Genomic DNA, 57,671 nt, shown 5'->3' on the forward strand with positions numbered 1-57,671 from the left:
CGAGAGCACCGCACCGTCCTGCGGGTACGCCTGGGCGTGCCGCTCGGCGTTCTCCTTCGCGATCACGTCGATGTCGACGCCGCCGAGGATCGACGACGTGCCGGTGAAGTACTTGTCGACGAACTCCTGGCTGAGCCCGACTGCTTCGAACGCCTGCGCACCGGCGTAGCTCGACACGGTCGAGATGCCCATCTTCGACATGATCTTGAGGACGCCCTTGCCGAGCGCCTTGATCACGTTCTTGACGGCCTGCTCCGGGGTGATCCCCGTGATCATGCCGGCCCGGACCAGGTTCTCGCAGGTCTCCATCGCGAGGTACGGGTTGATGGCAGAGGCGCCGTACCCGATGAGCGTGGCCACGTGGTGGACCTCGCGCACGTCGCCGGCCTCGACGATCAGCCCGACCTTCATGCGCTGCTCGGTGCGGATCAGGTGGTGGTGCACGGCGGCGAGGAGCAACAGGCTCGGCACGGGCGCCTGCTCGGCGTTGCCGTCGCGGTCGGACAGCACGATGAACTGCTTGCCCGACTCGATCGCGGCGTCGACCTCGTCGCACACCGCGGCGATGCGCTTCTGCATCGCCTTCTTGCCGGCGTCGACGCGGTACAGGCCCTTGATCGTGACGGTCAGGTGCCGACCCGACTCGGTCTCGAAGTGCTGCACCTTGGCGAGCTGGTCGTTGTCGATCACCGGGAAGTCGAGCGTGATCTGCTTCGCGTGCTCGGGCCCGGCCGACAGGAGGTTGCGCTCCGGGCCGAGGCCCATGCCCATCGAGGTGATGACCTGCTCGCGGATCGAGTCGAGCGGCGGGTTCGTCACCTGCGCGAACTGCTGCGTGAAGTAGTCGAACAGCAGCCGCGGCCGCTGGGAGAGCACGGCGATCGGGGTGTCGGAGCCCATCGCGCCGAGCGGTTCCGCGCCGACCTGCGCCATCGGGCGGAGCAGGATGCGGACCTCTTCTTCGGTGTACCCGAACGCACGCTGCCGACGGGTGACCGATGCCGGGGTGTGCACGATGTGCTCACGGTCGGGCAGGTCGTTCAGGTTGATGCGGCCCTCGTCGAGCCACTCGCCCCACGGGCCGGACGACGCCAGACCCTGCTTGACCTCGTCGTCCTCGATGATGCGGCCGGCCTCGGTGTCCACCAGGAACATCCGGCCGGGGCGCAGACGCCCCTTGCGGACGACCTTCGCGGCGGGCACGTCGATGACACCGGTCTCGGACCCCATGACGATGAGGCCGTCGTCGGTGACGAGGAAGCGTCCGGGGCGCAGCCCGTTGCGGTCGAGCGTCGCGCCGACGAGCGAACCGTCGGTGAACGTGATGGCGGCCGGACCGTCCCACGGCTCCATGAGCATCGAGTGGTACTCGTAGAACGCGCGGAGCTCCGGGTCCATCCCGACCTGGTTCTCCCAGGCCTCCGGCACCATCATCGACACCGCGTGCGGCAACGTCCGGCCGGTCAGGGTGAGGAGCTCGAGGACCTCGTCGAACGACGCCGAGTCGCTCGCACCGGGGCTCACGATCGGCAGCAGCGGAGCCATGTCGCCGAGCAGTTCGCTCTCGAGCTGGGACTGCCGCGCGCGCATCCAGTTGCGGTTCCCGCGCACCGTGTTGATCTCGCCGTTGTGCGCGATCGTCCGGAACGGCTGGGCGAGCGGCCACGACGGGAAGGTGTTGGTGGAGTAGCGCGAGTGCACGATCGCGAGCTTCGACGCGAAGCGCTCGTCACTGAGGTCCGGGTAGAACGGCTCGAGCTGCAGCGTCGTGACCATGCCCTTGTAGACCATGGTGCGGCTCGACAGCGACATGAAGTACAGGTCGTTCGCGTGCTCGGCGCGCTTGCGGAGACGGAAGGTCTGGCGGTCCAGGGCGATGCCGCTCCACGACGCGCCGTGCACGTCGTGCCGCACCGAGGCGACGAACAGCTGCTCGAACGCGGGCATGGCGGCACGGGCCAGGGTGCCGAGCACGTCGGGGCGCACCGGGACCTCACGCCAGCCGAGGACCTTGAGGCCTTCTTCGCGTGCGAGCCGCTCGACGGCGCCCTTCGCCGCGTGCCGGTCACCCTCGTCCTTCGGCAGGTAGGCGGTACCGACCGCGTACTCCCCCGCCGCCGGCAGGTCGAACGGCACCACGGCGCGCAGGAACTCGTCCGGCACCTGGCACAGGATGCCCGCGCCGTCGCCGGTGCCCGCGTCCGAACCGACGGCACCGCGGTGCTCGAGGTTGCGGAGGGCGCCGAGCGCGGCGTCGACGATGTCGTGGCCGGGCGTCCCGCGCAGTGTCGCGACCATCGCGAGACCGCAGGCGTCCTTCTCGTTCGCCGGGTCGTACATGCCGGTGGCGTCGGGGATCGCCGAGAACCGACGGTGCGCCGGCACGAGGTGCTTCGGTGCCGAGGGCTGGAGTGGCTGGAGCGCCATGGGGGAACCGTCCTCACGAGGAAGTGGAACAGGGACAGCGGTGGCCCGGTGGTGCGTTCCGCCCGGACGGGGCGGGACTGGTGCCCGTGCCCCGCTTGTGGCGGGGAGGGTGCTCCTAGGCGCGGTCAGTGGGAGTCGTGACCGCTCCGGAGCCCTGGACCACGAGGTCGTCGTCGTCGCCCTCGTGCTCCGAGAAGGTGTCGTCGGAGTCTACATCGGACTTCGGACGCGGCTCGCGACCGGGCAGGTACGGGCTCGGCTCCTTGCCGGTGTGCCGTCGGGTCTGCACGATGAAGATGACGATGCCGAGCAGGATGGCGGCGAACGACATCCAGACGTTCGTGCGGATGCCCGCGAACGTCTCGCTGGTGTCGACGCGGATCGACTCGAGGAACGACCGGCCGACCCCGTACCAGATCAGGTACAGGGCGAGGACCTTGCCCCACTGCAGCGTGAACTTGCGGTCGAGCAGCAGGATGACGACGACGCCCAGGACGTTCCAGATGATCTCGTACAGGAACGTCGGGTGGAACAGCGTGCCCTCGGGCAGGCCCTTCGGGAACGCGGCGTTCGTCGACTCGATCTGCAGGCCCCAGGGCAGGCTGGTCGGCATGCCGAAGAGCTCGTGGTTGAAGTAGTTGCCGAGCCGGCCGAACGCCTGCGCCAGCAGCACCCCGGGCACGACCGCGTCGATGAAGGACGTGAACCGCAGACCGACCTGTCGGCAGCCGATCCACGCACCGACGGAACCGAGGATCAGGGCACCGAAGATGGCGAGCCCGCCCTCCCAGATGTACAGGAACGACAGCGGGTCGATGCCGGGGCCGAAGTAGTCGGACACGTGCGTGAACACGTGGAAGAGCCGACCACCGATGATCCCGGCGGGCACCGCCCAGATCGCGATGTCGATGATGATCCAGCGCTCCACCCCGCGTGCGTTGAGGCGGCGGTTGGCGAGCAGCACCGCAGCGACGATCCCGAGCAGGATGCAGATCGCGTAGGCGTGGATGCGGAAGTCGAGCGGCAGCGACCAACCGAACGCGTCGCGCAGCCAGGCGGTCAGGTCGAAGTACTGCCAGGCGGTGCTCGGGCTCGGGATGCTCAGGAGGGGCATGGAGGAACGGTCGCCTTTCGGAACTGACGGGGCGCGGTGTCGACGTGTCGTCGGCCCCGCTCACTGTAGCGCGGGTCGTGGGCCCGCCAGGAACTGGACTAGGAGCGGCGGGCGCCGGTGGTGAGGTCGGCGGCGCGGTCGGCGACCCCCTGCACGCCGAGGTCGGCCAGAGCCCGGACGAACGCCGAGCCGACGATCGCACCGTCCGCGTACTCGAGCACCTCGGCGACCTGCTCGGCGGTCGAGATGCCGAGCCCGACGCAGGTCCGTGCGACGCCGGCGTCGCGGAGTCGGGAGACCACGGTGCGCGCAGCGACGTCGACGCCGGCGCGCGCTCCGGTGACGCCCATCGTCGACACGGCGTAGACGAAGCCGCGGCTCGCCGCCACCGCCTGCTGCATCCGGGCGTCGGAGGAGGACGGTGCCGCGAGGAACACACGGTCGAGTCCGGTCCGCTCCGACGACGACATCCACTCGGTGGCCTCGTCGGGGATCAGGTCGGGCGTGATGAGGCCGGCGGCACCCGCGGCGACGAGGTCGTCGGCGAACCGGTCCACGCCGTAGCGGAGCACCGGGTTCCAGTACGTCATCACGAGCACCGGCACGTCCGCGCGCTCGGTGATCTGGTGCACGGCGTCGAAGACCTGCGCGACCCGGAAGCCGTTCGCCAGGCTCTCCTCCGCCGCACGCTGAATGACGGGGCCGTCCATGACGGGGTCGGAGTACGGCAGGCCGAGCTCGATGACGTCCACGCCGTTCTCGGCGAGGGCGACGGCGGCGTCGACACTGGTCTGCACGTCGGGGTAGCCGGCGGGCAGGTAGCCGACGACGGCACCGGCACGCTCGGCGTTGGCGGTGTCGATCGTCGTGGCGACGGTCTGGTTCGTGGTCACAGCTGCACCGCGTTCTCGTCGAGGATGCCGAAGTAGCGACTGGCGGACGCGACGTCCTTGTCACCACGGCCGGACAGGTTCACGAGCACGACGCCCTCGGGGCCGAGCTCCTTGCCGAGCTTGATCGCACCCGCCAGGGCGTGCGACGACTCGATCGCGGGGATGATGCCCTCGGTCTGGCTGAGCAGACGGAACGCCTCCATCGCCTCGGTGTCGGTGATCGGCGCGTACTTCGCACGGCCGATCGACGCCAGGTACGCGTGCTCCGGCCCGACGCTCGGGTAGTCGAGCCCGGCGGAGATGCTGTGGCTCTCGATGGTCTGGCCGTCCTCGTCCTGCATGAGGTAGGACTTCGCACCCTGCAGGACGCCTTCGCGTCCGAGGGTGATGCTCGCGGCGTGCCGACCGGTCTCGACGCCGTCGCCGCCGGCCTCGAAGCCGTGCAGCGCGACGGACTCGTCGTCGAGGAACGCCTCGAAGATGCCCATCGCGTTCGAGCCGCCACCGACGCACGCGGCGACGGCGTCCGGCAGACGGCCGACGCGGTCGAGGACCTGCTGGCGGGCCTCTTCGCCGATCACCTTGTGGAACTCGCGCACCATCTCCGGGAACGGGTGCGGGCCGGCGACCGTGCCGAGCAGGTAGTGGGTCGAGTCGACGTTCGCCACCCAGTCGCGGAGTGCCTCGTTGATGGCGTCCTTGAGGGTGCGCGATCCGGTCTCGACCGGGATCACCTCGGCACCGAGCAACCGCATCCTGGCGACGTTGAGCGCCTGGCGCTCGGTGTCCACGGCACCCATGTACACGACGCAGTCCATGCCGAACAGCGCCGCGGCGGTCGCGGTGGCCACGCCGTGCTGGCCGGCACCGGTCTCCGCGATGAGGCGGGTCTTGCCGAGCCGTCGGGCCACGAGCGCCTGGCCGAGCACGTTGTTGATCTTGTGCGAACCGGTGTGGTTGAGGTCCTCGCGCTTGAGGATCACCCGGGCACCGCCGGCGTGCTTCGCGAACCGCGGCACCTCGGTGATGATCGACGGACGCCCGGTGTAGTCGCGCTGGAGCTCGTCGAGTTCCGCACGGAACGCCGGGTCGGCCCAGGCCGTGCGGAAGGCTGCCTCGAGTTCGTCGAGCGCGAGGACGAGCGACTCGGGGACGAAGCGTCCCCCGAAATCACCGAAGTAGGGGCCGTGCAGGTCGCGGAGTGAGGTCACGATGGGTCTTCCCGGGACGAGTCCGACGCACCGGGCTGGGCCGATGGTCGGACGGGTGGAACGTTCAGCCGCGGTCGGCGGCCTCGATGAACGACGCGAGGGTGGTGGCGGGGTCGGCGCCGGTGACGAGCGCTTCCCCGACGAGGACGACGTCGGCACCCGCGGCGCGGTAGTGGGCGACGTCGTCGGGACCCGCCACGGCGGACTCCGCGACGCGCACGACCCCGTCGGGGATGCGGTCGGCGAGGGACCCGAACAGGTCGCGGTCGAGCGAGAAGTCGGTGAGGTCGCGCGCGTTGACGCCGAGGATCCGCGCGCCGGCGTCCAGGCCGCGTGAGACCTCGTCGGCGGAGTGCGCCTCGACCAGCACGCGCATGCCGAGCTCTTCGGCCAGCGTGTGGAGCTCGACCAGCTGCTGCTGCTCGAGTGCTGCCACGATGAGCAGCACCACGTCGGCGCCGGCAGCCCGTGCCTCGACGACCTGGTACGGGTCGGCGATGAAGTCCTTGCGCAGGACGGGGACGCCGACACGGGCCTTGACGGCTTCGAGGTCGGCGAGGCTGCCGAGGAACTTGCGCCCCTCGGTCAGGACGCTGATCGTCGACGCGCCGCCGCGCTCGTAGTCGGCAGCGAGTGCGGCCGGGTCCTCGATCGGGGCCATCGAGCCGCGCGACGGGCTGGCGCGTTTGACCTCGGCGAGGATCTTCACCCGGTCGCCCGGGGCGAGGAACGCGAGGGCGTCGAGCGGCGACGCCACCCGGTCGAGGTCGCGTTCGACGTCCGAGTAGGGACGGTCGACACGACGGGCGGCGGCGTCCTCGAGCGCGCCCGCGACGAGGGTCTCGAGCACGTTCGGCATGCGAGTCCTACTCGGCGTGGTGCTTGGCGACGTACTTCGGACCGTTGACGCCGTAGCCCGCCTTCGCCATGACCGCGCCGATGACCAGCCCGATGACGACGACCGCAGCAGAGGCCCAGACGCCCCACGCCTGGTCGAACCAGAAGAACAGCGTGCCTGCCGCGAATCCGATCAGCATGATCACGACGGCGGTCCAGGCGGCCGGCGAGTGGCCTTCGCCGAGTTCTGCGGGCTCAGTGTTGCTCACGGTGCTCCTCGTTCTGCTCCGGCGTCGTCGGTCGACCGACGCCCATCCGATCCTACCGTGCCGGCGGTCGGGTCGACCCCAGCACTGAGGTCGTCCCAGTCCACGACGGCGTCCCGCTCGACCGGTGCCTTCGCGCGGGCGTCGGCCGCAGCGCCCGCCGTGGCCGCGCCGTACTTCCGGCTCGGTCCGGGCCAGGCGCGCTGCACCACGATGACGACGATGCCGAGCAGCACGGCGAGCACGCCACCGACGATCCCGACGGCCGGCCAGAGCGACACGTCCACTCCGGACACGACACGGCGCACGGCGGCCAGGTCGCTGACCCCGGCCACCTCGCCGACCGCACCCTTCGCGGCGGCGATCGGGTCGCCGAGGGCGGTGATGCCGCTGACCACGACGCCGACGCCGAGCAGGATCTCGACGCACGCGAGCACGACGCGCAGGACCCGGCCCGCGATCGTCATCGCGAGGAACAGCGCCAGGCTCGCGATCGCCAGAGCGGTGTACTGCGGCACCACCGCGGCTCCGTCGGCGTCGACCGTCGAGGTGACCGCAGCACCGGCGTGCAGGTCCACCGTGAACCAGGTCTGCGTCCACGAGAGCATGATGACGCCGGCGACGAGCAGCCCGGCGACGACGACGATCGGGCGCGAGCGCTTCACGAGCGCACCTCGCGCATCCGGTTCGCCGTGGCCACGGCCCGCAGCGGTGCGGCCGCCTTGTTGATGGTCTCCTCGTGCTCGGTCGCGGGGTCGGAGTCGGCCACCAGGCCGGCGCCCGCCTGCACGCGGGCCACGCCGTCCTTGATGAGGGCAGTCCGGATCGCGATCGCGATGTCCGCGTCGCCGGCGAAGTCGAAGTACCCGACGACCCCGGCGTAGGCACCGCGCTTCGCCGGTTCGAGCTCGTCGATGATCTCCAGCGCGCGGGGCTTCGGCGCGCCCGACAGCGTGCCCGCCGGGAACGTCGCCCGGAACACGTCGATGGCGGTCATCCCCGGCCGCACCGCACCCTCGACGCTCGACACCAGGTGCATGATGTGGCTGAACCGCTCGACCGTCATGAACTCGGTGACCGCGACGCTGCCGGGCTCGCAGACCTTCTGCAGGTCGTTGCGGGCCAGGTCGACGAGCATCAGGTGCTCGGCGCGCTCCTTCGGGTCGTCGAGCAGGTCGTCGCCGAACCGGACGTCCTCTTCCGGGGTCGCACCGCGCGGGCGCGACCCGGCGATCGGGTGCGTGATGGCGCGGCCGGACTGCACCTTCACCAGCGCCTCGGGCGAGGCGCCGACGATCCAGTAGCGCTCGTCGGCGGTGTCCGCCAGGGCGAGGAAGTACATGTAGGGACTCGGGTTCAGGGTCCGGAGCACGCGGTACACGTCGAGCGGGTCGGCCGTCACCTCGTGGTCGAACCGCTGCGAGACGACGACCTGGAACACGTCGCCGTCGCGGATGAACTCCTTGGAGCGCTCGACCGCGGCCATGTACTCGTCCGGCGTGGAGCGGTGCGTCGGCGTCGGCTCGGCGATCTCGAAGGCCTCGGCGACGGTCGCGACGCTCGGCTGCACCAGGTCGGCCTGCAGGCGGTCGAGGCGGCGCTGCGCATCGGCCCACAGGGTGTCGGCGTCGTCGGTGCCGTCGTTGAGCACGCTCGCGACGAGCAGGACGAGCCCCGTGCGGTGGTCGAGCGCGACGAGCTCGGAGACGAACGACAGCGCCTGTCCGGGCACGTCGAAGTCGGCCGGCGGCACGTTCGGCAGGTGCTCCAGCTGGCGGACGGCCTCCCAGCCGATGAACCCGACGGTCCCGCCGACGAGCGGCGGCGAGCCGGGCACCCGCGGAGTGGCCCAGCGCTCGTGCAGGCGCGCGAGGACCTCGAGCGGTTCGCCGTCGAGCGATCCGACGGCGCGCTCGGCGTCGATGCCGGTGTCGATCCAGGCGGCGCGGTCGCCGTCCTGCGTCAGGACGCCGAAGCTCCGCACGCCGACGAACGACCAGCGCGACCAGAGGCCGCCCTGGCCGGCGGACTCGAGCAGGAACGACCCGGGACGGCCGTCGGCGAGCTTGCGGTAGACGCCGACCGGCGTCTCGCTGTCGGCGTACAGCGCGCGCACCACCGGGACGACACGGTGGTCGCCCAGCAGGGCGTCGAACTCCGGCCGGGAGGTCGTGTGCGGCGCGTCGGAGATCGTCGCGGTCGTCATCGGGTCGCCTCCACTGCCGTCTCGGCCGGGGCAGACGCGGTCGCGTCCGTCGGCGCAGATGCGGTCACGGGCGTCAGCGGGTCGACGTCGAAGCACCGGTGCGCACCGGTGTGGCACGCGGCCCCGACCTGCTGCACCGTGACGAGGAGCGTGTCGTCGTCGCAGTCCAGCGCGGCACCGCGCACGTACTGGGCGTGCCCCGAGGTGTCGCCCTTCCGCCAGTACTCGTTCCGCGACCGCGACCAGAAGGTCACGCGCCCCTCGGTGAGGGTGCGGCGGAGCGCTTCCCGATCCATGTACCCGAGCATGAGGACGTCCTTCGACGACTCCTCTTGCACGATGGCGGGGAGCAGCCCGTCCGCACCGAAACGTGCGCGGTCGAGGACCGCCTCGGTGTCGGTGCTGGTGCTGTCGGTCATGAGACTCCTAGCCTACGGCGGCGGATCGGCGGAAGGCGGCGGTTCGGCGCTTCAGCGGACGGCGTGGCCGGTCGCGCGCAGCGCGGCCTTGACGTCGCCCACCGTCATCTCGCCACGGTGGAAGACGGACGCGGCGAGGAGGGCATCCGCACCCGCGTCGACGGCGGGGGCGAAGTGCTCGACCCGACCCGCGCCTCCCGAGGCGATGACCGGGACGCGCGCGACCGAGCGCACCGCGGTCACGAGTTCGAGGTCGAACCCGTTCTTCGTGCCGTCCGCGTCGATGGAGTTGACGAGCAGCTCCCCCGCGCCGCGCTCGACGGCGTCACGCGCCCAGGCGATCGCGTCGATGTCCGTCTCGGTGCGGCCGCCGTGCGTGGTGACCACGAAGCCGGACGCGGTCCGGTCGGAGCGCTTGACGTCGAGCGACAGCACGACGGCCTGCGCGCCGAAACGGTCGGCGATCTCGCCGACCAGGTCGGGCCGGGCGATCGCGGCGCTGTTCACGCCGATCTTGTCCGCGCCGCACTGCTGCAGGCGGGAGACGTCGTCGACGGAGCGGACGCCGCCGCCCACCGTGAGCGGGATGAAGACCTGCTCGGCGGTGCGGGTGACCGTGTCGTACATCGTGGCGCGGTTCTCGACCGTGGCGCCCACGTCGAGGAAGGTCAGCTCGTCGGCACCCTGCTCGTAGTAGCGGGCGGCGAGCTCGACGGGGTCACCGGCGTCCTGCAGGTCGAGGAAGTTGACGCCCTTGACGACCCGGCCGCCCTTGACGTCGAGGCACGGGATGACCCGGACGGCCACGCCGCCGAGCGCCGTGGCTGCCGCGGTCACAGTCGGGCCGCGTGGATCGGGCTGACGAGGATCGCACGGGCGCCGAGGTCGTACAGGGCGTCCATGATCAGGTTCGCGTCGTCGCGCGGGATCATCACGCGCACCGCGGACCAGTCGCGGCCGTGCAGCGGCGACACCGTCGGCGACTCGATGCCGGAGGCGACCGCCGTCGCCTGCTCGAGCAGGGCGGTCGGGATGTCGTAGTCGAGCATGACGTAGCCGCGGGCGACGAGCACGCCCTGCAGCCGACGACGGAGCACGTCGATGCCGGGGATCGTCTCGTCGGTCGACACCAGCAGCGCCGTCGACTCGAGGATGACCGGTCCGAAGATCTCGAGGCCGGCCTGTCGCAGCGTGCTGCCCGTCGACACGACGTCGGCCACGGCGTCGGCGACCCCGAGGCGCACGGCGCTCTCGACCGCGCCGTCGAGCTTGACGAGCGTGGCGGTCACGCCGTGGCGGGTGAGGAAGTCCCCCACCAGGCCCGGGTAGCTCGTCGCGACGCGGACCCCGTCGAGGTCCTGCAGGGTGCTGAAGCGGCCCGGCGTGCCGGCGAACCGGAAGGTGGAGTCCGCGAAGCCGAGCGCGTCGACCTCGTGCGCCTCGGAGCCGGAGTCGAGCAGCAGGTCGCGCCCGGTGATGCCGACGTCGAGCGCACCGGAACCGACGTAGGTCGCGATGTCGCGCGGGCGGAGGAAGAAGAACTCGACACCGTTGCGCTCGTCGAGCAGGTGCAGCGCCTTCGGGTCACGCCGACCGGCGTACCCGGCCTCGCGCAGCATGTCGGACGCGGTCTCGGACAGGGAACCCTTGTTGGGCACGGCGATGCGGAGCATCAGGAGGTCTGCTTTCTGGTCGGGGTGTCGGCGGCTGATCAGCGGATCAGAGATGTCGCCAGACGTCCGCCGGGGACAGCCCCTTCGCGACCATGAGCACCTGCAGGTGGTACAGGAGCTGCGAGATCTCCTCCGAGGTGCGCTCGTCGCCCTCGTACTCGGCCGCCATCCAGACCTCGGCTGCTTCTTCCACGATCTTCTTGCCGATCTGGTGCACGCCGGCGTCCAGTTCGGCGACGGTGCCGGAGCCCTCGGGGCGCGTGCGCGCCTTCTCGGTGAGCTCCTGGAACAGGTCGTCGAACGTCTTCACGCGGTCCAGGCTACCGGTCTCCGCTGACGCTTCCGACGTACCGTCCGGACGGGTCGCGCTCATGCCCGCGCCCGGGCAGCCGCTTCGCGCAGGTCGGTGATGCGCTGGGCGGGTTCACCGCCGTAGACGGCCGACCCCGCGACGAGCGTGTCGGCGCCGCTGCGCACGGCCTCGGGCACGGTGTCCACCGAGATGCCGCCGTCGACCTCGAGCCACACGTCGAGCCCGGAGGCGTCCACGGCCGCACGGGCATCGGCGAGCTTCGGCATCACGGACGGCATGAACGACTGGCCGCCGAACCCGGGCTCGACGGTCATGAGCAGGATCATGTCGTAGGCGTCGAGGTGGTGCAGCACCTGCGTGATCGGGGTGCCGGGCTTCACGGCGACGGCCGCGCGGGCGCCGTTCGACCGGATCGCGGCGGCGGTCGCCACCGGGTCGTCGGCTGCCTCGAAGTGGAACGTGACGCTCGACGCACCGGTCTCGGCGTACTTCGGCGCGTTGACGTCGGCGTCGGTCACCATGAGGTGCACGTCGAGCGGCACCGGGGACACCTGCTGCAGGCGCTCGACGATCGGCAGGCCGAGCGTGAGGTTCGGTACGAAGTGGTTGTCCATCACGTCGACGTGCACCAGGTCGGCGGTCTCGATGCGGTGGAGTTCACGCTCGAGGTTCGCGAAGTCGGCGGAGAGGATGCTCGGCGAGATGCGGATCGTCACCCGGCAAGCCTACCGGCGCGTGGCCGACACCCGGCCCGCCGCGACGCTCAGCCCACGCGGCGGAGCAACGCGATGAACATCGCGTCCGTCCCGACCCGGTGCGGCCAGAGCTGCGCCGTGTTCCCGTCCGCGATCTCCGGGTCGCGAGCGGCGACCCCGCGGACGATCGACGCGGTCTCGAGCTGCTCGAGCACGTCGCCGTGCCGCCCCATCAGCGCGTCGACCTGCCCGCGCGTCTCCGCCAGGTGCGGCGAGCACGTCACGTACGCGAGCGTCCCACCCGGTGCGAGCACCCGGACCGCGGCGTCGAGCAGCTCGGTCTGCAGTGCCGCGAGCTCCTGGACGTCCTCGGGGGTCTTCCGCCAGCGCGCCTCCGGCCGACGACGCAGGGCGCCGAGGCCCGTGCACGGCGCGTCGAGCAGGATGCGGTCGAACGTCATGCCGGTGCCGTCACGGCCGTAGCGCCTCGCGTCGCCCTCGACGACGCGGACGTGGTCGCCGAACACGCCGAGCGCGTTCCGCACGAGTCCGGCGCGCGCCGGCACGAGCTCGTTCGCGACGAGGGTCGCACCGCCCTGCTGCGCCTCGGCGGCGAGCAGCGCGGCCTTGCCGCCGGGGCCGGCGCACATGTCGAGCCAGCGCTCACCCGCGCGGACATCGGACGACCGGCTCAGCGCGAGGGCGGCGAGCTGCGAGCCCTCGTCCTGCACGCGCAGGCGACCGGCGGCGACGCCCGGCACGCGCGCGGGGTCACCGGAGATGCCCCGGATCCCGACGGGCGAGACCGGCAGGGCGTCGGCGTCCGGCACGGGGTCGGCGGTCCGGACGGGAGGCACGGTGCCGGTCGCGCCGTCGGCCTCCGGTTCGTCGTCGGCCGGCACCAGGGCCGCGGGGACGTCGTCCGTACCGGTCGCGTCGGCGAACGCGGCAGCGGCGTCCTCGTCTGCGTCGGGCACCGTGCGCGCGGTCGCGGTGGCGATGTCCTCGTCGGTGGCGAGCCCGGGCAGCGCGGCGAGCTGCACCCGGGGCGCGGCGTTGTCGGCGGCGAGCAGGGCGGCGAGCTCGTCGCGGGAGCGTTCGGCGGCCAGGGCGTCGCGCAGTGCCGAGACGACCCAGACCGGGTGCGACCACCGGGTGGCGAGCAGCGCGTCGCCGCCACGGCCCGCGGTGATCTGCGCGTCCCACTCCGCGTCGGTGCGCGCCGCGATCTTGCGCATCACGGCGTTCACGAAGCCGGTTGCGCGGCGGGCACCGACCTCGCGCGCGAGCTCGACCGTGGCGTCGACCGCGGCGTGCGTCGGGGTGCGCATCGCGAGCAGCTGGTGGGCGCCGAGCCGCATGACGTCGAGGACGTCGGCCTCGATGTTCTCGGGCCGACGACCGGAGGCCAGCGCGATGATGACGTCGTAGCGGCCGAGCATCCGGATCGAGCCGTAGGTGAGCTCGGTCGCGAACGCGGCGTCGCGGGCGGTGAGGCCGGCACGGCGGATGCGGGTCGGCAGCAGCAGGTTCGCGTAGGCGTCGTCGACCTGGACGGCACGGAGCACGTCGAACGCGACACGTCGGGCGTTCGCGGGGCGCGGGCCGCGGCGGGCGCCACGGGTGTTCGTCGGTTGGCTCATGCGAGGACCTTCCCGTCCAGTTCACCCAGGCCGCGGGCCCAGGCTGCGGCGTCCATCGCCTTCTTGCCGGCCGGCTGCACCTCGAGCAGCGCCAGCGGGGTGTCGGCGGTCCCGACCAGCAGCCGGCCGCCGTGGAGTGCCAGCGCACCGGGCGCGAGCTGCGGGGCGGGGTCCCCCGTGCCTCCCGTCAGCCGGTTGCTGCGGAGCAGCTTCACCCGGGTCTCGCCGAGGTGGGCGTACGCGCCGGGCTCGGGGGTGACCCCGCGCAGGCGGGCGTGCACGACGGTCGCCGGAGCACCGAAGTCGATGCGCCCGTCGTCGATCGTGAGCTTCGGCGCGAGCGTCGGCGCACCGGTCTGCTCGGTCGCGACGGCCGCGCCGGCGGCGATGTCGTCGACCACCCGGGCGACCGTCTCGGCGCCGGACTCGGCCATGGCGGCGAGGACCTGGCCGGAGGTCGCCTCCGGGTCGATGTCGAACGGGTCGGCGGCGTACACCGGACCGGCGTCGAGCGCCTCGACGAGCTGGAAGACCGACGCGGCGGTGCGGGTGTCCCCCGCCATCACGGCCCGCTGGACCGGCGCGGCGCCGCGGTACGCCGGCAGGTCGGAGAAGTGCAGGTTGACCCAGCCGAGGCGCGGGGCGTCGAGCGCGGGGCGTCGGAGCAACGCCCCGTAGGCGACGATGACGCCGAGGTCGACGTCGAGGTCGGCGATGCGCGCGGTGACGTCGGCGTCGACGCGGCTCGCCTCGATGACGGGCAGTCCGAGCTCCGCGGCGACCTGCGCGACCGGTGTCGGCGTCAGCACGCGCTTCCGGCCCTGCGGTGTCGGCGGACGCGTGAGGACCGCGGCGATCTCGTGGTCGGACGCCGCCAGGCGACGGAGGGTGGGGACGGCCGCAGCGGGGCTGCCGGCGACGACGAGACGCATGGGTTCGATCCTCCCACGAGCGCGCTCGCCGGACTGACCCGAACCGGGCCTCGGCCGGGTGGGTACGGTCTGCGGCACAGCACGAGAGGGGTTCCCATGTCCGACGTCACCACGTCCACCAACCGCTTCGCAGGGTCCAGCATTCAGAAGGTCGCGCTGCTCGTCGGCGTCGTGTTCCTGCTCGTCGGGATCGCCGGCTTCGTGCCGGGGCTGACCACGGGCGACCTCGGGGGTGCCGGCCACGGCTCGATGGCGATGCTGCTCGGGCTCTTCCAGGTGTCGGTGCTGCACAACATCGTGCACCTGCTGTTCGGGGTCGTCGGGGTGCTCGCCGCCGGGTACGCCACCGGTTCGAGGATGTACCTGGTGCTCGGCGGGGTCGTCTACTTCGTGCTCTGGGTCTACGGGCTCTTCACGGCCGGGCACTCCTCCGGTGCGAACTTCGTGCCGCTGAACTGGGCGGACAACTGGCTGCACCTCGTGCTCGCGGTCGGCATGGTCGCGCTCGGCGTGGTGTTCCCGCGCGAGCGTCCTCGCCCGGTCGGCGCCTGACCCGCGGTCGGTCATCGATCCGGAACGACATCCTCGTCGTCGTACGACGTCGAGGATGTCGACCTGCGTCGGCAGCCGGCGGGTCAGACCTCGCTGAACGGTTCGGCGTCGTCGAGCCGGACCCGCAGCGTCGGTGCCGCCCGACGCCGGTTGCCGCCCTTGAGCACCCGGCGGGTCGACGAGCGCCGGATCACCTCGGCCTTCAGGGTCGCCGCGACCTCGGCGCCGTGGGCGTACGGGAACCGCACGATCGCCCGGACCGTGCCGGGCAGGGCGTCGTCCTCCACCGGGACCGGACCGAGGACCGGACCGGCGGTCGCCCCCTCGAGGGCCTCGACCGCGGCGGTCACGGCCTCGTCGGTGCCGGTCATCGTCGCGACGCGGACCGCCGGCGGGAAGTGCAGCTCGCGGCGGTCGGTGAGTTCGTCGTGCGCGGGGCCGTCGAGCCGCCACAGGGCCATCGCGGTCGCGAGCTTGCCGCCGATGCCGACCAGGTAGGCCTCGGCCCCGGGAGCGCCCTTCGCGGCGGCGTTGGTCCAGAACCGGAGCACGTCCTCCTGCACGCGGAGCCCTTCACGCGCGAGCATCTTCTCGCCGTCGAGCAGCAGCACGCACGCGTACCCACCGGGCACGCTCGGCTCGGCACCACGGGTCGCGACGACGACGGACGGTCTCGCGGGGACCTCGTCGAGCGGGCGTGAGCCGTCGGCCACCACGATCCGGGTACCGGGGAACGCCCGCCCGAGTTCGTCCGCGGTGCGTTGGGCGCCCTGCCCCACGGGCTTCACGGTGCCGTTGCCGCACGTCGGGCAGCGGAAGCCGACCGCGAGTGCACCGCAGAAGCGGCACTGCGGGGTGGCACCGCGGTGCGGACTGCCGAGCGGGCCGCCACAGATCCGGCAGTGCGCCCGTTCGCCGCACTCGGCGCAGACGAGTCCGGTGCCGAACCCGGGGCTCGCGACCTGCACGAGCACTGGCCCGTGCTGGCTGGCCTCGCGCGCCGCACGCCAGGCGGAGCTGGGGATGCGTGCCTGTGCGGCGTACCCCTCTGCCGAGGTCTGCTGAACGGTCGGGATGACCTTCGGGGTCTTCACCCGGAACGGCGTGACGTCCTGCAGCCAGTGGAGTTCGACGAGCCGCTGCACGTCGGTGCTGCGGGCGTGCGAGACGAACAGCAGGGCGGCACCGGACTGCGCAGCGCGCACCAGCGCGACGTCGCGCGTGTGCACGTACGGCGCACGCTGCTCGATGAACGAGGCGTCGCCGTCGTCCCACATCGCGATGAGCCCGAGGTCGGTGGCGGGCGCGTACACCGCCGTGCGGTTGCCGATGGCGACGACGGGGTGCGTGCGCGCCTGCAACAGGGCCTTCGCCCGTTGCCCGTTCGTCTGCTTGGCGTCGAAGCGCACGACGCGTTCCGGTGGCAGCACCGCGAGCAGGGCGCGTTCGAGGTCGATGACGTCGCGGAAGTCCGGGACGGCGATGACGGCGGACTGCTCGGCCGCGAGGGTGTGAGCGGCCGCCTGGGCGAGCGTCGCGGCCCACCCGGGGACCCACACGGGCTCCGCGTCGGCGTCGTCCGGCGACCCGGGCAGCGCCACCGGGTGCGGCACGGCGGCCACCGCAGCGCGGTCGTGCTCCGCGATCACCCCTTCGAGCATGCCCTCCGCGTAGCCGGTCACCGGCGGGGCGGTCACCGTCGGCGGCGACCACGACGGGTCGCGCGCGAGCCAGGCCTTCTCGGCCCGGACCTGCCGTGTCGGCACGGCCAGGCGGAGGACGTCGGACGCCACACCGGCGGCGCGGTCGGCCACGGCGCGGGCGAGCTTCCAGATCTCCGGCGCGAGGACCGGGACGGGTGACACCAGGGTCTCGATCGCGCTGAGCTCGCCCGGGTAGTCGCCCTCGTCGACGATCTCGACGACGTAGCCGTCGGACATCCGGGCCCCGGTTCGGAGCGGGACCTTCACGCGGACCCCCGGCACGCAGTCGTCCTCGAGCTCGGCCGGCACCCGGTAGTCGAACAGACGGTCCAACTGCGGGAGCGGCGAGTCGAGGACGACGCGCGCGACGGTGGTCACGCGGTGCCTCAGACGGCGGCGGTCAGGAGCCCTGCGGCGGCGCGGAGCTCCTCGACGCGGTCGAGCTGCTCCCAGGTGAACCCGGGCAGTTCGCGGCCGAAGTGCCCGTAGGTCGCGGTCTGCGCGTAGATCGGACGGAGCAGGTCGAGGTCGCGGATGATCGCGGCCGGACGCAGGTCGAAGACCTGGCGGATCGCGGCTTCGATCGTGGCGTCGTCGACGTGCCCGGTGCCGAACGTCTCGACGTAGAGCCCGACGGGCTTGGCGCGGCCGATCGCGTAGGCGACCTGCACCTCGAGCCGGTCGGCGAGCCCCGCGGCGACCGCGTTCTTCGCGACCCAGCGGAGGGCGTACGCCGCAGAACGGTCGACCTTCGACGGGTCCTTGCCGCTGAACGCGCCGCCGCCGTGACGGGATGCCCCGCCGTAGGTGTCGACGATGACCTTGCGGCCGGTGAGTCCGGCATCGCCCTGCGGGCCGCCGATCTCGAAGCGACCGGTCGGGTTCACGATGACGTCGACGTGCGACGAGTCGAGGTCGACGAGGTCGAGCACCGGACGGATCACGTGCTCGGTGATCGCCGCGGTGAGCTCGTCGAGCGTGACGCTCGGCGAGTGCTGCGTGGAGAGCACGACGGTCTCGACGGTCTTCGGCACGACGCCGTCGTAGCCGACGGTGACCTGCGTCTTGCCGTCCGGGCGCAGGAACGACAGCTCGCCGGACTTGCGGACGGCGGCCAGCCGCTCGGCCAGGCGGTGCGCCAGCCAGATCGCGACCGGCATGTACTCGGGGGTCTCGTTCGTCGCGAAGCCGAACATGATGCCCTGGTCCCCGGCGCCCTGGCGGTCGAGCGGGTCGACGGCGCCGGTGCGGGAGTCGAGCGACTCGTCGACGCCCTGCGCGATGTCCGGCGACTGCGCGCCGATCGACACCTCGACGCCGCACGTGGCGCCGTCGAAGGAGACGTCCGACGAGTTGTAGCCGATGCCCGTGATGACGTCACGGACGAGCTTGGGGATCTCGACGTAGCCCGAGGTCGTGACCTCGCCCGCGACGTGCACGAGGCCGGTCGTCACCATCGTCTCGACGGCGACCCGAGCGTTCGGGTCCACCGTGAGCAGGGCGTCGAGGATGCTGTCCGAGATCTGGTCGCAGATCTTGTCGGGGTGCCCCTCGGTCACCGACTCGGACGTGAAGAGGCGCAGAGCAGCTGCAGTCACCGGGATCAGTCGGAGGGCTGCTGCTGCTTGGTGACGGTGAGCTTGTCCTCGTTGATCTCGTGCAGAGCCACGGACAGCGGCTTGTCGTCGATCGTCGAGTCGACGAGCGGGCCGACGTTGTCGAAGAGCGAGCCCTCGTGCAGGTCGGCGTAGTAGTCGTTGATCTGGCGCGCGCGCTTGGAAGCGAAGATGACGAGCGCGTACTTCGACTCGACCTTGCTGAGCAGGTCGTCGATGGGCGGGTCGATGATGCCCTGGGGGTTGGCCATGGAGTCTCCTCGTCGTCGGTGCACCCGTCAGGGCGCAGAGAACAAGTCTACGACCTGTCGTGCCGCGGTGCCGACATCGGAGTTCACGATGCGGACGTCGAACTCGTCCTGGGCGGCCAGTTCGACCTTCGCGGTGTCGAGTCGACGCGCCTGTTCCTCGGGCGACTCGGTACCGCGGCCGATCAGCCGGCGCACCAGTTCTTCCCACGTCGGGGGCAGCAGGAACACGAGGACGGCCTCGGGCATGGCGTCACGGACCTGACGAGCACCCTGCAGGTCGATCTCGAGCATGACCCGCTCGCCGGCGTCGAGCGCGCGGTCGATCGGCGGCCGCGGGGTGCCGTACCGGTACGAGTTGTGCACCGTGGCCCACTCGAGCAGCTCGCGTTCGCGGATCATCCGGTCGAACTCGGCGTCGTCGACGAAGTAGTAGTGCACGCCGTCGACCTCGCCCGGACGGGGCTTGCGGGTCGTGGCGGAGACACTGAGGTTGACGTCGGGGTACTGCTCGCGGATGTACGCGCTCACCGTGCCCTTGCCGACGGCCGTCGGTCCGGCGAGCACCACGAGCTTCGACGCACCGCGCTTGCGACCGCGGGCGGCGAGCCAGTCGGCCAGGGCCGTGCGCTGCCTGCTGCCGAGTCCCCCGAGACGCTTCGAGGGCGCGATGCGCAGCGTGCCCATGATCGACTCGGCGCGTGCCGGGCCGATGCCGGGCAGGCTGACGAGCAGGTCGCGGACCCGGAGCGAGCGTTCCGCCGAGGTCGTCTCGACCAGGGCGTCGTCCCACGCCGAGCGTGCGACCTCGAGCGCGGACCGCTCCTCCGACGCGATCGCGGCCTTCACAGCGGCTCGGGCGCGTCGCGCGGCGACCGCGGCCTGGGCGGCCGCGACACGGTCGACCTCCGGTGGGGTGCGGTGGGCCGGCTGGTCGTCACGGTCCGCGCCGTCAGCGGTCATGCCGCTGCTCCGAGTGCGGCGACGATGCGGTCGGCGCGGTCGGCGACGAGCGCTGCGACCCCGTCCGGACCGTCGGTCAGCAGACCCCGCGACTCGCTCACGAGCACCTGCTCGGCACGCGAGCCGTACAGCGCGCGGAGGTCCTCGATCCGGGCCCCCTGGGCACCGAAGCCCGGGGCGAGCACCGGTGCGGTGCCGATCGCGTCCGCGTCGATGCCGAAGTCGTCGAGGTGAAGGGTCGCGCCGAGCACGAGCCCGACGTCGCCCAGGGCCTGGTCGCCCACGGACCGGTTGTCGTCTGCCACGTCCAAGACGATACCGGCCGCGACCGTCCGGCCGGTACGCGGTCCCTCCGCCAGCACCGCGGTCTGCAGCACCCGGGCCTCGGGGTTGCTCGTCGCGGCGAGCACGAAGACCCCGGCACCGTTCCGGCGCGCGACGTCGATCGTGCCCCGGAGCGAGCCGTACCCCAGGTACGGCGAGACCGTCATGGCGTCGGCCGCGAACGGCCCGTCACGGTCCAGCCACGCCAGCGCGTAGTCGTCACCGGTGGTCCCGATGTCGCCCCGCTTCACGTCGGCGACGACCAGGAGGCCCGCATCGCGTGCCCGACGGATCGTCGCGTCGAGCGCACGGTAGCCCGCCACCCCGGCCGCCTCGAAGAAGGCGATCTGCGGCTTCACGATCGCCGCGCGGCCGGCGGCCGCGTCGACCAGGGCCGCGCCGAAGGCGATCAGCCCCTGCTCGTCGCGGCCGAGCCCCCACGCCGCCAGGGTGGTGGCGTGGGGGTCGATGCCGACGCAGAGCGTTGAACGCTCGCCCATGGCGGACGCGAGCCGATCGCCGAAGGAGGCCGGGCCTCCCGACCGTCCGTCGCTCACCAGGTCGCGCGCTCCCGCGCGTAGTCCTGCAGACTGCGGACGTTGAGCGGCGTGCCGATCGTCTCGATCGCCGCCACCGCCGCACCGATCTGCGCGATCGTCGTGAACAGCGGCTTGTCCGCGGCGACCGTGGCCGCGCGGATCTCGTACCCGTCCGCACGACCGGCGGCACCCGACGGCGTGTTGATGACGATGTCGACCTCGTTGCGCGTCAGCAGGTCGACGACGCTCTCGCCACCCTGGCTGTACTTGCCGACGATGCCGACCTCGATGCCGTTGCGACGGAGGATCTCCGCCGTGCCCTCGGTCGCGATGATCGTGAAGCCGAGCTGCTGCAGACGGTGCACCGGCAGCACGATGGCGCGCTTGTCGGTGTCCGCGACGCTCACGAAGACCGTGCCGCTGGTCGGCAGGCCGCCGTACGCGGCGTCCTGCGACTTGAGGAACGCCCGCGGGAAGTCACGGTCGATGCCCATCACCTCGCCGGTGGAACGCATCTCGGGGCTGAGCACCGAGTCGACGACCTGCCCCTCGCGGGTGCGGAAGCGGCGGAAGGGCAGCACGGCCTCCTTCACGGCGACCGGGGCCTCCATCGGGACGAACGCCCCGTCGCGGGCCGGCAGCATGCCCTCGGCGACGAGCTCGTCGACGCTGGTGCCGGTCATGATGCGGGACGCGGCCTTCGCCAGCGGGATGCCGAGCGCCTTCGAGACGAACGGGACCGTGCGGCTGGCGCGCGGGTTCGCCTCGAGGACGTAGAGCACCCCGGCACCGATGGCGAACTGGACGTTGAGCAGACCCTGCACGCCGATGCCGCGGGCGATCTTCTCGGTCGCGTCGACGACGCCCTGGATCTCGGCGCGGCCGAGGCCGACCGGGGGCAGGGTGCACGCGGAGTCGCCGGAGTGGATGCCCGCTTCTTCCAGGTGCTCCATGATGCCGCCGATGTAGAGCCGCTCGCCGTCGAAGAGCGCGTCGACGTCGATCTCCACCGCGTCGTCCAGGAACCGGTCGACGAGGAGCGGGAGCTCCGGGCCGATGATCGCCTGGTCGGCCATCCGGTCGAAGTAGTCGGCGAGCGACGGGGAGTCGTACAGGATCTCCATGCCGCGGCCGCCGAGCACGAAGGACGGGCGGACGAGGACCGGGTAGCCGATCTCCTCGGCGACCGCGGTGGCGCTCGCAAGGTCGTGGGCGGTGCCGTTGCGCGGTGCGAGCAGCCCCGCGGCGTCGAGGATGGCGGAGAACTGCCCGCGCTCCTCGGCCGAGTCGATCGCCGTCGGGCTGGTCCCGAGGATCGGGATGCCCGCGGCCTCGAGCGGCTTCGCCAGGCCCAGGGCGGTCTGGCCGCCGAGCTGCACGACGACGCCGACCAGCTCACCCGATGCCGCCTCGGCCTCGATGACCTCGAGGACGTCCTCGGCCGTGAGCGGCTCGAAGTACAGCCGGTCCGAGGTGTCGTAGTCGGTGGAGACCGTCTCGGGGTTGCAGTTGATCATGATCGTCTCGAACCCGGCGTCACTCAGCGCGAAGGACGCGTGCACGCACGAGTAGTCGAACTCGACGCCCTGGCCGATGCGGTTCGGTCCGGACCCCAGGATGACGACCTTCTTGCGGTTGCTCGCGGCCACCTCGGTCTCGGCGTCGTACGACGAGTAGTGGTACGGCGTCAGGGCCGGGAACTCGCCGGCACAGGTGTCGACGGTCTTGAAGACGGGGCGGATGCCGAGGGCGTGCCGTTCGTCGCGGACCTGCTGCTCGCTGACGGGGTGCTCGGGGGTGCTGCGGAGCGCCGCGATCTGGGTGTCGCTGAAACCGTGCTCCTTGGCCCAGCGGACGGTGTCCGCGTCGAGCTCCTCGGCGGCCGCGACCTCGGCAGCGACCTCGTTGATGAGCACGATCTGGTCGATGAACCACGGGTCGATCTTCGTGGCCTCGAAGACCTCGTCCGCGGTGGCGCCGGCGACCAGGGCCTGCTGCACCGTGACGATCCGGCCGTCGGTGGGGACGGAGGACTTCGCGAGCAGGGCGTCCTTGTCGAGTTCCGCCGCCGGGGTGTCCCAGTGGAAGCTCGAGCCGCGCTTCTCGAGCGAGCGCAGCGACTTCTGCAGTGCCGTCGCGTAGTTGCGGCCGATGGCCATCGCCTCGCCGACGCTCTTCATCGTCGTGGTGAGCGTGGCGTCCGCCGCGGGGAACTTCTCGAACGCGAAACGCGGGGTCTTCACGACGACGTAGTCGAGCGTCGGCTCGAAGCTGGCCGGCGTGACCTTCGTGATGTCGTTCTGGATCTCGTCCAGGCGGTACCCGATGGCGAGCTTCGCGGCGATCTTCGCGATCGGGAAGCCCGTGGCCTTCGACGCCAGGGCCGACGAGCGGGAGACGCGCGGGTTCATCTCGATGACGATCAGGCGGCCGTTCGACGGGTCGACGGCGAACTGGATGTTGCACCCACCGGTGTCGACGCCGACCCGACGGATGATGTCGATGCCGATGTTGCGCATGTTCTGGTACTCGCGGTCGGTGAGCGTGAGCGCCGGGGCGACGGTGATCGAGTCGCCGGTGTGGACGCCCACCGGGTCGACGTTCTCGATCGAGCAGATGACGACGGTGTTGTCGTAGTTGTCGCGCATCAGCTCGAGCTCGTACTCCTTCCAGCCGAGGATCGACTCCTCGAGCAGGACCTCGGTCGTCGGGCTGGACTGCAGCCCGTCACCGACGAAGCGGACGAGTTCGGCCTCGTCGTACGCGAAGCCCGAACCGAGACCGCCCATGGTGAACGAGGGGCGGACGACCAGCGGGTAGCCGAGGTCCTTCGCGAACTCCTTCGCCTCTTCCAGCGTGTGGGCGATGTGGCTGCGGGCCACGTCGGCACCGGACTCGAGCACGAGCTCCTTGAAGAGCTGGCGGTCCTCACCGCGCTGGATGGCCTCGACCTTGGCGCCGATGAGCTCGACGCCGTGCTTTGCGAGGATGCCGGCCTCGTCGAGCGCGATCGCCGCGTTCAGGGCGGTCTGGCCGCCCAGCGTCGGCAGGACGGCGTCCGGCTTCTCGATGCGGATGATCTCCTCGAGGCACGCGTTCGTGATCGGCTCGATGTAGGTCGCGTCGGCGAAGTCGGGGTCGGTCATGATCGTCGCCGGGTTCGGGTTGACGAGGATGACCCGGACGCCCTCGGCACGGAGGACGCGGCACGCCTGGGTGCCGGAGTAGTCGAACTCGGCGGCCTGACCGATGACGATCGGGCCGGACCCGATGACGAGGACGGAGTTGATGTCTGCGCGCTTGGGCATCAGTTCGCTTCCTTGGTGATGTCTGCTGCGGGAGTGGTCGCGTCGGCGGTGGCCGCATCGAGCGGCTCCCCGTCACGTCGCGCGCGCACCAGGTCCGCGAACCGGTCGAAGAGGTACATGCTGTCGTGCGGACCAGCGGCGGCCTCGGGGTGGTACTGCACGCTGAACGCGGGGACGTCGAGCGCACGCAGGCCCTCGACCACGTCGTCGTTCAGCGAGTAGTGCGAGACCTCGACGCGGCCGAACCCGGCCGGCGACTCGAGCACCTGGCCCAGGGGCGCGTCGACCGCGAAGCCGTGGTTCTGGCTCGTGATCTCGACCTTGCCCGTGGTGGTGTCGAGCACCGGCTGGTTGATGCCGCGGTGACCGAAGGGCAGCTTGTAGGTGCCGAAGCCGAGCGCGCGCCCGAGCAGCTGGTTGCCGAAGCAGATGCCGAAGAACGGGCGCCCGGTCCGCAGGCTCTCCTGCAGCAGTTCGACCTGGGCGTCCGACGCGGCCGGGTCCCCTGGGCCGTTCGAGTAGAAGAGCGCGTCCGGTGCCAGGGCTTCCAGGTCGGCGGCGCTGATGTCCTGCGGCACCACGTGCACCTCGAACCCGCGCTGGGCGAGGTAGCGGGTGGTCGATGCCTTCACGCCCAGGTCGAGCACGGCCAGTCGGCCGATCTGCTCGCCCTCGGCCGGCACCACGTACGTCTCGGGGGTGGACACGATCGACGAGAAGCTCGCACCCGCCATCGTGGCCTGCGACCGGACGGCGTCCAGCTGCTCCGACTCCGGCAGCGCCGCGTCGGCACCGCTGAAGACGCCGCCCTTCATGGCCCCGGCATCGCGGATCCGGCGCGTCAGGGCGCGGGTGTCGATCCCGGAGATGCCGACGATGCCGTCGCGCACCAGGTGGTCGTCGAGCGACGCGTTCGCGCGGTGGTTCGACACCACGCGGCTGGGGTCGCGCACCACGTACCCGGCGACCCAGATGCGACGGGACTCGGGGTCCTCGTCGTTCACACCGGTGTTGCCGATGTGCGGCGCGGTCTGCACCACGATCTGGCCGGCGTAGGAGGGGTCGGTCAGCGTCTCCTGGTACCCGGTCATGCCGGTCGCGAAGACCACCTCGCCGAGCGTGCGCCCACGGGCGCCGTAGGCCCAGCCGTCGTACCGGGTGCCGTCTTCGAGGACCAGGACGGCCCGTTCGCGTGTCATGCTTTCTTCCCTTCGCCCGCGGTTCGCGGGGCATCGGCCGCAGTCGCCTGCGGCCCGGTCTCGGTCAGTCCCTGCAGGGCGAGCAGCGCGGCTGCGTCACCCTCCGGGAACCGGAAGTACGTGTCGAGGTCCGTCGCACCTGCGGCGCCGGTCGCCGTCCATCGCAGACGGACCAGTCCCCCGGGCTCGACCACGCGGTCGATCGCCCACGTCGAGCGGTCGGCACCGCGGACCGCAGCACGTGCGATCCACCGGTCGTCCGCCCCGGCGAGTCGCAGGACCACACCGGTCTCGTGGACGGTCACGCCACCGCGGCCCCGGAACCCGAGTCCGCCGGCGGTGATGCGTTCCAGCGGCTGGTCGGCGCGGGTCGTCGCGACGGAGAAGCCGTCCCAGGACCCGGCCGCCGGTCCGACCGTGGTCGGGACGGGGACGGGAGGCACGGATTCCGCCTGCTTCCTGGTCCGCGTCCGCCAGGTGCGCGCCATGGCGACGAACAGCGCGGCGACCGCGAGCAGGATCACCCCGCCGAGCAGCCAGCGCGCGGCGTCGCCGCTCATGCGCGCGCCCCCGTCCGGAGCGCCGCGGCGTGCGCGGCCACGGTGTCGGCGTCCACCAGGCGGCCGTCGAGCACCGTCGGCGCGCCCAGGTGGAACGTCGCGACGACCCGGCCGGGCAGGGTCATGCCGAGGTACGGCGAGTTCTGCGACTGTCCGGCGAGGTCGGCGACCGCGAACTCGCGGCTGGCCGACGGGTCGTAGAGCGTGACCTCGGCGGGTGCGCCCTCGGCGAGTCGCTGGCCGTGGCCCTCCACCTGGCCGATGCGGGCGGGCGCCTCGGACAGGACCCGTGCGACGTCGGCCCAGTCGAGCTGGCCCGACGCGACGACGGCGGACTGCACGACGCTGAGCGCCGACTCGAGGCCGACCATGCCGTTCGCCGCGGCCGGCCACTCGCAGCACTTCGCCTCGGCGGTGTGCGGTGCGTGGTCGGTCGCGACGATGTCGATGGTGCCGTCGGCCAGGGCCGCGCGCAGGGCGTCGACGTCCTCGCGTGCCCGGAGCGGCGGGTTCACCTTGTAGCGGGCGTCGTACCCGGGGGCGCCGTCGTGCCCGGCGATGAGGTCCTCGGTGAGCACGAGGTGGTGCGGCGTGACCTCGGCGGTGACGTCGATGCCGCGGGACTTGGCCCAGCGGATCACCTCGACGCTGCCGGCGGTCGACACGTGGCAGACGTGCAGTCGTGCGCCCACGTGGTCGGCGAGCAGGACGTCACGGGCGATGATCGCCTCTTCCGCCACGGCCGGCCAGCCCGCGAGCCCGAGCTCCGACGACAGCCGGCCCTCGTTCATCTGCGCGCCGATGGTCAGGCGGGGTTCCTGCGCGTGCTGCGCGAGCACACCGCCGAAGCCCTTGATGTACTCGAGCGCGCGGCGCATGAGCAGCGGGTCGGCGACGCAGGAACCGTCGTCCGAGAACACCCGGACCTTCGCCCGCGAGGTCGCCATGGCACCGATCTCGGACAGGTGCGTGCCCTGCAGCCCCTGCGACACCGCGCCGATCGGGCGGACGGTGACGTAGCCGGCGTCGTCGCCGAGCGCCTGGACCTGCTCGACGACACCGGCGGTGTCGGCGACCGGGCTCGAGTTCGCCATCGCGTTCACGGCGGTGAAGCCCCCGGCCGCGGCGGCGCGCGAACCCGTCAGGACCGTCTCGGACTCCTCGTGCCCGGGCTCGCGCAGGTGGGTGTGCAGGTCGACGAGGCCGGGCAGGGCGATGAGCCCGTCGGCGTCGACGACCGTCGCGCCGCCCGCGTCCACACCGGACCCGACCGCCGTGATGCGGCCGTCCTGCAGACGGATGTCGGCGCGCGTGCCGTCGACCAACTGCGCGCCGCGGATCAGGTGGGCGGTCATGCGGCTGACTCCTTCGCTTCGGTGGTGGTCGCGTCACTGCCGGTCAGGGCCAGGTAGAGGACCGCCATGCGGACCGAGACGCCGTTCTCGACCTGCTCGACCACCGTCGAGCGCGGGTCGTCGGCCGCGATGCCGGCGATCTCCAGCCCGCGGTTCATCGGACCGGGGTGCATGATCAGCGTGCGCTCCGACAGCCGTGCGAACCGCGCAGCCGTCAGGCCCCAGTGCCGCGTGTACTCGCGCGGGTTCGGGAAGAACGCGTCGTTCATCCGCTCCTGCTGGATGCGGAGCGTCATCACGACGTCCGGGTCCTCGGCCAGGGCGGCGTCAAGGTCGTGGTGCACGGCCGCCCCGAACGGCGTCGTCGTCGCGGGCAGCAGCGTCGGCGGTGCGGCGAAGGTCACGCTCGCCCCGAGGGTCCGGAGCAGCCACGCGTTCGACCGGGCGACGCGGCTGTGCAGCACGTCGCCGACGATCAGGACCCGGACGCCGTCGAGGCCCTGTCCGCGCGACCCCGCACCGTGCAGGCGGCGGCGCATGGTGAAGGCGTCCAGCAGCGCCTGCGTCGGGTGCTCGTGCGTCCCGTCGCCGGCGTTCACCACGGGGACGTCGATCCAGTCGGCGTCGGCGAGCACGCGCGGGGCACCGGACGAGCCGTGCCGCATCACGATCCCGTCGATGCCCATGGCGCCGAGGGTCTGCACGGTGTCCTTCAGGGACTCGCCCTTGGAGACGCTCGAGCCCTTGGCCGCGAAGTTGATGACGTCGGCCGACAGGCGCTTCGCTGCCGCTTCGAACGAGATGCGCGTGCGCGTCGAGTCCTCGAAGAACAGGTTCACGACGGTCTTGCCGCGCAGCGCCGGGAGCTTCCGGACCTCGCGCGTGTTGACCTCGGCCATCTCCTCGGCGACGTCGAGGATGTGCACGGCCTGGTCACGCGACAGGTCGGCGGTGGAGAGCAGGTGCCGCATCACGCCACCCCCTGCTCGATGAACACGGTGTCGTCGCCGTCGGTCTCGGACAGGTGCAGGGTGACCCGCTCGTCGGACGCGGTCGGCAGGTTCTTGCCGACGTGGTCGGCGCGGATCGGCAGCTCGCGGTGGCCACGGTCGACGAGCACGGCGAGGCGGACGGCACGCGGGCGGCCGATACCCTGCAGGGCGTCGAGCGCTGCCCGGACCGTGCGGCCCGAGTACAGGACGTCGTCGACGAGCACGACGACCTTGCCGTCGATGCCGCCGGCGGGGATGACGGTGCGGTGCGGCGCGCGGCCGATGCCGTGGCCGAGGTCATCACGGTGCATCGTGACGTCGAGCGTGCCGACACGCTCGGTCCCGGCGGCAGATGCCCACTCCGGCTCGATGTCGGCCAGGATCCGGCCGAGCCGTTCCGCCAGGACCGCGCCGCGGGTCGGGATCCCCAGGAGCACGAGGTCCGAGCCGCCGTGGTTGGCCTCGAGGATCTCGTGTGCGATGCGCGTCAGAGCGCGCGTGATGTCGGGTTGCTGCAGGACCGTTCTGGTACCCACGTCGACCCCCTTCCCCGCCTCACTGGACGGCATTAAAGGATGCTGACGGGGACAAGCCTAGCGGGACTCCTGGTCCCCTGCGACCGTCCGACCGGACGGTGCACGGCCACCGGCGACGGCTCCGAGGACACCGTTCACGAAGCCCGCGGAGTCCTCGGTCGAGAGCGACTGGGCGAGCTCGACGGCCTCGGCGATCGCGACCGCGTCGGGCACCTCCGGGTTGAACCGGAGCTCCCAGACGGCCATCCGCAGGATGCAGCGGTCGAGGACCGGCATCCGGGCGATCGACCACCCCTGGGCGTGGTCGACGATGACGGAGTCGATCTCGTGACGGGCGTCGTCGACGCCCGTCACGATCTGCCGCGCGTAGTCCCAGCTCGAGGCGCGCTCGGGCTGGTCCAGGTGGCGGACCGTCTCGGTGGCCAGGACGTCCGCGATCGGGAGCTCACGCACCTCGGCCACGTACAGCATGTCGAGGGCGCGCTTGCGGGCCTTCGAACGAGCACTCATACGGACGTCGCCTAGGAGTTGACGCGGCCGAGGAAGCTGCCGTCGCGCGTGTCGATCTTCACCGTGGTGCCGCTCTCGAGGTAGAGCGGGACCTGGATGCGGTGACCGGTCGCGATGATGGTCGCGTCCTTGGTGCCACCGGAGGACCGGTCGCCCTGCAGGCCCGGCTCGGTCTCGACCTCGGTCACGATCGACGTCGGGAGCTCGACGTAGAGCGGGTTGCCCTCGTTCATCGCGATGGTGACCATCGCCGACTCGAGCAGGTAGTTCTTCGCGTCGCCGACGACCGTCGCCGAGACCGGGATCTGGTCGTAGGTGTCGGTGTCCATGAACACGTACGAGTCGCCGTCCTCGTAGAGGAACTGGTAGTCACGGCGGTCGACCACGGCGGTGTCGATCTTCGCGCCGGCGTTGAAGGTGCGGTCGACGACCTTGCCGGAGACGACGTTCTTCAGCTTGGTGCGGACGAACGCGCCACCCTTGCCGGGCTTGACGTGCTGGAACTCCACGACCGACCACAGCTGGCCGTCGATGATGAGAACGGCGCCGTTCTTGATGTCAGTGGTACTGGCCATGAGTCTTCGGTGTCCCGTTCGGTCGTGTTGTGAAAGGTCTTCGGGCCGCGCTCGGCCCCGGACGAGTGTAGCGGACGCCCGCCCGTCGCCATCAGCGTCGCCGTCGGGCGCGCCAGGCGTCGATCGCCGCCCAGCCGAGCAGCACCACGGCCGCTCCCCCGAGCAGGGCTCCGGCGACCCCGGTCGAGATCGCCGCGTCGGGTCGGGCGGGCAGCGCAAGGTACACGATCGCCAGGATGCCGGCACCGGCTCCGAGCAGCACGAGCAGGATGCGCCGGACCATGCCGGACACGAGCTCGCGATCGCGGCGGTCCGCGAACAGCCGGATGTTCACGGTGAACTTGCCGGTCTCGATCGCCTCGCCGATCCGGTCGACCCGGCGCGGCAGCCGTCGTGCCGCGGAGACGACACCGATGAGTTCCTTGGCTGCCAGGTCGCGGAGCTTGCCGGGGCGCAACTGGTCCGTGATCTGCTCTCGGGCGAGCCCGCGGGACTCCTCGAGCAGGTCGAACGACGGTGCGAGCGTCCGGAGGGTGCCCTCGAAGATCGCCAGGGCCCGCGCGGCGGCGACGAAGTCCGGCGGCGGCTTGAGCCGGTAGCGCCCGAAGACCTCGACCGCGTCGTCCACGGTCTCGACCCCGATGCGGGCGCCCGGTCCGAGCTCGTCGGCGACGAAGCGCGCGATGTCCCGACGGAAGTCGGGCTCGTCGTGCGCGTCGCGCACCGGTGCCATCCGCAGGACCGCATCGGCGATCCGCGACGTGTCGTCCTGCAGGTAGGCGACCAGCAGGTCCTGGACCGTGTCCCTGAGGGTCGGGTCGAGCCTCCCGACCGATCCGAAGTCGATCAACGCGGGCCGCCCGTCGGGCAGCACCAGGACGTTCCCCGGGTGCAGGTCGGCGTGGTACAGGCCGTCGAAGACGACCTGGCGCAGGAACGCGCGCAGGATCGCGCGCATCGGGCCGTCCAGGTCGCGGTCCGCGCGCTCGGCGCGGATCGCGCTGAGCGTGTCGCCCTCCAGGAACTCCATCACGAGCACGCGGCGTCCGGACAGCTCGGGGTACGGGTCCGGGAACCGGACCTCGTCGGGCCGGGCGCTGCGTGCCTGCGCCGCACGCAGGGCGGTGAGGTTCCGCAGCTCGGAGACGAAGTCGACCTGGCGGACCAGGTCGTCGGCGTACTGCGCGGCCACGTCCTGCACGCCGACCTGCCGGGCTTCGGTCGACCACCGCGCCAGGAAGCGGACGACGCGGAGCGCGATGTCGACGTCCCGGCGCACCGCGGCGTCGATCCCCGGCCGCTGCACCTTGACCGCGACCGCGGTGCCGTCGGGCAGGCGGGCGCGGTGGACCTGGGCGATCGAGGCCGCCGCGACGGGCACCGGGTCGAAGGAGGCGAACACCTGGTCGACCGGGGCGCCGAGCTCCCGTTCGAGCAGGGCGAGCACCTGGTCGGCGGGAGCGGCGGTGACGTTGCGCTGCAGGTGCGCGAGTCCCTCGGTCCACTCCTCGGGGAGCAGGTCGTCGCGCGTGGACAGCAGTTGCCCCATCTTCACGAACCCGCCGCCGGCTTCCTCGAGCGCACGACGCAGGTGCTCGGCCTGGCTGCGGCGCAGGTCGGAGGTGGCGGGGTCGTGCGAGAAGTCGAGGCGGCGGAACGGCACGAGGCGGTGTCGCCGGGCGATCGACAGGAGTTCGGTGAACCGGCGGCCGCGGGACCGGAGGGTGCCGGTGTCGGCCTCCTGCGAGCCGGACAGGTCGCTCAGGCGGGGTGGGTTGGGCACGTCGTCAGTCTGCTCCCCGCTGCTGGGTCCGCCAGGTGGACGCGTCCTCCTGCACGGGCCGGGAGGCGCGGTCCGGCATCCACAGATCGGCACCCGTGCCTCGTCGGGTCGCGCCCACTGCCGCAGGCTCTCCCCGTGGAGACGGCACTGATCGCGGCGTGCACCGACGCCGGCGCGGCGATCGTGGCGGCGGTCGTCAGCTGGTTCGGGGCGTTCCAGGGCCGGCGGACGACCGATCGTCGATGCAGGTCAAGTGGTGGTGGCGACGGACGCGGGGGTGTTGCGCTGACGCCGGGTCAGGCGCCGCTCCCGTTGTAGCGGGCGGTGACGCCGGACTCGACCAGGTCGCGGTAGCGCTCGAGTGCGGCCTCGGCACCCGTGTCGTGCTCCTGGTGCACGTCGATGCCCCGCGCCACGAGCTGCTCGCGCCAGTCCCCCGGCACCGGTCCCTCGTCGAAGCCCGTGATGCGCTCGACCGTGGCACCGTCCGCGGCGAACTCCAACGCCGAGACGCCCGACCACAGCAGCGCGCCGAGGCACATCACGCACGGTTGGGCGTTCACGACCAGCACACGCCGGTGCCCGACGTCGCGGCCCAGGTTCCAGGCACCCGTCCGAGCCTGTGCGAGTCCGAGGGTGACGACCTCGGCATGCATCGACGACACGTTCGCGTGCAGCACGAGGTTCACCCCGAGCGCGACGACCGCACCCGTGTCCTCGTCGACGACGGCCGCGGCGAACGGGCCGCCGGTGCCCTCCTCGACGTTCCGTTCGGCGAGGGCGTTGACGAGCGCGAACCGTTCCGCTCGGGTGCCGAGGTACTCCGGTGCAGCGGCCTGCGCCTCGCGGAGCCAGTCGGGGACGCCGACGCGGAGTTCGATCGGGAACGGGGCGAGGGCTGCACGGGACATGCGGTGACGCTAGCGGCGCATCGTTTCGACGGTGTTTCCCGGTCGAGACGATGCCGAGACACCGCGCCGTGAGCGTCGTGCACCACCGGCCCGAGCCGGGAGGAGACCGCGGAAGTACTAGACGCCGACCTCTTGGTACGCGGTGAAGAGCAGGTGGTCCTCCGGGCCCTCGAGGACCACCGGCTTGCCGACCCCGTCGAGGATGATGAACCGGAGCATGCCGGCACGGGCCTTCTTGTCGCGACGCATCGCGGCAAGGAGGCCCTGCCACCGGCCGATCCCGTACGACGTCGGCAGGTCCAGGGAGTCCAGGATCGCCCGGTGCCGGTCCACGGTCGCGTCGTCGAGGTGCCCCGTCAGACGTGCGAGCTCCGCGGCGAACACCATGCCGACCGACACCGCCGCGCCGTGGCGCCACTGGTACCGCTCCGCGTGCTCGATGGCGTGTCCGAGCGTGTGGCCGTAGTTTAGGATCTCGCGACGACCCTGCTCGGTGAAGTCGTCCGACACGACCTCGGCCTTCAGGGCGATGGCGAGTTCGACCACCCGGCGGAACTCCGGCGTCGTCGGGTCCGTGACGCGGTCGACGTCCGCCTCGACGATGTCGAGGATCTCCGGCACGGCGATGAACCCGGCCTTCACGATCTCGGCGAAACCGGTCAGGATCTCGTTGCGCGGCAGGGTCCGGACGAGGTCGAGGTCGGCCACGACCGCGCGGGGGGCGGAGAAGGCGCCGACCAGGTTCTTGCCCTCGTTCGTGTTGATGCCGGTCTTCCCGCCCACGCTGGCGTCCACCATGCCGAGCACGCTCGTCGGCACCGCCACGTACGGCACGCCGCGCAGCCAGGTCGCGGCGACGAAGCCGGCCAGGTCGGTCACGGCGCCGCCGCCGAGGCCGATGACCGCGTCGGTGCGGGTGAAGTCGGACTGGCCCATGATCTGCCAGCAGAACGACGCGACCTCGATGCGCTTGGCGCCCTCGGCGTCGGGGACCTCGGCGATGAGGGCCTCGAGGCCGGCGTCGACGAGCAGGTCGCGCAGGTCGTTCGCCCGCGCACCGAGGGTCGGGGCGTGCACGATCAGGACCTTGGCGACGCGAGGGCCGAGGATCGCGGGGAGCGAGCCGAGCAGGCCCGAGCCGACCGCCACCACGTAGCCGTCGTCACCGCCGACGCGGATCTCGGTGGTCCCTGCGGGCAGGATCGGGTCGGTCACGGTGCTCCTTCGGTGGTGGTGCTGGTGTCGTCGCTGCTGTCGCTGCTGTGGCTGCGCAGCCAGGTGACGACCTCGTCGACGACCCGGGACATCGGACGACGCGAGGTGTCGACCACGACGTGCGCGAGTTCGGCGTAGGTCGCCGCGCGCTCGTCCATGATCGTCTGCCAGGCGTCGATGCCGCCGCTGGCGAGCAGGGGCCGGTCCGAGCCGGCGATCCGCTCGGCGACGGCCTCGGGCGAGACGGTGAGCAGGACGATGCGGGCACCGGACAGTGCCTCACGGGTGGCGGCGTGCGTCACCGCTCCGCCGCCGACGGCGATCACGCCCCCGGTGCCGAGGGCGGTCCGGACGGCGTCGGCTTCGAGTGCGCGGAAGGCGGACTCACCGCGATCGGCGAAGATGCCGGGGATCGGGCCGTGCTCGCGGACGATGACCCGGTCGGTGTCGGTGAACGGCACGCCCAGCGCCTTCGCGACGCGCTTGCCGACGCTGGACTTGCCGGCGCCCATCGGACCGATCACGACGACGGGCGCAGCCGGACCCCGCGCGGCGCCGCCGGACGGGACGTCGCCGGTCGCAGCACCGCCGCCGCGCGCGGTCACGACGCGTCGGCCGGTGCCGCCGGCTCCGTCCGACGGGTGCGGAGCGTCTCCGGGATCGACGCGAGGTAGGCGTCGAGGTTGCGCTTGGTCTCGACGACGTTGTCGCCGCCGAACTTCTCGAGCACGGCGTCGGCGAGCACGAGGGCCACCATCGCCTCGGCCACGACGCCGGCGGCCGGGACCGCGCAGACGTCGGAACGCTGGTGGTGCGCCGAGGCGTCCTCGCCTGAGACGACGTCGACGGTGTGCAGCGCGTGCGGCACGGTCGCGATCGGCTTCATGCCGGCACGGACGCGCAGGACGGTCCCCGTGGACATGCCGCCCTCGGTGCCACCGGCCCGGTCGCTCGTGCGGTAGATCTCGCCGTCTTCACGGTAGAGCTCGTCGTGGGCGGCGGAGCCGCGACGACCGGCGGTCGCGAAGCCGTCGCCGACCTCGACGCCCTTGATCGCCTGGATGCCCATGATCGCGGCGGCCAGACGCGCGTCGAGCCGTCGGTCCCACTGCACGTGCGAGCCGAGCCCCGGCGGGACGCCGTAGAACAGCACCTCGACGACGCCGCCCAGGGTGTCGCCGTCCTTCTTCGCGGCCTCGACCTCGGTCACCATGCGGGCCGAGGTGTCCGCGTCGAAGCACCGCAACTGGTCGTCGTCGAGACGGTCGACGTCGTCGGGCAGCGGCAGGTCGGTGCCGTCCGGCACGCGGACCGTACCGACCTGCAGGGTGTGCGCCACCGACCGCATGCCGAGTTCGGCGAGGAAGGACTTGGCGACGGCCCCGAGTGCGACGCGGGCCGCGGTCTCACGGGCGCTCGCGCGCTCGAGGATCGGGCGGGCCTCGTCGAAGCCGTACTTCTGCATGCCGACCAGGTCGGCGTGGCCCGGGCGGGGGCGAGTCAGCGGGGCGCTGCGGCCGCGCGACATCTCGGTGGACTCGACGGGTTCGGGGTTCATGACCTCGACCCACTTCGGCCACTCGGTGTTGCCGATCCGGATCGCGATCGGGCTGCCGAGCGAGTACCCGTGCCGGACACCGCCGGACACGTGCAGCTCGTCCTGTTCGAACTTCATGCGCGAGCCACGACCGTAGCCGAGCTTGCGGCGCGCGAGATCGGTACGGATGGACTCGAACGACACCGGGACACCCGCGGGCAGGCCCTCGAGCATCGCGATCAGTTCGGGTCCGTGGGACTCACCAGCAGTCAACCAACGAAGCATGCTGCAATCCTCCCACAGCGCACCGACGTGCGACGTCGCCGGTCTACTGGTAGTCGGGGTGCGCCCGGAGCCACGCCTGGAACTGGTCCACGGCAACGAGGTGCTGGTCGTAGGTGTCCGAGAACACCGTCTCGCCGGTCTCCAGGTTCACCGTCACGAAGTAGAGCCATTTGCCCGGCGCCTCGTTCGTGACGGCCTTGATCGCGATGTCACCGGGGTTCGAGATCGGTGCCGGCGGCAGTCCCTCGTGCACGTAGGTGTTGTACGGGTTCGACTCGTCGGCGCGCTCGGCGTCCGTCGTCGTCACGGTGTGCGTGTTGCCCGTGCCGTAGGCGACCGTGGCGTCGGACTGCAGGCGCATGCCCTGGTCGAGCCGGTTCTGGAACACCCGCGCGACCTTCGGGTAGTCGGCTGCCAGGCCGGCTTCCTTCTGCACGAGCGACGCGAACACGATGACGCGCTCCTGGTCGGCCTCCTTGACGCCCGCGGCCGCCAGGTGCTCCTTCATGGTGTCGACCATCGACGCGAAGTACTGCTCCGCGCTCCAGCCCGGGTTGATCGGGTACGTCGCGGGGAACAGCCAGCCCTCGAGCGTGGTCACGCCGGACGGCAGGTCGTACGCGGACAGGTTCTTCGCGGCCTTCGCGACCTCGGTCTTCGTCAGGCCGGCCTTCGAGACCATGCCGGCCTCGATGTCCGCCAGCGCGGTGCCCTCGGGGATCACGATCGAGGCCTGTACGCGGTTGTCCGCGTCCTGCAGCGCCGCCAGCGCCGACTTCGAGCTCATCTGCTTCTTCAGCGAGTACGAGCCCGGCTGGAACTGGACGTCGGGCGAGGCCAGCAGCAGCTTGTAGAAGACCTTCGAGTCCTTCACGACGCCGCTGCGCTGCAGCGTCGCGGCGACGTTCTCGCCGATGTCGCCCTGCTTGATGGTGATGGTGACCTTCGCCTTGCCGGTCCCGGTGTAGTCGTCCGGCTCGCTCGACCCGCTGACCGCGGCGACGATCTGCTGGATCTTCGGCGCGGCGAACGCGTACGCGCTGACCCCGCCGGCCACGACCACCGCGACGATCACGATGCCGGCGATGAGCGGCCCGCGTCGGCGCTTCGGGCGCGGTTCGCGCGGCGGCCTGGAGGCTCCACCGCGTCCGCCACGCCCGCCGCGGCCGCCGCCTCCCGCGGCTCCACCGCCGCCGGTGCGCCCGGCGTCGTCGGGACGGTCAGGCCCGTCGGACCCGGCTCCGCCGGCCGTGGGAGCTGACGGCACCTCGCCGGTCAGGAGCGCGGCGACCTCGGGGTGGAGTCCGGGGGCCGCCTGCTGCGGTGACGCGGGCTCCGGCGCCGACTGCTCGCGCGGAGCGGTCGAGTCGGTGTCGACGCGGTCGTCCGGACTGACGGGCCCGTCGGGCGTCGGGTCGGGCTCGGTCCCCGCGGCGGCGGCGTCGCGACGAGCGCGCTCCGCTTCGAGTGCGCGGGCCTCGCGGCGGGACATCGGACGGTCCGGCTGCGGGGCCACCCGCACGGAGTCGTCACGGTCATCGGTACCTGCTGCGCGGTCGGAAGTCGTCTTCCGCCGCTCGGCTTCGTTGCCGGGCGCGATGATCGCGTTCCAGTCCAGATCGTCTGCCAACGGTTCTCGGTCTCTCGGTCGGGAACTCCGCCTGGGCACCGTCGTCCTCGGGTGACGGAAGGGCAGCCGGGTCGCGGCGGGTCGCCCTGTCAGGGAAGCGTGGTGCCCGGAGGGGCACCGGCACTGCGTTCGTGGTCGAGCGCGTGTTGCAGAATGATAACAGCGGCCGCTTGGTCGATCACGGAGCGCGACTTCTTCGTGTTCTTGCCGGCCTGGTGCAGGCCACGCTGGGCGGTCACGGTGGACAGCCGTTCGTCGACCAGCCGGACCGGACGGTGCTCGGCGATCCGGGCTGCGAACGCCCGAGCGTCGTCCGTGGACGGTGTGTCGCCGCCGGACATCGACAAGGGCAGTCCAACGACGAGCTCGAGGGCGTCGTACTCGTCGGCGATCTCGAGGATCCGACGCAGGTCGGACGAGTCGTCACGAGGCACGGTCTCGACCGGCGTCGCCAGCAACCCGTCGCGGTCGCACACGGCGATCCCGATCCGGGCGCGGCCGACGTCCACGCCGAGCCGCCGCCCGGACCGGATCGCCACGATCAGCCCGCGATCCGGGCGGTCACGGCACGGAGCGCGGCCGGGAGCGCGGCCGGGTCGGTCCCGCCACCCTGCGCCAGGTCCGGCTTGCCGCCGCCGCCACCACCGAGCACGCCGGCGGCCTCCTTGGCGAGCGGACCCGCCTGGACACCGGCGGAGCGCGCCGCGTCGTTGGTCGCCACGATGACGATCGGCTTCCCGCTCACCACGGCGCCGAGCACGACGACGGCAGCACCGTCACCGAGCTGCGCGCGCACACCGGTCGCCAGGGAGCGCAGGTCGTCGCCGGACTGCAGGCCGTCGACGGTCTCGGCCACGACCGTGGTCGACCCGACGGTCGTCGCGGTGCGGGCGATCGACGGGACCCGCTGCTGCAGGTTCGCCGACTCGTACTCGGCGATCTTCTTCTGCGCGGTCCGGAGGTCCTCCATGAGCGACTGCACGCGCGTTGGCAGGTCGGCACGGGGCGCCTTCAACGCGCTGGAGAGCTGCGAGACGATGGTCCGCTCGACCGCGAGGTCGCGGAAGCCCTCGAGCCCGACGAGCGCCTCGACACGGCGGTTGGTCGAACCGACGCTCGACTCCCCCACCAGGTTGATGAGGCCGATCTGGGCGCTCGACGCGACGTGCGTGCCACCGCAGAGCTCTCGGGACCACGGTCCGCCGATGTCGACCATGCGGACCTCGGCGCCGTACTTCTCGCCGAAGAGCGCCTGTGCGCCGAGTGCCTTCGCCTCGTCGATCGGCATGATGCGGGTCGAGACCTCGAGGTCGGTGCGGATCGCGGTGTTGACGACCTCCTCGATCTCCGAACGGGTCGCGAGCGAGATCGGCTGCGACCACGAGAAGTCGAGGCGCATGTACCCGGACTTGTTGTACGAGCCCGCCTGCAGTGCCTCGGGGCCGAGGATGTCGCGGAGCGCGGCGTTCACCAGGTGCGTCGCGGAGTGCGCCTGCGTGGCGCCGCGGCGGTACTCGGCGTCGACGACGGTACTCGCCGCGTCGCCCACGCCGACCTCACCGGAGCGGACCTGGACGGTGTGGCTCCAGAGGCCGGCGACGGGACGCTGGACGTCGAGGACCTCGAGGTCGAAGCCGTTGCCGACGATCGATCCCTGGTCGGCGTCCTGCCCGCCGGACTCGGCGTACAGCGACGTCTCGCCGAGGATGACCTCGGCGATGTCGCCCGCCACGGCACGGTCCACGCTGACGCCCCCGACGATGATGCCGAGCACGTTCGTCTCGGCCTCGAGCGCGTCGTAGCCGAGGAAGACCGTCTCGCCCTTCGCCCGGAACGCGCTGTACACGCTCAGGTCGGCGATCGCGGTCTTCTTGCTCTTCGCGTCGGCCTTCGCCCGGGCACGCTGCTCGGACATCAGGGTCTCGAACGCGGTCCGGTCGACGTGGACACCGGCCTCCTCGGCCATCTCCATCGTCAGGTCGATCGGGAACCCGAAGGTGTCGTGCAGCAGGAACGCGGTGTCCCCGCCGATGGACGGTGCACCGTCCTGCTTCGCGCGCTCGACGGCGACGTCGAGGATCGTCGTGCCCTGCGCGAGCGTGCGGAGGAACGTCTCCTCTTCCGCGTAGGCGATCCGCGCGATGCGGTCGTAGTCGGAGGCGACCTCGGGGTAGGCGTCGCGCATCGCGTCGCGGGACGCCGGGAACAGCTCCGGGAAGGTCGCGGTCTCGACGCCGAGCAGGCGCATCGCACGGACCGTGCGGCGCAGCAGACGACGCAGGATGTACCCGCGGCCCTCGTTCGACGGGCTCACGCCGTCGGCGATGAGCATGAGCGCGGAGCGCACGTGGTCCGCGATGACCCGCATGCGGACGTCGTCCTCGTGCACGGCGCCGTAGCGGCGGCCGGAGATCTCGGACGCGCGGTCGAGGACCGGGCGGACCTGGTCGATCTCGTACATGTTGTCGACGCCCTGCTTGATGAAGGCGACGCGCTCGAGCCCCATGCCGGTGTCGATGTTCTTGTTCGGCAGCTCGCCGGTGATCTCGAAGTCGTACTTCGAGCGGACGTCCGCGATCTGGTACTGCATGAACACGAGGTTCCAGATCTCGACGTACCGGTCGTCGTCGGTGGCCGGGCCGCCGTCGATGCCGTACTCGGGCCCGCGGTCGAAGAAGATCTCCGAGCAGGGTCCTGCGGGTCCGGGCTGGCCGGTGGACCAGTAGTTCGTGTCCTTGCCGAGGCGCTGGATGCGCTCTTCGGGCAGGGAGGAGTGCTGCTTCCAGAACGCGATCGCCTCGTCGTCGTCCTCGTAGACCGTCACCCAGAGGTCGTCGGGCGAGAAGCCGAGTCCACCGTCGGACTCGGGGTTCGTCAGGAACTCCCAGGCGAACTGGATCGCCTGCTCCTTGAAGTAGTCGCCGAACGAGAAGTTGCCGTTCATCTGGAAGAACGTGCCGTGGCGAGGGGTCTTGCCGACCTCTTCGATGTCGTTCGTGCGGATGCACTTCTGGACGCTCGTGGCACGGGGGTACGGCGCGGGGACGAGCCCGGTCAGGTACGGGATGAACGGCACCATACCGGCGACCGTGAAGAGGAGCGACGGGTCGTCGGAGACGAGGGACGCGGACGGGACGACGGTGTGGCCGCGGTCACCGAAGTACTGGAGCCAACGGCGGCGGATCTCTGCGGTCTGCATGGTGCTTCCTGGGTTCAGCTCGGGGGTGGGAGGTGGAGGCGGGACGACGGTGCGGCCGGACCGCGGTGGAGCTCGACGACTCAGACGTCGGTGCGGAGCTCGGCCCCGCGGGACCGGTACCCGTCGGCGACCGCGCCCGTGAAGGCCTTCGTGCTCGCGTCGACGACGGCGAAGAGCCGTGCGCCTCCGGGGGTCCTGGCGACCTGGTGCGCCACGGCGAACCCGATGACGACGCCGACCGCGACGAAGAACAGCTGCTTCACGGTGCCTCTCCCTCTGTGCACCCTGGCGGTGCATGCCCGGACAAGCTTAGTCGCCGGGCACTTCGGGGCCGGAACGCCGAACGGCGGGCCGTCCTCGAGAGGACGACCCGCCGTTCGGGTGTGATCGGTGGATCAGCGAGCTGCGTAGTACTCGACGACGAGCTGCACTTCACAGGTCACGGGGACCTCGGCGCGCTTCGGGCGACGCACGAGGCGGGCCTGGAGCTTGTCGATCTCGACCTCGAGGTAACCCGGGACCTTCGGCAGGACTTCCTGGTGGCCACCGGCAGCGGCGACCTGGAAGGGCTCCATCGACTCGGACTTCGGCTTGACGTGGATCAGCTGGCCCTCCTTGACGCGGAAGGAGGGGCGGTCCACGAGCTTGCCGTCGACCAGCAGGTGACGGTGCACGATCAGCTGACGGGCCTGCGCGGTGGTGCGGGCAAAACCGGCACGGACCACGAGGGCGTCGAGGCGCTGCTCGAGGAGCTCGACCAGGTTCTCACCGGTCAGGCCCTTCGTCTTGCGGGCCTCTTCGAAGACGATGCGGAGCTGCTTCTCGCGGATGCCGTACTGGGCGCGCAGACGCTGCTTCTCTCGGAGGCGGACGGCGTAGTCGCTGTCCGCACGACGGCGCGTACGGCCGTGCTCACCGGGGCCGTAGGGGCGCTTCTCGAGGTAACGGGCCGCCTTCGGCGTCAGCGGGATGCCGAGTGCGCGCGAGAGGCGGGTCTTGCTGCGGGTACGTGACTTGGTAGACACAGGGTCCTTTTCTCTGTTCGAACTGAATACTCACCGGAGGCCGGGCACGCGAGTGCTCGTGGCCCCGACGACGGGATCCAGAGGGATGAGCCTGTGGGATCGGACGGCTACAGTCCGAACCTCTGCCCCCGTACCACCGGAGTGGCACTCTGTCCTCGACGCAGCCGTGCTCGAGGACCAGGACGTAGGCCCGGCAATGCTAGCAGGAAGTCGACGTGCCGTCCTACTGCCCGCGGGTGATCTTCCGGAGTCGTTCGAGCCGCGGACCGACCTCGCGCTCGTAGCCGTTCGCCGTCGGGGTGTAGTACTCGGTGCCCTCGAGCGCATCGGGCAGGTACTGCTGCTCGGCGACCCCGTGCTCGGCGTCGTGCGAGTAGACGTACCCCTTGCCGTGACCGAGTCGCTTGGCCCCGGCGTAGTGCGCATCGCGCAGGTGCATCGGCACGGTGCCCATCCGGCCGGCCTTGACGTCCGCCATCGCCGCGTTCACGCCGTTGTAGGCGGCGTTCGACTTCGGCGCGGTCGCCAGGTACACCACTGCCTCGGCCAGGGGGATGCGCCCCTCGGGCATCCCGATGAGCTGCACGGCCTGCGCCGCCGCGACGGCGATGGGGAGCGCCTGCGGGTCGGCCATGCCGATGTCCTCGGACGCCGAGATGATGATCCGGCGCGCGATGAACCGCGAGTCCTCGCCCGCCTCGATCATCCGCGCGAGGTAGTGCAGTGCTGCGTCGACGTCGCTCCCCCGCACCGACTTGATGAAGGCGCTGATGACGTCGTAGTGCTCGTCGCCCTGTCGGTCGTACCGCAGCAGCGCACGGTCGACGGCCGCGGCGACGGTGTCCGCGTCGACAACCGGCACGGTGTCGTCCTCGTCGTCCTGGGCCGCGGTGGCCGACGCCGCAGCGGCCTCGAGCGCGGTGAGGGCGCGTCGGGCGTCACCCGAGGCCAACCGAACGATGGCCCCGCGTGCTTCGTCACCGAGGACGACCGCACCACCGAGACCGCGTGGGTCCTCCACCGCACGGTCGACGAGCATGCCGAGGTCGGCGTCGGTGAGCGGCTTGAGCGTCAGGAGCAGGGACCGGGACAAGAGCGGGGAGATGACCGAGAACGACGGGTTCTCGGTGGTGGCCGCGATGAGGATCACCCACCCGTTCTCGACACCGGGCAGCAGGGCGTCCTGCTGTGCCTTGCTGAACCGGTGGATCTCGTCGAGGAACAGCACCGTCGTGGAGCCGTAGAGGTCGCGGTGGGTGAGGGCCTTCTCCATGACCTCGCGCACGTCCTTGACGCCGGCGGTCACCGCGGAGAGCTCGACGAACTCGCGCCCCGACTGACGGGCGATGGCCTGCGCCAACGTCGTCTTGCCGGTGCCGGGAGGACCCCAGAGGATGACCGAGACGCCACCCGGGTTGTCGCGGTTTCCGGTGGCGAGCTGCACGAGCGGTGAACCGCGACCGAGCAGGTGCTGCTGGCCCGCGACCTCGTCGAGACTGGTGGGGCGCATCCGGACCGCGAGCGGGACGGAACCCTGCGCGAGCCCGGCGCGACCGCCCGTCGTGGGCGCACGCATGCTCGAACGGTCCGCTGCCATGCAGCAATCGTAGGCCGACCCACTGACAGCCCCGCGCCTCCCGGGCCGTTGACGGTGACGACTCGGATACGCTCGTCGCACACTGCGACGAGAGGGCAGAACAGCACCGTGGCACCGAAGAACCCAGCGCGCGACAACCGCGAGGCGCGCGAGCGCCTCCGCCTCTACCAGGCCCGCCGAGGACTCCACGACCGGCAGCGCCGCCGGCGGGTGCGCGACAACCTGGTCGGCGCCGGTGCGCTCGTGCTGGTCGCCGCGCTGGCCACCGGGTCGCAGCTCGCCTTCGCGGGCTCGCAGGGGAACGGGTCGGCTGACGCCAGTGCGAGCGCCACGGCCACACCGACGCCCTCGGCGAGTGCCACGGCGGCGAACACGGGCGACGTGCCGAGCAAGGAGATCGCGAAGGGCGCGACCTGGACGGGGTCGCTGACGCTCAACGGGTCGATCGACCTCGGCATCGAGCTCGACGGCGCGAAGGCGCCGCAGGCGGCGAGCGTCGAGATCTCGTTGATCAAGGAGCAGTTCTACAACGGCACCACCTGCCACCGGCTGGCCGACAGTGACGGGCTGAAGTTCCTGCAGTGCGGTTCGGCGAACGGCGACGGCACGGGCGACGCCGGGTTCGAGTACGGCCCGCTCGAGAACGTGCCGGAGGACGGCGTCTACGACGAGGGCACCATCGCGATCGCGCGGTCGAGCTCGCCGTACTCGCAGTCGACACAGTTCTTCATCGTCTACGGCGACACCACGCTCGACGGCTCCACCGGCGGCTACACGGTCGTCGGGAAGGTCACGAGCGGCCTGTCCGAACTCGAGTCGAAGATCGCGGACAAGGGCATCGCGTCGCCCGGTGACGACGGCACCGGCGAGCCGAAGGTGGCGACGAAGATCACCGACGCGACCATCGCGCAGGAGAAGTAGTCCACAAGCCGACGCTCACAGCGGGCCGCGGAGCCCGTCCGTGCAATAGGCTGACGACCTGACCGTGCCGACGGTGACGTCGGCGATGCACGACCACGATCGAGGCGAGACCTGTGGGATCTGACGAAGCAACGACCTGGGGGCGGGTCGACGAGAACGGGACCGTGTACGTCCGGTACGAAGAGACCGAACGTGCTGTCGGTGAGTACCCGGACGCCACCCCCGAAGAAGCCCTCGCCTACTTCGCGCGGAAGTACGCCGACCTCGAGGGGCAGGTGAAGATCGCCGAGCAGCGCGTCCAGCGTGGTGCGTCGGCGAACGACGTCGCCCGGACGGTCGAGCACCTGACGACCCTGGTGGCCGAAGCCCGCGTCATCGGCGACATCAAGTCGCTCGAGACCCGTGTGGGTGCGCTCACCGAGCAGCTCGGCTCGCTCACCAAGGAGCAGGCGGAGCAGGCGCAGCAGGCGCTGAACGACGCCCTGGCACACCGCGCCGCCCTGGTCGAAGAGGCCGAGGCGCTCGCGGCGGTGGACCCGGCGCGCGCGCAGTGGAAGCAGATCACGGCACAGCTCGACGACGTGTTCGCCCGGTGGCAGCAGCACCAGCACGACGGCCCGCGCATCCCCAAGAACGAGGCGAACGAACTCTGGAAGCGGTTCCGCGCAGCGCGGTCCACCGTCGACCAGCACCGCCGCGCGTTCTACTCCGAGCTCGACGCGCAGCACCGCGACGCCCGCACCCGCAAGCAGGAGCTCGTGTCGCAGGCCGAGGCACTCGCGTCACGCGGGTCCGACGCGATCCCGGACTACCGTCAGCTCCTCGACGACTGGAAGAACGCCGGGCGCGCCGGCAAGCGCCACGACGACGCCCTCTGGGCGCGGTTCAAGGCCGCCGGCGACGTCCTGTTCGAGCAGCGCCACGCCGAGAGCGCAGCCGAGGACGAAGAGTTCTCCGGCAACCTCGAGGCGAAGCAGGCCCTGCTCACCGAGGCCGAGCCGCTGCTCAAGGCGACCGACCGCGTCGCCGCCCGCAAGACCCTGACCGGCATCCAGCGGCGCTGGGACGAGATCGGCAAGGTCCCCCGCGGGGACGTCCGCCGCATCGAGGACCGCCTGCGGGCGATCGAGGACCACGTGCGTGGGCTCGAGGACGCGCACTGGAAGGAGTCCAACCCGGAGCGCAAGGCCCGGCAGACCGGACTCGCGAGCCAGCTCGAGGACGCCATCGGCAAGCTCGAGTCCGAGCTCGCCGACGCGCAGGCCTCCGGTGACGCGCGCAAGATCAAGGACGCGCAGGAAGCACTCGACGCCCGCAAGATCTGGCTCGACGCCCTCGGCAGCTGATCGCCGGTCGACGACGCCCCCGTGACCGATCGGTCACGGGGGCGTCGTCGCGTGGCGGCGCGTGGCGTGGCGTGGCGGCGCGTGGCGTCGCAGGTCAGACCGGCGTGGGCAGGCCCAACAGCAACCGGATGTCGAGGTCGTCCTGGCGCATCTGCGTGGCGAGCTCGTCCATCGAGTCGAACTTCACCATGCCGCGCACGTAGGACACGAACAGCACGGAGATGCGGTCCCCGTACAGGTCGAGGTCGACGTCGAGCAGGTGCGCCTCGATCTGCTTGGCCGGCACGCCTTCGAACGTCGGGTTGTTGCCGACCGAGACGGCTGCCGGGTACACCGTGCCGTCGTGCAGCACCCGAGCGGCGTAGACGCCGTCGGCCGGCGCGAAGCCCTCGAAGGCCGGGTCGAGGTTCGCCGTCGGGTACCCCATCGCCCGCCCCCGCTGGTTGCCGTGCACGACGGTGCTGCGGACCGCGTGCTCACGACCGAGCAGCCGAGCGGCCTCGGCCACCCGCCCGTCGCCGAGGAGCTCGCGGATCCACGTCGACGAGACGCGTCGCTCGCCGTCGGGTCGGACGTCGTCCACCAGGTCGACGTCGTCGATGAGCTCGACCGTGAAGCCGTGCTGCTCCCCCAAGGCGCGCAACAGGGTGACGTCGCCGGCGCCCTTGGCCCCGAAGCGGAAGTCGCTGCCGACGAAGACGAGCCGGGCGTGCAGGGTGTCGACGAGGATCTCGGACACGAACGCCTCGGGCGACTTCGACTGCAGTTGCTCGTCGAAGCGGAGCAGCAGGGTGGCGTCGACACCGGCGGCGTCGAGGAGCTCGCGCCGCTGCGCCGTGCTCGTGAGCGCCGGCGGGACGTGCTGCGGGTCGATGACGTTGAGCGGGTGCCGATCGAACGTCACCACGGTGGCGACCAGGCCCTGCTCGTGGGCGGCGCGCTCGAGGTGCGCGATCACCGCGCGGTGCCCGACGTGCACACCGTCGAACTTGCCGATCGTGACGGCGCTCGGGCCGAAGCCCTCCGCCACGTCGGCGATGTCGTCGTAGAACTGCACGGCTGCTCCTACTCGCCCACGGGGGCGGTGGTCGATGCGGCCACCGGCTCGGCTGACGCGGTGCGGTGGTGCTTGCGGAGCCACCAGAGACCGGCGATCGGCAGCACCAGCGGTGCGAAGGCGTAGCCCATGCCGTAGTACGACCAGATCGTGTCGTCGGGGAAGAGCTGCCGGTCGAAGAGCGACAACGTGCCGATGACGAGCACACCGGTCATCTCGAACACGATCGTCACGCAGGCCACCCGGTACCAGGAGCGTCCGGGCACGATCAGGGCGATCATCGCCACGATGTACACGACGGCGGCGATGGCGCTCACCGTGTACGCGAACGGTGCGAACGAGAACTTCTCGATGATCTGGACGACGCTCCGGCCCGTCGCCGCCAGGGCGAGGATGCCGTACACGGCGATGAGGACGCGGCCGATGCCGGTCGCGAGTGAGGATCTGGTCGCCATTGCACCGATTCTACCGACGTGCGGGGACCACCATGACGCTCGGGGTCAGTTCAGGGCAAACCAGATCTGGTACATCCGGTAGACCATGACCGCGACGGTGAACGCACCGGCACCGAGGACGACGGTGCTCCACTTCGTGCGGTCGACGAGCGCCCAGACGATGGCAGCCGGCGGCACCAGGAGCACCGACACCGCGTACACCCCGAACTCGAGGGCGTTGCCGTCCGGCGGGCTGCCCGTCGCGGGGAGCACGATCGAGATGACGCCCTGCGCCAGGAGCAGGACCTCGATGAGCGCGAGGGACCCGACGGTGTAGTCGTTGGGCTTCCAGCCGATGAACCCGACCACGACGGCGAACAGCCCGGCCAGGACGGCGACGACGAGCTGGACCCACATGAACCACTCGATCACGCGTGCGCCCCGTTCTGCGGAGCAGGAGCGGCAGCCGGCGCAGGAGCGGCAGCCGGCGCAGGAGCGGCAGCCGGCGCCGGGAAGTTCGTGATGACCCGGAGCAGTCCGCGCCGGACCGAGACCAATCCGACGAGGCGGTCGTCGGCGGCGGCAACCGCGGCCACCGGGTCGTCCGAGTCCGGGTGGTCGGCCGCGACGCGCTTGCCGTCGGTCAGGTCCTTCGCCGCGGCCGCGTCGAGCGACACCGAGGAGAACAGGCGACGCGCCACGTCGGCCGGACGCGCGAGCGCAGCGCGGACGTCGACCGCGTCGTCCTCGAGGTCGATCGCGTCGGCCACGTCGAACGGACCGACCTGGGTGCGGCGGAGCGCGGTGAGGTGGGCACCGGTGCCGAGGGTCGCGCCGACGTCGCGCGCGAGGGCCCGGACGTACGTGCCGGACGAGCAGGTCACGACGACGTCGAGGTCGACGACCGGCACCTCGGCGCCGTCGACCGTGACGGTGCGGTCGTTCCGGCCGGTGACGTCGAACCGCGAGACGGTGACCGTGCGGGACTGCAACTCGACGGTCTCGCCCTTGCGCGCGAGGTCGTACGCACGGCGCCCGTCGACCTTGATCGCGCTGACGGTGGAGGGGACCTGGTCGATCTGGCCGCGCTGCTGCGCGACGGCGCGTTCGACGGCTTCGTCCGTGACGTCCGCGGCAGCGACGCCGGTCGCGGCGGTCGGGGTGCCGTCGGCATCGTCGGAGTCCGTGGACACGCCGAGCCGGATGGTGGCGGTGTAGGTCTTGCCGAGGCCGACCAGGTGGGTCAGCAGCCGGGTGGAGTGCCCGATGCCCAGGAGCAGCAGCCCGGTCGCCATCGGGTCGAGGGTCCCCGCGTGCCCGACCTTCTTCAGACCGAGGCGGCGACGGGCGATCGACACGACGCGGTGGCTGGAGATCCCCTGCGGTTTGTCGACGAGGAGGATGCCGTCCGGCACGGTTTCGAGCACCAGAGGAGATTACCAGCGCCGGTCAGCAGGCGTCGTTCCACTCGCGACGGGGGTGCTCGGGATCGGTGACGTCGAGGACGGCGGAGGCGGCGATCTTGACGTCCGCGCGGCGTTCCAGCCGACCCGCTTCCTGCTCGACCCACAGCGACCAGCGCCAGAGACCGCGGACACCGGGAGCCAACAGCCCGTGCCCGTGCACGACCAGCACGCCGTCCCCGGCACCGGTGGTGCGGAACGGGGTGACCACCTCGGCGCGCAACGTGTCGGGGTCGGTGGACGGCGCGGCGGCGGCCATCGCGGACACCCCGTGCTGCTGGAAACCGGCCACCAGCGCCGCGGCGACGTGTTCGAGATCGGTGCCGTCCTGACCGTCGATGCCGATCACGGTCCGGTTCGTGCCGACCTGCGCGATCGCCTCCGCAGCGATCGCGGCCATCGTGTCGGTCTCTTCGGGTGCCCAGCGTGCCATGCGTCCACCGTAGGCTGTCGTGGTGAACGCGAGCAGGGCCTCCCGACCGGATGTGGACAACGCGAGCGTCCCCGACATCGCGACCCCGTTGATCAGCTGGTTCCGACAGGAGGCCCGCGACCTGCCGTGGCGTCGCCCCGGCTTCCCCGCCTGGGGCACGCTGGTCAGCGAGATCATGCTGCAGCAGACGCAGGTGGCGCGCGTCGTCCCCCGACTGGAGGCGTGGCTCACCCGGTGGCCGACGCCTGCGGACCTCGCGGCGTCACCCCCGGCGGATGCGGTGCGCGCCTGGGACCGGCTCGGCTACCCGAGACGCGCGCTCGCGCTGCACGCAGCCGCGACCGTGATCGCGAACGAGCACGGCAACGTCGTGCCGCGGGACGTCGATGCGCTGCTCGCACTCCCCGGCATCGGCGACTACACGGCACGGGCCGTGGCGGTGTTCGCGTACGGCGACCGGCACCCGGTCGTGGACGTCAACGTGCGGCGGGTGCTCAAGCGCGCGCTCCTCGGCCAGGGCGAACCCGGGCCGGCGAAGGCGAAGGACGACCTGCCGCTGATGGAGTCCGTGCTGCCCGCCGACCGCGACGACGCCGCTGCGACGAACGCTGCGGTGATGGAACTCGGTGCGCTCGTGTGCGTCTCCCGCTCCCCCGCGTGCGACGCCTGCCCGATCGCCGACCGCTGCGCCTGGCGAGCCGCCGGCTACCCCGACCACGACGGGCCGCGTGCGCCGAAGCAGGCGAAGTTCGCCGGCAGCGACCGGCAGGTGCGCGGCCTGGTGATGGCCGAGCTGCGGGCGAGCGACGTACCGGTCGCCCGGTCCGAGATCGAACTGGTCTGGCCGGACGCCGAGCAGCGGGACCGGGCGCTCGCGTCGCTGCTGCGCGACGGGCTGGCGGTCGGCGACGACACGACCGGGTACCAGCTGCCGGACGCCTGACGCACGACCGCCCGGGGCGCGACCGCCGGACGCACGAACGCCCCGCTGCACACGGTGCGGCGGGGCGTTCTGACACGCGCTGACTAGGCCCGCTCGGCGTCCTGCTCGTCGTCGGACTCGTCGTCCTCGTCCTCGTCGCGCTTGTACGGGTCGGCGTCGCCGGCGTACGTCGCGCCGACCGAGGCGGCACGCACCTGCTCGTCACGCACCTGGGCCTGCACGAGCAGGTCCTCCATGTGCGCGGAGGTCTCCGGCAGCGCGTCGGCGATGAACTCGAGCGACGGGGTGAGCCGCGCCGTGATGTTCTTGCCGACCTCGGAGCGGAGCATGCCGGTCGCCGCCTTGAGCGCGGCAGCGGAGTCGGCGCGTTCCTCGTCGGTGCCGTACACGGTGTAGAAGACCGATGCGTGCTGCAGGTCTCCGGTCACGCGGACGTCGGTGATCGTCACGAACCCGAGACGCGGGTCGCGCAGACCCTTGTCGAGACGGCGTGCGACGACTTCCTTGATGCGGTCCGCCATCTTGCGTGCGCGCTGCGGATCGGCCATGGGTGCCTCCTGAGGCAGTGGCGGGACGTTTCCCGCCGGTGGTTCTGCGTGGAAAGGGGTCGGGCCCCGACCTCCCGGAACGGGAGGCCGGGGCCCATCTGGACTCGCACCTCCCGTACGGGGAGGCCGGGGCCCAGGGTGGTCACACGATCAGTCGCGCGGCTTCTCGACGAGCTCGGTGGTCTCGATCTCGTCACCGATCTGGATGTCGTTGAACTTGCCCAGACCGATACCGGCCTCGAAGTCCGTGCGGACCTCGGTGACGTCGTCCTTGAAGCGACGGAGCGACTCGATCGCCAGTCCGTCGGCCAGGACCACACCGTCACGGATGACGCGCGCCTTGGCGTTGCGCGTGATCGTGCCGGAGCGGACGATGACACCCGCGATGTTGCCGAACTTCGAGGAGCGGAAGACCTCTCGGATCTCGGCGACACCGGACTGGACCTCTTCGTACTCGGGCTTGAGCATGCCCTTGAGGGACTGCTCGATGTCGTCGAGTGCGTTGTAGATGACCGAGTAGAAGCGCACGTCGATGCCTTCGCGCGCCGCACGCTCACGGGCCTTGACGTCCGGACGGACGTTGAAGCCGACCACGATGGCGTTGTCGATCGTGGCGAGGTCGATGTCCGACTCCGTGATCGCACCGACACCGCGGTGGAGGATGCGGAGCTGGACGCTGTCGTCGACCTCGATGTCCAGGAGCGACTGCTCGAGTGCCTCGACGGCACCGGAGACGTCACCCTTGATGATGAGGTTGAGCGAGTCGACCTTGCCCTCTTCGAGTGCACGGGTGAAGTCCTCGAGCGAGATGCGCTTGCGGGCCTTGGCCAGCTGGGCGTTGCGCTCGGCGGCCTCACGCTTCTCAGCGATCTGACGTGCCGTGCGGTCCTCTTCGGTGACGAGGAACGTGTCACCGGCGCGGGGCACCGAGGACAGACCCTGCACCTGGACCGGGCGGCTCGGCGTTGCGGCCTTGACCGCGACACCGTTCTCGTCGGTCATCGCACGGACGCGGCCGTACGCCGTGCCCGCCACGATGGCGTCGCCGACGTGCAGCGTTCCGGACTGGATGAGGACGGTCGCCACCGCACCGCGGCCCTTGTCGAGCCGTGCTTCGATCGCGACGCCGCGGGCGTCCTTGTCGGGGTTCGCACGCAGGTCGAGCCCGGCGTCAGCGGTGAGCAGCACGGCGTCCAGGAGCTCCTGGATACCGATGTTCTGCCGAGCCGAGACGTCGACGAACATGACGTCTCCGCCGTACTCCTCCGCCACCAGGTTGTACTCGGTGAGCTGCTGGCGGACCTTGGCCGGGTTCGCGCCTTCCTTGTCGATCTTGTTCACCGCGACCACGATCGGCACGTTGGCCGACTGCGCGTGGTTCAGCGCCTCGATCGTCTGGGGCATGATGCCGTCGTCCGCCGCGACCACGAGGATCGCGATGTCGGTGACCTGCGCACCACGAGCACGCATGGCCGTGAAGGCCTCGTGACCCGGGGTGTCGATGAACGTGATCGGACGCTCGATGCCCTCGTGCTCGGTGACGATCTGGTACGCACCGATGTGCTGGGTGATGCCACCGGCTTCACCCTCGACGACCTTCGAGTTCCGGATCGCGTCGAGCAGTCGCGTCTTACCGTGGTCGACGTGACCCATGACGGTCACGACGGGGGGACGGACCTGCAGGACGGAGTCGTCCTCGTCGGCGTACTCGGCATCGATGTCGATGTCGAAGCCCTCGAGGAGCTCCTTGTCCTCGTCCTCGGGCGAGACGATCTGGATCTTGTAGCCCAGCTCGTCACCGAGGACCTCGAACGTGGCCTCGTCCAGCGACTCGGTCGCGGTCGCCATCTCACCGAGGTGGAACAGCACCGTGACCAGGTTGCCGGGCATGGCGTCGATCTTGTCCGCGAAGTCCGAGATGCTCGCACCGCGACGGAGTCGGACGACCGTGTTGCCGTCACCACGAGGGACCTGCACACCGCCGAGCGACGGGGCCTGACGCATCTCGTACTCGGCGCGCTTCGTCCGCTTCGACTTGCGGGCACGGCTCTTGCCGCCTCCGCGACCGAACGCACCAGCGGTACCGCCACCGGGGCCACGACCACGGCCACCGCCACCGGCGGGACGCGGGCCGCTGAAGGCCGGACGCGGGAAGCCGCCACCGGCACCGCCGCCGGCACCCGGACGGACGCCACCGGGGCCGCCACGACCGCCACCCTGGCCCGGGCGCTGCCCGAAGCCGTTGGGACGGTTCGCCTGACCGGGTCCACCCGGACGCGGTGCACCCGGACGCGGGACGCCGGGACGCGGGGGCTGCGGACGCGGGATGCCCGCTCCGCCGGCACCAGCGGCGGGGCGCTGGCCCATGCCCTGGTTCGAGGCGAACGGGTTGTTGCCGGGGCGCGGCGGGCGCGAGCCCATGCCCTGGTTCGACGCGTAGGGGTTGTTGCCCGGACGTGCTCCGGGCTTGGGGCCACCGGGCTTCGGACCGGCAGCGGCGGGCTTGGCACTCGAGCCGGGCTTCACCGCGTCGGTCTTCGGCTCGTCACCGGCGGACTCGGCCGGCTGCGTGGCGGCCTGCTGCTCGGCGGCGGCCTTCTCGGCACGGGCCTTCTGTGCGGCCTCGGCCTCTGCCTGTCGCTGGGCGACGGACTTCGGTGCTGCCGGGGTCGGGACGTCCTCGGCAGCAGGTGCTGCCTGGACCTCGGGCTCGGGAGCGGGTGCCGGACGGGCCGGGCCGGGGCGCGGGCCACCGGGCTTCGGCGCGCCGGACTTGGGCGTGCTGCTCTTCGCCGGCGTGCTCGGCGCGGGGGCCGAGGCTGCGGGCTTGGATGCCGGGACGCCGTCCGCCTGCAGGGCGGCACGGAGCTTCCGGGCAACGGGGGGCTCGATGCTCGAGCTGGCACCCCGGACGAACTCTCCGAGCTCCTTGAGCTTCTCGAGTGCGGTCTTGCTGTCGACGCCGAGTTCGCTTGCGATCTCGTGTACGCGTGGTTTAGCCACTGTTCTCCTTCACGGGTCCCACCCCGTAAAGGGCAGGACTCAATGGATGACGGGTCTCATTTCGAGCCGCTCATCAGTTGTCCATAAGCCGTTCAGCCTGTTCTGTCATGTCCGGGCGCTCGGTCGACTCCTGTGGGAGACCGACGATGTGGTCGAGCACCGCGGACGTGTCGGGATCGCGATCCAACCGGAGCGCACGGCGGAAAGCCCTGCGCTTGACGGCCAGATCGTAGGCATCGACGGTCGGTGTGAGCCATGCTCCCCGGCCCGGCATGACTGCCTTCGGATCCGCCACGACGCGGCCATCGCTCAGGGCGACGACTCGGAGGAGTGAGGATCGGGAAGCGCGACGACGACTGCCGATGCACGTTCTGACGGGAACCACTCTACTCCTTGCCTCGGACGTGCGCGATCCGGCGCGCCCTTGTGGACACGCCGGCGGCGAAATCGCCCTAGTCGTCGCCGTCCAGGATGGAGTCCGGCTGGATGTCGATCCGGGCCCCGGTGAGCTTGGCGGCGAGGCGGGCGTTCTGCCCTTCCTTGCCGATCGCGAGCGACAGCTGGTAGTCCGGCACGAGCGCGCGGACGGCCTTGGTCGATGCGTCGAGCACGAAGGCGCTCGTCACCTTGGCCGGCGACAGGGCGCTCGCGACGAACGCCGACAGGTCCGGGGACCAGTCCACGATGTCGACCTTCTCGGCGCCGAGCTCGTTCGTCACGGCACGGACGCGCGCGCCGAGCTCGCCGATGCAGGCGCCCTTCGCGTTCACGCCGGGCTCGTTCGCCTTGACCGCGATCTTCGTGCGGTGACCGGCTTCACGCGCGAGCGACGTGATCTCCACGACGCCCGAGGCGATCTCCGGGACCTCGAGGGCGAAGAGCTTCCGCACCAGGCCCGGGTGCGTGCGCGACACCGTGATCTGCGGGCCCTTGTTGCCACGGGCGACGCTCGTCACGTACACGCGGATGCGGGAACCGTGTGCGTAGGACTCTCCGGGGACCTGTTCCTCCGGCGGCAGGATCGCCTCGACCGTGCCGAGGTCGACCATCACCATGCGCGGGTTCGGTCCCTGCTGGACCACGCCGGCGACGATGTCGCCTTCCTTGCCGCGGAACTCGCCGAGGATCTTGTCGTCGCCGATGTCGCGCAGGCGCTGGTTGATGACCTGCTTCGCCGCGAACGCCGCGATGCGGCCGAAGTCGCTGGGCTGGTCGACGGCTTCACCGATGACGGTGCCCTCGTCGTCGAGCTCGGGGACGTAGACGCTGACCTCGCCGGACTTGCGGTCGAGCTCGACACGCGACTGCGCGTGGGCCGGCTCGCCGTTCTCCTCGGCGTGCTTCTGGTAGGCGGTCAGGATGGCAGATTCGATGATCTGGACCAGTTCGTCGAACGGGATCTCCCGCTCGCGCTCCATGAGTCGCAGGACTGCGAGATCGATCTTCACCGAGGTGCCTCCGTATTCAGATGAGTCGCTCCTGCGGATGGAACCGTCGCAGAAGTCGGCCACAAGCGTACCGCACTGCGGCTCGCGGACCCGAGCACGGATGCACGGGAGGCCCGTGGCGGCGTCGCCACGGGCCTCCCGTCCGTCAGGTGGTCGTGTCCAGGACGCGACCCGCTAGATCGCGCGGACCGCGTCGAGCAGCTCGGCGACCGGCACGTCGCGGCGTTCGCCGCTGGCCCGGTTCCACAGCTCGACGACGCCGTCGGCGGCGCCGCGGCCGGCGACGACCACGATCGGCATGCCGAGCAGCTCCGCGTCGCGCAGCTTCACGCCCGGCGACACCTTCGGACGGTCGTCGTAGAGCACGTCGAACCGCTCGCCCTCGAGCTCGGCGACGATCGACGTCGCCAGGTCGTAGGCGACCTGGTCACGGCCGGTCGCGACGATGTGCACGTCGAACGGCGCGACGTTCTTCGGCCAGGCCAGGCCCTTCTCGTCGTTGTGGGCCTCGGCCAGGATCGCCAGGATGCGCGTCACGCCGATGCCGTACGAGCCCATCGTGACCGTCGCGAGCTTGCCGTTCTCGTCCTGCACCTTCAGGCCCAGGGCCTCGGCGTACTTGCGGCCGAGCTGGAAGACGTGCCCGATCTCCATGCCGCGGGCGGTCTCGAGCGGGCCGGAGCCGTCGGGCGACGGGTCCCCCGCGCGGACGTCGGAGACCTCGGCGACACCGTCGGCCACGAAGTCACGGCCGGCGACGAGGCCGGAGACGTGCACGCCGCGCTCGTTGGCGCCGGTGACCCAGGCGGTGCCGTCGACCACGCGCGGGTCGACGAAGTACCGGATGCCCGTGGCGCTGTCGGCGCCGAGGACCTGCGGGCCGATGTAGCCCTTGACCAGGCCCTTGTGCTTCTTGAAGTCGTCGTCGCCTGCGGCTTCGACCTCGGCCGGGGCGAACGCGACCTCGGCACGCTTCAGGTCGACGTCGCGGTCACCGGGGAGCCCGACGACCACGACCTCGCGCGTGCCGTCCAGGTGGGTGAGCGCGAGGACGACGTTCTTCAGCGTGTCCGCCGCGGTCCACGGCGCACCGTCGCGCGGCGCGACCTCGTTCGCGTGGGCGACGAGCGTGTCGATCGTCGGGGTGTCGGAAGCGGGCAGGAGCACCGCCTCGGGCTGGCCCTCGATCGGCAGCGAAGCGGGCACGGGCGTGACGTAGGCCTCGACGTTCGCCGCGTAGCCGTTCGCGCTGCGGACGAAGGTGTCCTCGCCGACGGCGATCGGGTGCAGGAACTCCTCCGACTTGGAGCCGCCCATCGCGCCGGCGTCCGCCTTGACGATGACGTACTCGAGGCCGAGGCGCGCGAAGATCTTCTCGTACGCGTCGCGCATCACCTGGTAGCTGCGCTCGAGGCCCTCGTCGGTGAGGTCGAACGAGTACGCGTCCTTCATGGTGAACTCGCGACCGCGCAGCAGGCCGGCGCGGGGCCGTGCCTCGTCGCGGTACTTGTCCTGGATCTGGAACAGCGTGACGGGCAGGTCCTTGTACGACGAGTACAGGTCCTTCACCAGCAGCGCGAACATCTCTTCGTGCGTCGGGGCGAGCAGGTAGTCGGAACCCTTGCGGTCCTGCAGGCGGAACATGCCGTCGCCGTACTCGGTCCAGCGGTTGGTCGCCTCGTACGGCTCGCGCGGCAGCAGCGCCGGCAGCAGGACCTCCTGCGCACCGGCGGCGACCATCTCGTCGCGGATGATCCCCTCGATCTTGGCGCGCACCCGGAGACCGAGCGGGAGCCAGGCGAAGATCCCCGGGGACTGGCGACGGACGTACCCGGCGCGGACGAGCAGCTTGTGGCTCGTCACCTCGGCGTCGGAGGGGTCGTCGCGGAGCGTACGGAGGAACAGATGCGAAAGCCGTGTGACCACGGGGCCAGCCTAGCGGCGTGCGCGCACCGCGCGAGGCGCGGGCGGACGCGCACCGTGCGAGGTTCGCAGGCGGGAGCTGACGCGCACCGTGCGAGGTTCACCGGCGGGTGCGGCGCCAGCCGCACCGTGCGCCGTCACGAGCTCGCACCGGACTGCTGAGCCGTCACGGGTTCGCGAAGTCTGCACGGTGCGGACGGGACGCCCGGTGCCACGCCGCACGGGCCTCCTGTCCGGGTCGCCCGTCCGGGACGCCCGCAACGCTCGTCGCAGCCGGAGGCGCACCGTGCGAGGTTCACCGACCGGTGCGGCCTCAGCCGCACCGTGCCGCCCTCTGACGCCGCACCGAGCCGTCAACCCGGCACAGAGTGACGGAATCCGCACGGTGCCGGAGCGCGGCCTACGGGGTGGTGATGACCTCGGGACTGCCGAGCGCGGCCTCGGGGCCCATCTCGTCGGCGATGCGGTTCGCCTCGGCGATGAGCGTCTGCACGATCTCGTGCTCCGGCACCGTCTTGACGACCTTGCCCTTGACGAAGATCTGGCCCTTGCCGTTGCCCGACGCCACGCCGAGGTCGGCCTCGCGGGCTTCGCCCGGGCCGTTCACGACACAGCCCATGACGGCGACGCGCAGGGGGACGGACATGCCCTCGAGCCCCTTGGTGACGTCGTTCGCCAGCTGGTAGACGTCGACCTGGGCCCGGCCGCAGCTCGGGCAGGAGACGATCTCGAGCTTGCGCTCGCGCAGGTTGAGCGACTGCAGGATCTGCAGGCCGACCTTGACCTCTTGCGCGGGCGGCGCGGACAGGGACACGCGGATGGTGTCGCCGATGCCCTCGGCCAGCAGGATGCCGAACGCGGTGGCGCTCTTGATCGTGCCCTGGAACTCCGGGCCGGCCTCGGTCACACCGAGGTGCAGCGGCCAGTCACCGGCGGCGGCGAGCTGTCGGTAGGCCTTGACCATGACGATCGGGTCGTTGTGCTTGACCGAGATCTTGAAGTCGTGGAAGTCGTGCTCCTCGAACAGGCTGGCTTCCCACACGGCGGACTCGACGAGTGCCTCGGGCGTGGCCTTGCCGTACTTCTGCAGCAAGCTCGGCTCGAGCGACCCGGCGTTGACGCCGATGCGCAGGCTCACCCCGGCGGCCTTCGCTGCGGCGGCGATCGCGCCGACCTGGTCGTCGAACTTGCGGATGTTGCCCGGGTTGACGCGGACCGCGGCGCAACCGGCGTCGATCGCCTGGAAAACGTACTTCGGCTGGAAGTGGATGTCGGCGATCACCGGGATCTGCGACTTCTTCGCGATGATCGGCAGCGCGTCGGCGTCTTCCTGCGTCGGCACCGCGACCCGGACGATGTCG

General features: G+C 71.3%; 54 protein-coding genes (2 of these 54 cut by a window edge). 4 read left to right on the plus strand and 50 right to left on the minus strand.

Annotated elements, in window-relative coordinates; all coding sequences use genetic code 11:
- From gltB to ACVKXF_RS09715, 15 genes are all read right to left on the minus strand, one after another.
- On the minus strand, positions 1 to 2,427 hold the 5' portion of the coding sequence (gene gltB / locus ACVKXF_RS09645; RefSeq protein ID WP_456795577.1) for a glutamate synthase large subunit. Its footprint begins 2,178 nt before the window's first position; 2,427 of the gene's 4,605 nt are visible here — the first part of the coding sequence; its start codon is at positions 2,425 to 2,427; its stop codon lies off the left edge, out of view.
- A 115-nt stretch (positions 2,428 to 2,542) separates the two neighbouring features.
- Positions 2,543 to 3,541 carry a prolipoprotein diacylglyceryl transferase gene (gene lgt / locus ACVKXF_RS09650; protein ID WP_456795578.1) on the minus strand — a complete coding sequence of 333 codons (999 nt, stop codon included), beginning with the start codon at positions 3,539 to 3,541 and terminating at the stop codon, positions 2,543 to 2,545.
- A 98-nt stretch (positions 3,542 to 3,639) separates the two neighbouring features.
- Positions 3,640 to 4,434 (minus strand): tryptophan synthase subunit alpha, encoded by a 795-nt coding sequence (gene trpA, locus ACVKXF_RS09655; RefSeq protein WP_123312477.1) that lies wholly within the window; start codon positions 4,432 to 4,434, stop codon positions 3,640 to 3,642.
- On the minus strand, positions 4,431 to 5,645 hold the full coding sequence (trpB, locus tag ACVKXF_RS09660; RefSeq protein WP_123312475.1) for a tryptophan synthase subunit beta: 1,215 nt from the start codon (positions 5,643 to 5,645) through the stop codon (positions 4,431 to 4,433). Before trpB ends, trpA begins: the two co-directional genes overlap by 4 nt.
- A gap of 64 nt (positions 5,646 to 5,709) precedes the next feature.
- On the minus strand, positions 5,710 to 6,495 hold the full coding sequence (trpC, locus tag ACVKXF_RS09665; RefSeq protein ID WP_123313093.1) for an indole-3-glycerol phosphate synthase TrpC: 786 nt from the start codon (positions 6,493 to 6,495) through the stop codon (positions 5,710 to 5,712).
- A gap of 16 nt (positions 6,496 to 6,511) precedes the next feature.
- The gene (locus ACVKXF_RS09670) at positions 6,512 to 6,751 is read right to left on the minus strand and encodes an HGxxPAAW family protein (RefSeq protein ID WP_185021341.1); all 240 of its coding nucleotides are present in this window, start codon (positions 6,749 to 6,751) and stop codon (positions 6,512 to 6,514) included.
- Positions 6,748 to 7,413: a Trp biosynthesis-associated membrane protein gene (locus ACVKXF_RS09675; protein ID WP_123312472.1), complete on the minus strand. Its 666-nt coding sequence runs from the start codon at positions 7,411 to 7,413 to the stop codon at positions 6,748 to 6,750. The genes ACVKXF_RS09670 and ACVKXF_RS09675 overlap by 4 nt, the downstream gene beginning before the upstream one ends.
- Positions 7,410 to 8,954, minus strand: coding sequence for an anthranilate synthase component I (locus ACVKXF_RS09680; RefSeq protein WP_456795579.1), 1,545 nt, complete (start codon positions 8,952 to 8,954; stop codon positions 7,410 to 7,412). The genes ACVKXF_RS09675 and ACVKXF_RS09680 overlap by 4 nt, the downstream gene beginning before the upstream one ends.
- Positions 8,951 to 9,373, minus strand: coding sequence for a phosphoribosyl-AMP cyclohydrolase (gene hisI, locus ACVKXF_RS09685; RefSeq protein WP_456795580.1), 423 nt, complete (start codon positions 9,371 to 9,373; stop codon positions 8,951 to 8,953). The genes ACVKXF_RS09680 and hisI overlap by 4 nt, the downstream gene beginning before the upstream one ends.
- A gap of 51 nt (positions 9,374 to 9,424) precedes the next feature.
- On the minus strand, positions 9,425 to 10,210 hold the full coding sequence (gene hisF, locus ACVKXF_RS09690; RefSeq protein WP_260233020.1) for an imidazole glycerol phosphate synthase subunit HisF: 786 nt from the start codon (positions 10,208 to 10,210) through the stop codon (positions 9,425 to 9,427).
- A complete protein-coding gene (gene hisG, locus ACVKXF_RS09695; RefSeq protein ID WP_123312468.1) occupies positions 10,207 to 11,046 on the minus strand; it encodes an ATP phosphoribosyltransferase in 840 nt (279 codons plus the stop codon). Before hisG ends, hisF begins: the two co-directional genes overlap by 4 nt.
- A gap of 46 nt (positions 11,047 to 11,092) precedes the next feature.
- Positions 11,093 to 11,356 (minus strand): phosphoribosyl-ATP diphosphatase, encoded by a 264-nt coding sequence (locus tag ACVKXF_RS09700; protein WP_456795581.1) that lies wholly within the window; start codon positions 11,354 to 11,356, stop codon positions 11,093 to 11,095.
- Between the two features lie 59 nt (positions 11,357 to 11,415).
- Positions 11,416 to 12,075: a ribulose-phosphate 3-epimerase gene (rpe, locus tag ACVKXF_RS09705; RefSeq protein WP_123312466.1), complete on the minus strand. Its 660-nt coding sequence runs from the start codon at positions 12,073 to 12,075 to the stop codon at positions 11,416 to 11,418.
- Between the two features lie 47 nt (positions 12,076 to 12,122).
- Positions 12,123 to 13,697, minus strand: a complete 1,575-nt coding sequence (locus ACVKXF_RS09710; RefSeq protein WP_456795582.1) for an RsmB/NOP family class I SAM-dependent RNA methyltransferase — start codon at positions 13,695 to 13,697, stop codon at positions 12,123 to 12,125.
- On the minus strand, positions 13,694 to 14,629 hold the full coding sequence (locus tag ACVKXF_RS09715; protein ID WP_456795584.1) for a methionyl-tRNA formyltransferase: 936 nt from the start codon (positions 14,627 to 14,629) through the stop codon (positions 13,694 to 13,696). The genes ACVKXF_RS09710 and ACVKXF_RS09715 overlap by 4 nt, the downstream gene beginning before the upstream one ends.
- 96 nt (positions 14,630 to 14,725) lie before the next feature.
- Between ACVKXF_RS09715 and ACVKXF_RS09720 the strand changes: the two genes are divergently transcribed.
- Positions 14,726 to 15,181 (plus strand): DUF4383 domain-containing protein, encoded by a 456-nt coding sequence (locus ACVKXF_RS09720; protein ID WP_123312459.1) that lies wholly within the window; start codon positions 14,726 to 14,728, stop codon positions 15,179 to 15,181.
- An 83-nt stretch (positions 15,182 to 15,264) separates the two neighbouring features.
- On the opposite strand, the gene ACVKXF_RS09725 is transcribed toward ACVKXF_RS09720, so the two are convergent.
- From ACVKXF_RS09725 to ACVKXF_RS09840, 24 genes are all read right to left on the minus strand, one after another.
- Positions 15,265 to 17,262, minus strand: coding sequence for a primosomal protein N' family DNA-binding protein (locus tag ACVKXF_RS09725; protein ID WP_456795585.1), 1,998 nt, complete (start codon positions 17,260 to 17,262; stop codon positions 15,265 to 15,267).
- An 8-nt stretch (positions 17,263 to 17,270) separates the two neighbouring features.
- Positions 17,271 to 18,482, minus strand: coding sequence for a methionine adenosyltransferase (gene metK, locus ACVKXF_RS09730; RefSeq protein ID WP_340197629.1), 1,212 nt, complete (start codon positions 18,480 to 18,482; stop codon positions 17,271 to 17,273).
- Between the two features lie 5 nt (positions 18,483 to 18,487).
- Positions 18,488 to 18,751: a DNA-directed RNA polymerase subunit omega gene (gene rpoZ, locus ACVKXF_RS09735; RefSeq protein WP_114849971.1), complete on the minus strand. Its 264-nt coding sequence runs from the start codon at positions 18,749 to 18,751 to the stop codon at positions 18,488 to 18,490.
- Between the two features lie 27 nt (positions 18,752 to 18,778).
- Positions 18,779 to 19,711, minus strand: a complete 933-nt coding sequence (gmk, locus tag ACVKXF_RS09740) for a guanylate kinase (RefSeq protein WP_456795586.1) — start codon at positions 19,709 to 19,711, stop codon at positions 18,779 to 18,781.
- Positions 19,708 to 20,592: an orotidine-5'-phosphate decarboxylase gene (pyrF, locus tag ACVKXF_RS09745; protein WP_456795587.1), complete on the minus strand. Its 885-nt coding sequence runs from the start codon at positions 20,590 to 20,592 to the stop codon at positions 19,708 to 19,710. The genes gmk and pyrF overlap by 4 nt, the downstream gene beginning before the upstream one ends.
- The gene (carB, locus tag ACVKXF_RS09750) at positions 20,589 to 23,882 is read right to left on the minus strand and encodes a carbamoyl-phosphate synthase large subunit (RefSeq protein ID WP_222657808.1); all 3,294 of its coding nucleotides are present in this window, start codon (positions 23,880 to 23,882) and stop codon (positions 20,589 to 20,591) included. The genes pyrF and carB overlap by 4 nt, the downstream gene beginning before the upstream one ends.
- Positions 23,882 to 25,081 (minus strand): glutamine-hydrolyzing carbamoyl-phosphate synthase small subunit, encoded by a 1,200-nt coding sequence (carA, locus tag ACVKXF_RS09755; protein WP_456795588.1) that lies wholly within the window; start codon positions 25,079 to 25,081, stop codon positions 23,882 to 23,884. Before carA ends, carB begins: the two co-directional genes overlap by 1 nt.
- Positions 25,078 to 25,641 (minus strand): PH-like domain-containing protein, encoded by a 564-nt coding sequence (locus ACVKXF_RS09760; protein WP_456795589.1) that lies wholly within the window; start codon positions 25,639 to 25,641, stop codon positions 25,078 to 25,080. Before ACVKXF_RS09760 ends, carA begins: the two co-directional genes overlap by 4 nt.
- Positions 25,638 to 26,996 (minus strand): dihydroorotase, encoded by a 1,359-nt coding sequence (locus tag ACVKXF_RS09765; protein WP_456795590.1) that lies wholly within the window; start codon positions 26,994 to 26,996, stop codon positions 25,638 to 25,640. Before ACVKXF_RS09765 ends, ACVKXF_RS09760 begins: the two co-directional genes overlap by 4 nt.
- Positions 26,993 to 27,967, minus strand: a complete 975-nt coding sequence (locus ACVKXF_RS09770; protein WP_222657812.1) for an aspartate carbamoyltransferase catalytic subunit — start codon at positions 27,965 to 27,967, stop codon at positions 26,993 to 26,995. The genes ACVKXF_RS09765 and ACVKXF_RS09770 overlap by 4 nt, the downstream gene beginning before the upstream one ends.
- Entirely contained in the window at positions 27,967 to 28,557 is a 591-nt protein-coding gene (pyrR, locus tag ACVKXF_RS09775; RefSeq protein ID WP_456795591.1) for a bifunctional pyr operon transcriptional regulator/uracil phosphoribosyltransferase PyrR, read from the minus strand. Before pyrR ends, ACVKXF_RS09770 begins: the two co-directional genes overlap by 1 nt.
- A gap of 24 nt (positions 28,558 to 28,581) precedes the next feature.
- Positions 28,582 to 29,034 carry a transcription antitermination factor NusB gene (gene nusB / locus ACVKXF_RS09780; RefSeq protein ID WP_027465744.1) on the minus strand — a complete coding sequence of 151 codons (453 nt, stop codon included), beginning with the start codon at positions 29,032 to 29,034 and terminating at the stop codon, positions 28,582 to 28,584.
- Positions 29,035 to 29,045: 11 nt separating this feature from the next.
- Positions 29,046 to 29,609: an elongation factor P gene (gene efp / locus ACVKXF_RS09785; protein WP_111083909.1), complete on the minus strand. Its 564-nt coding sequence runs from the start codon at positions 29,607 to 29,609 to the stop codon at positions 29,046 to 29,048.
- Between the two features lie 91 nt (positions 29,610 to 29,700).
- On the minus strand, positions 29,701 to 31,392 hold the full coding sequence (locus ACVKXF_RS09790) for an ABC1 kinase family protein (RefSeq protein ID WP_222657813.1): 1,692 nt from the start codon (positions 31,390 to 31,392) through the stop codon (positions 29,701 to 29,703).
- Between the two features lie 296 nt (positions 31,393 to 31,688).
- Positions 31,689 to 32,303 carry a deaminase gene (locus tag ACVKXF_RS09795; RefSeq protein ID WP_456795592.1) on the minus strand — a complete coding sequence of 205 codons (615 nt, stop codon included), beginning with the start codon at positions 32,301 to 32,303 and terminating at the stop codon, positions 31,689 to 31,691.
- A 117-nt stretch (positions 32,304 to 32,420) separates the two neighbouring features.
- Entirely contained in the window at positions 32,421 to 33,518 is a 1,098-nt protein-coding gene (gene aroB / locus ACVKXF_RS09800; RefSeq protein WP_185021339.1) for a 3-dehydroquinate synthase, read from the minus strand.
- A complete protein-coding gene (locus tag ACVKXF_RS09805; RefSeq protein WP_456795714.1) occupies positions 33,515 to 34,042 on the minus strand; it encodes a shikimate kinase in 528 nt (175 codons plus the stop codon). The genes aroB and ACVKXF_RS09805 overlap by 4 nt, the downstream gene beginning before the upstream one ends.
- A gap of 77 nt (positions 34,043 to 34,119) precedes the next feature.
- On the minus strand, positions 34,120 to 35,340 hold the full coding sequence (gene aroC / locus ACVKXF_RS09810) for a chorismate synthase (RefSeq protein ID WP_123312434.1): 1,221 nt from the start codon (positions 35,338 to 35,340) through the stop codon (positions 34,120 to 34,122).
- A 43-nt stretch (positions 35,341 to 35,383) separates the two neighbouring features.
- On the minus strand, positions 35,384 to 36,970 hold the full coding sequence (gene mltG / locus ACVKXF_RS09815) for an endolytic transglycosylase MltG (RefSeq protein ID WP_456795593.1): 1,587 nt from the start codon (positions 36,968 to 36,970) through the stop codon (positions 35,384 to 35,386).
- 89 nt (positions 36,971 to 37,059) lie between these two features.
- Positions 37,060 to 37,503, minus strand: a complete 444-nt coding sequence (gene ruvX / locus ACVKXF_RS09820) for a Holliday junction resolvase RuvX (RefSeq protein WP_396291122.1) — start codon at positions 37,501 to 37,503, stop codon at positions 37,060 to 37,062.
- 8 nt (positions 37,504 to 37,511) lie between these two features.
- A complete protein-coding gene (alaS, locus tag ACVKXF_RS09825) occupies positions 37,512 to 40,169 on the minus strand; it encodes an alanine--tRNA ligase (RefSeq protein WP_456795594.1) in 2,658 nt (885 codons plus the stop codon).
- Between the two features lie 80 nt (positions 40,170 to 40,249).
- On the minus strand, positions 40,250 to 40,432 hold the full coding sequence (locus ACVKXF_RS09830; protein ID WP_111083901.1) for a hypothetical protein: 183 nt from the start codon (positions 40,430 to 40,432) through the stop codon (positions 40,250 to 40,252).
- A 132-nt stretch (positions 40,433 to 40,564) separates the two neighbouring features.
- The gene (gene rpsD, locus ACVKXF_RS09835; protein ID WP_111083900.1) at positions 40,565 to 41,194 is read right to left on the minus strand and encodes a 30S ribosomal protein S4; all 630 of its coding nucleotides are present in this window, start codon (positions 41,192 to 41,194) and stop codon (positions 40,565 to 40,567) included.
- 223 nt (positions 41,195 to 41,417) lie between these two features.
- The gene (locus ACVKXF_RS09840; protein WP_456795595.1) at positions 41,418 to 42,791 is read right to left on the minus strand and encodes a replication-associated recombination protein A; all 1,374 of its coding nucleotides are present in this window, start codon (positions 42,789 to 42,791) and stop codon (positions 41,418 to 41,420) included.
- Positions 42,792 to 42,899: 108 nt separating this feature from the next.
- On the opposite strand from ACVKXF_RS09840, the gene ACVKXF_RS09845 reads away from it, so the two are divergent.
- Positions 42,900 to 43,712, plus strand: coding sequence for a peptidylprolyl isomerase (locus ACVKXF_RS09845; protein WP_456795596.1), 813 nt, complete (start codon positions 42,900 to 42,902; stop codon positions 43,710 to 43,712).
- A 113-nt stretch (positions 43,713 to 43,825) separates the two neighbouring features.
- Positions 43,826 to 45,058, plus strand: coding sequence for a DUF349 domain-containing protein (locus ACVKXF_RS09850; RefSeq protein ID WP_185021337.1), 1,233 nt, complete (start codon positions 43,826 to 43,828; stop codon positions 45,056 to 45,058).
- A gap of 94 nt (positions 45,059 to 45,152) precedes the next feature.
- Here the strand turns inward: ACVKXF_RS09850 and ACVKXF_RS09855 are convergent, their stop codons facing one another.
- The 5 genes from ACVKXF_RS09855 to ACVKXF_RS09875 are packed head-to-tail and all read right to left on the minus strand — an operon-like array spanning position 45,153 to position 48,445.
- Positions 45,153 to 46,115: a bifunctional riboflavin kinase/FAD synthetase gene (locus ACVKXF_RS09855; protein WP_396288585.1), complete on the minus strand. Its 963-nt coding sequence runs from the start codon at positions 46,113 to 46,115 to the stop codon at positions 45,153 to 45,155.
- A gap of 8 nt (positions 46,116 to 46,123) precedes the next feature.
- Positions 46,124 to 46,570 carry a hypothetical protein gene (locus ACVKXF_RS09860; RefSeq protein ID WP_123312425.1) on the minus strand — a complete coding sequence of 149 codons (447 nt, stop codon included), beginning with the start codon at positions 46,568 to 46,570 and terminating at the stop codon, positions 46,124 to 46,126.
- 45 nt (positions 46,571 to 46,615) lie between these two features.
- Positions 46,616 to 46,981 carry a hypothetical protein gene (locus ACVKXF_RS09865; protein ID WP_123312424.1) on the minus strand — a complete coding sequence of 122 codons (366 nt, stop codon included), beginning with the start codon at positions 46,979 to 46,981 and terminating at the stop codon, positions 46,616 to 46,618.
- Positions 46,978 to 47,976, minus strand: a complete 999-nt coding sequence (gene truB, locus ACVKXF_RS09870) for a tRNA pseudouridine(55) synthase TruB (protein ID WP_456795597.1) — start codon at positions 47,974 to 47,976, stop codon at positions 46,978 to 46,980. Before truB ends, ACVKXF_RS09865 begins: the two co-directional genes overlap by 4 nt.
- A gap of 22 nt (positions 47,977 to 47,998) precedes the next feature.
- Positions 47,999 to 48,445: a hypothetical protein gene (locus ACVKXF_RS09875; RefSeq protein WP_396288590.1), complete on the minus strand. Its 447-nt coding sequence runs from the start codon at positions 48,443 to 48,445 to the stop codon at positions 47,999 to 48,001.
- A 22-nt stretch (positions 48,446 to 48,467) separates the two neighbouring features.
- Between ACVKXF_RS09875 and ACVKXF_RS09880 the strand changes: the two genes are divergently transcribed.
- Positions 48,468 to 49,388, plus strand: coding sequence for an HhH-GPD family protein (locus ACVKXF_RS09880; protein ID WP_425340840.1), 921 nt, complete (start codon positions 48,468 to 48,470; stop codon positions 49,386 to 49,388).
- An 83-nt stretch (positions 49,389 to 49,471) separates the two neighbouring features.
- Here ACVKXF_RS09880 and rbfA read toward each other — a convergent pair whose 3' ends face one another.
- From rbfA to ispG, 6 genes are all read right to left on the minus strand, one after another.
- The gene (gene rbfA / locus ACVKXF_RS09885) at positions 49,472 to 49,936 is read right to left on the minus strand and encodes a 30S ribosome-binding factor RbfA (RefSeq protein ID WP_123312419.1); all 465 of its coding nucleotides are present in this window, start codon (positions 49,934 to 49,936) and stop codon (positions 49,472 to 49,474) included.
- A 150-nt stretch (positions 49,937 to 50,086) separates the two neighbouring features.
- Positions 50,087 to 52,939: a translation initiation factor IF-2 gene (infB, locus tag ACVKXF_RS09890; RefSeq protein WP_456795598.1), complete on the minus strand. Its 2,853-nt coding sequence runs from the start codon at positions 52,937 to 52,939 to the stop codon at positions 50,087 to 50,089.
- A gap of 73 nt (positions 52,940 to 53,012) precedes the next feature.
- A complete protein-coding gene (locus ACVKXF_RS09895; protein ID WP_221180542.1) occupies positions 53,013 to 53,324 on the minus strand; it encodes a YlxR family protein in 312 nt (103 codons plus the stop codon).
- A gap of 67 nt (positions 53,325 to 53,391) precedes the next feature.
- Positions 53,392 to 54,387, minus strand: a complete 996-nt coding sequence (nusA, locus tag ACVKXF_RS09900) for a transcription termination factor NusA (protein ID WP_111083890.1) — start codon at positions 54,385 to 54,387, stop codon at positions 53,392 to 53,394.
- Between the two features lie 174 nt (positions 54,388 to 54,561).
- On the minus strand, positions 54,562 to 56,313 hold the full coding sequence (locus ACVKXF_RS09905; RefSeq protein WP_340197610.1) for a proline--tRNA ligase: 1,752 nt from the start codon (positions 56,311 to 56,313) through the stop codon (positions 54,562 to 54,564).
- A 397-nt stretch (positions 56,314 to 56,710) separates the two neighbouring features.
- A protein-coding gene (ispG, locus tag ACVKXF_RS09910; RefSeq protein ID WP_111083888.1) for a flavodoxin-dependent (E)-4-hydroxy-3-methylbut-2-enyl-diphosphate synthase crosses the window boundary here: on the minus strand, positions 56,711 to 57,671 show its 3' portion. It continues 173 nt past the right edge of the window; the window shows 961 of its 1,134 coding nt (coding positions 174-1,134); its start codon lies beyond the right edge, outside the window; its stop codon occupies positions 56,711 to 56,713.

The organism is Curtobacterium sp. PvP017 (assembly GCF_054060195.1).

Bases quoted from the DNA above. Each gene is read 5' to 3' on its own strand.
- hisG (WP_123312468.1), bottom strand. From the start codon at position 11,046: ATGCTCCGCATCGCCGTGCCCAACAAGGGTTCCCTGTCCGAGACCGCG.
- ACVKXF_RS09715 (WP_456795584.1), bottom strand. From the start codon at position 14,629: ATGCGTCTCGTCGTCGCCGGCAGCCCCGCTGCGGCCGTCCCCACCCTC.
- ACVKXF_RS09760 (WP_456795589.1), bottom strand. From the start codon at position 25,641: ATGAGCGGCGACGCCGCGCGCTGGCTGCTCGGCGGGGTGATCCTGCTC.
- hisI (WP_456795580.1), bottom strand. From the start codon at position 9,373: ATGACCGACAGCACCAGCACCGACACCGAGGCGGTCCTCGACCGCGCA.
- ACVKXF_RS09840 (WP_456795595.1), bottom strand. From the start codon at position 42,791: ATGGCAGCGGACCGTTCGAGCATGCGTGCGCCCACGACGGGCGGTCGC.
- efp (WP_111083909.1), bottom strand. From the start codon at position 29,609: ATGGCCAGTACCACTGACATCAAGAACGGCGCCGTTCTCATCATCGAC.
- carB (WP_222657808.1), bottom strand. From the start codon at position 23,882: ATGCCCAAGCGCGCAGACATCAACTCCGTCCTCGTCATCGGGTCCGGC.
- pyrR (WP_456795591.1), bottom strand. From the start codon at position 28,557: ATGCCGTCCAGTGAGGCGGGGAAGGGGGTCGACGTGGGTACCAGAACG.
- ACVKXF_RS09860 (WP_123312425.1), bottom strand. From the start codon at position 46,570: ATGGCGACCAGATCCTCACTCGCGACCGGCATCGGCCGCGTCCTCATC.
- ACVKXF_RS09720 (WP_123312459.1), top strand. From the start codon at position 14,726: ATGTCCGACGTCACCACGTCCACCAACCGCTTCGCAGGGTCCAGCATT.
- rpoZ (WP_114849971.1), bottom strand. From the start codon at position 18,751: ATGGCCAACCCCCAGGGCATCATCGACCCGCCCATCGACGACCTGCTC.
- nusB (WP_027465744.1), bottom strand. From the start codon at position 29,034: ATGAGTGCTCGTTCGAAGGCCCGCAAGCGCGCCCTCGACATGCTGTAC.
- gmk (WP_456795586.1), bottom strand. From the start codon at position 19,711: ATGACCGCTGACGGCGCGGACCGTGACGACCAGCCGGCCCACCGCACC.
- ACVKXF_RS09680 (WP_456795579.1), bottom strand. From the start codon at position 8,954: ATGACGACCGCGACGATCTCCGACGCGCCGCACACGACCTCCCGGCCG.
- aroC (WP_123312434.1), bottom strand. From the start codon at position 35,340: ATGCTTCGTTGGTTGACTGCTGGTGAGTCCCACGGACCCGAACTGATC.
- alaS (WP_456795594.1), bottom strand. From the start codon at position 40,169: ATGCAGACCGCAGAGATCCGCCGCCGTTGGCTCCAGTACTTCGGTGAC.
- ACVKXF_RS09770 (WP_222657812.1), bottom strand. From the start codon at position 27,967: ATGCGGCACCTGCTCTCCACCGCCGACCTGTCGCGTGACCAGGCCGTG.
- ACVKXF_RS09875 (WP_396288590.1), bottom strand. From the start codon at position 48,445: ATGGCACGCTGGGCACCCGAAGAGACCGACACGATGGCCGCGATCGCT.
- carA (WP_456795588.1), bottom strand. From the start codon at position 25,081: ATGACACGCGAACGGGCCGTCCTGGTCCTCGAAGACGGCACCCGGTAC.
- ACVKXF_RS09710 (WP_456795582.1), bottom strand. From the start codon at position 13,697: ATGAGCCAACCGACGAACACCCGTGGCGCCCGCCGCGGCCCGCGCCCC.
- ACVKXF_RS09795 (WP_456795592.1), bottom strand. From the start codon at position 32,303: ATGTCCCGTGCAGCCCTCGCCCCGTTCCCGATCGAACTCCGCGTCGGC.
- rbfA (WP_123312419.1), bottom strand. From the start codon at position 49,936: ATGGCCGATCCGCAGCGCGCACGCAAGATGGCGGACCGCATCAAGGAA.
- lgt (WP_456795578.1), bottom strand. From the start codon at position 3,541: ATGCCCCTCCTGAGCATCCCGAGCCCGAGCACCGCCTGGCAGTACTTC.
- ACVKXF_RS09765 (WP_456795590.1), bottom strand. From the start codon at position 26,996: ATGACCGCCCACCTGATCCGCGGCGCGCAGTTGGTCGACGGCACGCGC.